At 66.3% G+C, this 55297-nt stretch carries 56 protein-coding genes (1 of these 56 cut by a window edge); 33 read left to right on the forward strand and 23 right to left on the reverse strand.

Features of this window, described 5'->3' with window-relative positions; all coding sequences use genetic code 11:
- The 5 genes from IV113_RS10225 to IV113_RS10245 form a co-directional block, all read left to right on the forward strand.
- Positions 1-305, forward strand: partial view of an AMP-binding protein gene (locus tag IV113_RS10225; protein WP_291084023.1) — the end only. 1351 nt of this gene lie to the left of the window's left edge; the window shows 305 of its 1656 coding nt (coding positions 1352-1656); its start codon lies off the left edge, out of view; its stop codon occupies positions 303-305.
- 11 nt (positions 306-316) lie between these two features.
- Complete coding sequence (locus IV113_RS10230) at positions 317-709, forward strand: RidA family protein (RefSeq protein ID WP_291084026.1); 393 nt, start codon at positions 317-319, stop codon at positions 707-709.
- A 181-nt stretch (positions 710-890) separates the two neighbouring features.
- Positions 891-2168: a PQQ-dependent sugar dehydrogenase gene (locus tag IV113_RS10235; protein WP_291084029.1), complete on the forward strand. Its 1278-nt coding sequence runs from the start codon at positions 891-893 to the stop codon at positions 2166-2168.
- Between the two features lie 79 nt (positions 2169-2247).
- Positions 2248-2565, forward strand: a complete 318-nt coding sequence (locus IV113_RS10240; protein WP_291084032.1) for a cytochrome c — start codon at positions 2248-2250, stop codon at positions 2563-2565.
- 20 nt (positions 2566-2585) lie between these two features.
- Entirely contained in the window at positions 2586-4724 is a 2139-nt protein-coding gene (locus IV113_RS10245; protein WP_291084035.1) for a TonB-dependent receptor, read from the forward strand.
- An 18-nt stretch (positions 4725-4742) separates the two neighbouring features.
- Here the strand turns inward: IV113_RS10245 and IV113_RS10250 are convergent, their stop codons facing one another.
- Both IV113_RS10250 and IV113_RS10255 read right to left on the reverse strand, forming a co-directional pair.
- The gene (locus tag IV113_RS10250; protein WP_291084038.1) at positions 4743-5948 is read right to left on the reverse strand and encodes an ATP-binding protein; all 1206 of its coding nucleotides are present in this window, start codon (positions 5946-5948) and stop codon (positions 4743-4745) included.
- Positions 5949-6111: 163 nt separating this feature from the next.
- On the reverse strand, positions 6112-6690 hold the full coding sequence (locus IV113_RS10255) for a GAF domain-containing protein (protein ID WP_291084041.1): 579 nt from the start codon (positions 6688-6690) through the stop codon (positions 6112-6114).
- Positions 6691-6889: 199 nt separating this feature from the next.
- On the opposite strand from IV113_RS10255, the gene IV113_RS10260 reads away from it, so the two are divergent.
- Complete coding sequence (locus IV113_RS10260) at positions 6890-7084, forward strand: hypothetical protein (protein WP_291084043.1); 195 nt, start codon at positions 6890-6892, stop codon at positions 7082-7084.
- A 19-nt stretch (positions 7085-7103) separates the two neighbouring features.
- Here IV113_RS10260 and IV113_RS10265 read toward each other — a convergent pair whose 3' ends face one another.
- A complete protein-coding gene (locus tag IV113_RS10265; protein WP_291084045.1) occupies positions 7104-8261 on the reverse strand; it encodes an ABC transporter substrate-binding protein in 1158 nt (385 codons plus the stop codon).
- Positions 8262-8445: 184 nt separating this feature from the next.
- Here IV113_RS10265 and IV113_RS10270 point away from each other — a divergent pair, with 184 nt between their 5' ends.
- Positions 8446-9363 (forward strand): toll/interleukin-1 receptor domain-containing protein, encoded by a 918-nt coding sequence (locus IV113_RS10270; protein ID WP_291084047.1) that lies wholly within the window; start codon positions 8446-8448, stop codon positions 9361-9363.
- Entirely contained in the window at positions 9360-10478 is a 1119-nt protein-coding gene (locus IV113_RS10275) for an aspartyl protease family protein (protein ID WP_291084050.1), read from the forward strand. The genes IV113_RS10270 and IV113_RS10275 overlap by 4 nt, the downstream gene beginning before the upstream one ends.
- Before the next feature lies 1 nt (position 10479).
- On the opposite strand, the gene IV113_RS10280 is transcribed toward IV113_RS10275, so the two are convergent.
- Together IV113_RS10280 and IV113_RS10285 are read right to left on the reverse strand one after the other, a co-directional pair.
- Positions 10480-11241: a hypothetical protein gene (locus tag IV113_RS10280; protein WP_291084054.1), complete on the reverse strand. Its 762-nt coding sequence runs from the start codon at positions 11239-11241 to the stop codon at positions 10480-10482.
- Between the two features lie 103 nt (positions 11242-11344).
- The gene (locus tag IV113_RS10285; RefSeq protein ID WP_291084057.1) at positions 11345-13066 is read right to left on the reverse strand and encodes an AMP-binding protein; all 1722 of its coding nucleotides are present in this window, start codon (positions 13064-13066) and stop codon (positions 11345-11347) included.
- 145 nt (positions 13067-13211) lie between these two features.
- Here IV113_RS10285 and IV113_RS10290 point away from each other — a divergent pair, with 145 nt between their 5' ends.
- The 3 genes from IV113_RS10290 to katG all read left to right on the forward strand — a co-directional run bounded on the left by IV113_RS10290 (position 13212) and on the right by katG (position 17316).
- On the forward strand, positions 13212-14414 hold the full coding sequence (locus IV113_RS10290) for a helix-turn-helix domain-containing protein (RefSeq protein WP_291084059.1): 1203 nt from the start codon (positions 13212-13214) through the stop codon (positions 14412-14414).
- An 89-nt stretch (positions 14415-14503) separates the two neighbouring features.
- Positions 14504-15001, forward strand: coding sequence for a DUF1810 domain-containing protein (locus tag IV113_RS10295; RefSeq protein WP_363318600.1), 498 nt, complete (start codon positions 14504-14506; stop codon positions 14999-15001).
- 122 nt (positions 15002-15123) lie between these two features.
- A complete protein-coding gene (katG, locus tag IV113_RS10300; RefSeq protein ID WP_291084062.1) occupies positions 15124-17316 on the forward strand; it encodes a catalase/peroxidase HPI in 2193 nt (730 codons plus the stop codon).
- A 58-nt stretch (positions 17317-17374) separates the two neighbouring features.
- Here the strand turns inward: katG and IV113_RS10305 are convergent, their stop codons facing one another.
- The 3 genes from IV113_RS10305 to IV113_RS10315 form a co-directional block, all read right to left on the reverse strand.
- On the reverse strand, positions 17375-17791 hold the full coding sequence (locus IV113_RS10305) for a hypothetical protein (protein WP_291084065.1): 417 nt from the start codon (positions 17789-17791) through the stop codon (positions 17375-17377).
- Between the two features lie 222 nt (positions 17792-18013).
- Complete coding sequence (locus tag IV113_RS10310) at positions 18014-19717, reverse strand: AMP-binding protein (RefSeq protein ID WP_291084068.1); 1704 nt, start codon at positions 19715-19717, stop codon at positions 18014-18016.
- Between the two features lie 149 nt (positions 19718-19866).
- Entirely contained in the window at positions 19867-25578 is a 5712-nt protein-coding gene (locus IV113_RS10315; protein WP_291084071.1) for a response regulator, read from the reverse strand.
- A 203-nt stretch (positions 25579-25781) separates the two neighbouring features.
- Here IV113_RS10315 and IV113_RS10320 point away from each other — a divergent pair, with 203 nt between their 5' ends.
- Positions 25782-26597 carry a response regulator gene (locus IV113_RS10320; RefSeq protein WP_291084074.1) on the forward strand — a complete coding sequence of 272 codons (816 nt, stop codon included), beginning with the start codon at positions 25782-25784 and terminating at the stop codon, positions 26595-26597.
- Positions 26598-26684: 87 nt separating this feature from the next.
- Here the strand turns inward: IV113_RS10320 and IV113_RS10325 are convergent, their stop codons facing one another.
- Both IV113_RS10325 and IV113_RS10330 read right to left on the reverse strand, forming a co-directional pair.
- Positions 26685-27248 (reverse strand): c-type cytochrome, encoded by a 564-nt coding sequence (locus tag IV113_RS10325; RefSeq protein WP_291084077.1) that lies wholly within the window; start codon positions 27246-27248, stop codon positions 26685-26687.
- Between the two features lie 30 nt (positions 27249-27278).
- A complete protein-coding gene (locus IV113_RS10330) occupies positions 27279-28508 on the reverse strand; it encodes a PQQ-dependent sugar dehydrogenase (protein WP_291084080.1) in 1230 nt (409 codons plus the stop codon).
- Between the two features lie 252 nt (positions 28509-28760).
- On the opposite strand from IV113_RS10330, the gene IV113_RS10335 reads away from it, so the two are divergent.
- The 8 genes from IV113_RS10335 (at position 28761) to IV113_RS10365 (ending at position 34858) form a co-directional block, all read left to right on the forward strand.
- On the forward strand, positions 28761-29393 hold the full coding sequence (locus tag IV113_RS10335) for a nuclear transport factor 2 family protein (RefSeq protein ID WP_291084083.1): 633 nt from the start codon (positions 28761-28763) through the stop codon (positions 29391-29393).
- 35 nt (positions 29394-29428) lie between these two features.
- On the forward strand, positions 29429-30430 hold the full coding sequence (locus IV113_RS10340; RefSeq protein WP_291084085.1) for a tripartite tricarboxylate transporter substrate binding protein: 1002 nt from the start codon (positions 29429-29431) through the stop codon (positions 30428-30430).
- A gap of 29 nt (positions 30431-30459) precedes the next feature.
- A complete protein-coding gene (locus tag IV113_RS10345; RefSeq protein ID WP_291084088.1) occupies positions 30460-31014 on the forward strand; it encodes an NADPH-dependent FMN reductase in 555 nt (184 codons plus the stop codon).
- 89 nt (positions 31015-31103) lie between these two features.
- Entirely contained in the window at positions 31104-32126 is a 1023-nt protein-coding gene (locus tag IV113_RS10350; protein ID WP_291084091.1) for a methionine synthase, read from the forward strand.
- Between the two features lie 31 nt (positions 32127-32157).
- Positions 32158-33351, forward strand: coding sequence for a serine hydrolase domain-containing protein (locus IV113_RS10355; protein ID WP_363318601.1), 1194 nt, complete (start codon positions 32158-32160; stop codon positions 33349-33351).
- A gap of 71 nt (positions 33352-33422) precedes the next feature.
- The gene (locus tag IV113_RS10360) at positions 33423-33713 is read left to right on the forward strand and encodes a hypothetical protein (protein ID WP_291084094.1); all 291 of its coding nucleotides are present in this window, start codon (positions 33423-33425) and stop codon (positions 33711-33713) included.
- A 19-nt stretch (positions 33714-33732) separates the two neighbouring features.
- The gene (locus IV113_RS26235) at positions 33733-34143 is read left to right on the forward strand and encodes an energy transducer TonB (protein WP_363318602.1); all 411 of its coding nucleotides are present in this window, start codon (positions 33733-33735) and stop codon (positions 34141-34143) included.
- A 76-nt stretch (positions 34144-34219) separates the two neighbouring features.
- Positions 34220-34858: a LysE family translocator gene (locus IV113_RS10365; protein WP_291084188.1), complete on the forward strand. Its 639-nt coding sequence runs from the start codon at positions 34220-34222 to the stop codon at positions 34856-34858.
- Between the two features lie 121 nt (positions 34859-34979).
- Here IV113_RS10365 and IV113_RS10370 read toward each other — a convergent pair whose 3' ends face one another.
- A complete protein-coding gene (locus tag IV113_RS10370; RefSeq protein ID WP_291084101.1) occupies positions 34980-35873 on the reverse strand; it encodes a c-type cytochrome in 894 nt (297 codons plus the stop codon).
- Positions 35874-36006: 133 nt separating this feature from the next.
- Here IV113_RS10370 and IV113_RS10375 point away from each other — a divergent pair, with 133 nt between their 5' ends.
- The 4 genes from IV113_RS10375 (at position 36007) to IV113_RS10390 (ending at position 38232) form a co-directional block, all read left to right on the forward strand.
- Positions 36007-36489, forward strand: a complete 483-nt coding sequence (locus IV113_RS10375; RefSeq protein ID WP_291084104.1) for a hypothetical protein — start codon at positions 36007-36009, stop codon at positions 36487-36489.
- 102 nt (positions 36490-36591) lie between these two features.
- Positions 36592-37470 carry a PhzF family phenazine biosynthesis protein gene (locus IV113_RS10380; protein ID WP_291084106.1) on the forward strand — a complete coding sequence of 293 codons (879 nt, stop codon included), beginning with the start codon at positions 36592-36594 and terminating at the stop codon, positions 37468-37470.
- A gap of 50 nt (positions 37471-37520) precedes the next feature.
- The gene (locus IV113_RS10385; protein WP_291084109.1) at positions 37521-37898 is read left to right on the forward strand and encodes a cupin domain-containing protein; all 378 of its coding nucleotides are present in this window, start codon (positions 37521-37523) and stop codon (positions 37896-37898) included.
- A 4-nt stretch (positions 37899-37902) separates the two neighbouring features.
- Entirely contained in the window at positions 37903-38232 is a 330-nt protein-coding gene (locus IV113_RS10390; RefSeq protein WP_291084112.1) for a DHCW motif cupin fold protein, read from the forward strand.
- A gap of 51 nt (positions 38233-38283) precedes the next feature.
- Here the strand turns inward: IV113_RS10390 and IV113_RS10395 are convergent, their stop codons facing one another.
- Positions 38284-38748, reverse strand: a complete 465-nt coding sequence (locus IV113_RS10395; RefSeq protein ID WP_291084115.1) for a DUF1203 domain-containing protein — start codon at positions 38746-38748, stop codon at positions 38284-38286.
- A 228-nt stretch (positions 38749-38976) separates the two neighbouring features.
- Here IV113_RS10395 and IV113_RS10400 point away from each other — a divergent pair, with 228 nt between their 5' ends.
- The gene (locus tag IV113_RS10400) at positions 38977-39432 is read left to right on the forward strand and encodes a DUF4440 domain-containing protein (RefSeq protein WP_291084190.1); all 456 of its coding nucleotides are present in this window, start codon (positions 38977-38979) and stop codon (positions 39430-39432) included.
- Positions 39433-39454: 22 nt separating this feature from the next.
- Here the strand turns inward: IV113_RS10400 and IV113_RS10405 are convergent, their stop codons facing one another.
- Positions 39455-39976 (reverse strand): DUF2889 domain-containing protein, encoded by a 522-nt coding sequence (locus IV113_RS10405; protein WP_291084118.1) that lies wholly within the window; start codon positions 39974-39976, stop codon positions 39455-39457.
- A gap of 126 nt (positions 39977-40102) precedes the next feature.
- Here IV113_RS10405 and IV113_RS10410 point away from each other — a divergent pair, with 126 nt between their 5' ends.
- A complete protein-coding gene (locus IV113_RS10410) occupies positions 40103-40597 on the forward strand; it encodes a cupin domain-containing protein (protein ID WP_291084122.1) in 495 nt (164 codons plus the stop codon).
- A gap of 3 nt (positions 40598-40600) precedes the next feature.
- On the opposite strand, the gene IV113_RS10415 is transcribed toward IV113_RS10410, so the two are convergent.
- Complete coding sequence (locus IV113_RS10415) at positions 40601-41884, reverse strand: amidase (RefSeq protein ID WP_291084125.1); 1284 nt, start codon at positions 41882-41884, stop codon at positions 40601-40603.
- A 145-nt stretch (positions 41885-42029) separates the two neighbouring features.
- Between IV113_RS10415 and IV113_RS10420 the strand changes: the two genes are divergently transcribed.
- Positions 42030-42680, forward strand: a complete 651-nt coding sequence (locus IV113_RS10420) for a hypothetical protein (protein ID WP_291084128.1) — start codon at positions 42030-42032, stop codon at positions 42678-42680.
- A 1-nt stretch (position 42681) separates the two neighbouring features.
- On the opposite strand, the gene IV113_RS10425 is transcribed toward IV113_RS10420, so the two are convergent.
- The 3 genes from IV113_RS10425 to IV113_RS10435 all read right to left on the reverse strand — a co-directional run bounded on the left by IV113_RS10425 (position 42682) and on the right by IV113_RS10435 (position 44303).
- Positions 42682-43026 (reverse strand): DUF2845 domain-containing protein, encoded by a 345-nt coding sequence (locus IV113_RS10425; protein ID WP_291084130.1) that lies wholly within the window; start codon positions 43024-43026, stop codon positions 42682-42684.
- A gap of 116 nt (positions 43027-43142) precedes the next feature.
- Positions 43143-43862, reverse strand: coding sequence for a Crp/Fnr family transcriptional regulator (locus tag IV113_RS10430; RefSeq protein WP_291084193.1), 720 nt, complete (start codon positions 43860-43862; stop codon positions 43143-43145).
- A gap of 216 nt (positions 43863-44078) precedes the next feature.
- Entirely contained in the window at positions 44079-44303 is a 225-nt protein-coding gene (locus tag IV113_RS10435; RefSeq protein ID WP_291084132.1) for a hypothetical protein, read from the reverse strand.
- Positions 44304-44506: 203 nt separating this feature from the next.
- On the opposite strand from IV113_RS10435, the gene IV113_RS10440 reads away from it, so the two are divergent.
- Positions 44507-45112 carry a hypothetical protein gene (locus IV113_RS10440; protein ID WP_291084134.1) on the forward strand — a complete coding sequence of 202 codons (606 nt, stop codon included), beginning with the start codon at positions 44507-44509 and terminating at the stop codon, positions 45110-45112.
- A gap of 8 nt (positions 45113-45120) precedes the next feature.
- Here the strand turns inward: IV113_RS10440 and IV113_RS10445 are convergent, their stop codons facing one another.
- From IV113_RS10445 to IV113_RS10465, 5 genes are read right to left on the reverse strand one after another with little or no spacing between them, the layout of a single operon-like run.
- On the reverse strand, positions 45121-45834 hold the full coding sequence (locus IV113_RS10445; RefSeq protein ID WP_291084136.1) for a YebC/PmpR family DNA-binding transcriptional regulator: 714 nt from the start codon (positions 45832-45834) through the stop codon (positions 45121-45123).
- A gap of 30 nt (positions 45835-45864) precedes the next feature.
- Positions 45865-47601: a sulfate permease gene (sulP, locus tag IV113_RS10450; RefSeq protein ID WP_291084139.1), complete on the reverse strand. Its 1737-nt coding sequence runs from the start codon at positions 47599-47601 to the stop codon at positions 45865-45867.
- 10 nt (positions 47602-47611) lie between these two features.
- Positions 47612-48046 carry a YeeE/YedE family protein gene (locus IV113_RS10455; protein WP_291084142.1) on the reverse strand — a complete coding sequence of 145 codons (435 nt, stop codon included), beginning with the start codon at positions 48044-48046 and terminating at the stop codon, positions 47612-47614.
- 11 nt (positions 48047-48057) lie between these two features.
- The gene (locus tag IV113_RS10460; RefSeq protein ID WP_291084144.1) at positions 48058-48495 is read right to left on the reverse strand and encodes a YeeE/YedE family protein; all 438 of its coding nucleotides are present in this window, start codon (positions 48493-48495) and stop codon (positions 48058-48060) included.
- Entirely contained in the window at positions 48492-48818 is a 327-nt protein-coding gene (locus IV113_RS10465) for a metalloregulator ArsR/SmtB family transcription factor (RefSeq protein WP_291084147.1), read from the reverse strand. Before IV113_RS10465 ends, IV113_RS10460 begins: the two co-directional genes overlap by 4 nt.
- 94 nt (positions 48819-48912) lie before the next feature.
- Between IV113_RS10465 and IV113_RS10470 the strand changes: the two genes are divergently transcribed.
- Positions 48913-49788: an MBL fold metallo-hydrolase gene (locus tag IV113_RS10470; protein ID WP_291084150.1), complete on the forward strand. Its 876-nt coding sequence runs from the start codon at positions 48913-48915 to the stop codon at positions 49786-49788.
- A 9-nt stretch (positions 49789-49797) separates the two neighbouring features.
- Here the strand turns inward: IV113_RS10470 and IV113_RS10475 are convergent, their stop codons facing one another.
- Positions 49798-50187, reverse strand: coding sequence for a hypothetical protein (locus IV113_RS10475; RefSeq protein ID WP_291084153.1), 390 nt, complete (start codon positions 50185-50187; stop codon positions 49798-49800).
- 128 nt (positions 50188-50315) lie between these two features.
- Between IV113_RS10475 and IV113_RS10480 the strand changes: the two genes are divergently transcribed.
- The 4 genes from IV113_RS10480 (at position 50316) to IV113_RS10495 (ending at position 55245) form a co-directional block, all read left to right on the forward strand.
- A complete protein-coding gene (locus IV113_RS10480) occupies positions 50316-51992 on the forward strand; it encodes an alpha/beta hydrolase (RefSeq protein WP_291084157.1) in 1677 nt (558 codons plus the stop codon).
- A gap of 123 nt (positions 51993-52115) precedes the next feature.
- Positions 52116-53453, forward strand: a complete 1338-nt coding sequence (locus IV113_RS10485; protein WP_291084160.1) for a tetratricopeptide repeat protein — start codon at positions 52116-52118, stop codon at positions 53451-53453.
- Positions 53454-53553: 100 nt separating this feature from the next.
- A complete protein-coding gene (locus IV113_RS10490; RefSeq protein WP_291084163.1) occupies positions 53554-53832 on the forward strand; it encodes a DUF2917 domain-containing protein in 279 nt (92 codons plus the stop codon).
- 177 nt (positions 53833-54009) lie between these two features.
- Positions 54010-55245 (forward strand): phospholipase D-like domain-containing protein, encoded by a 1236-nt coding sequence (locus tag IV113_RS10495; RefSeq protein WP_291084196.1) that lies wholly within the window; start codon positions 54010-54012, stop codon positions 55243-55245.
- Positions 55246-55297 lie beyond the last annotated feature (52 nt).

Genomic DNA, 55297 nt, shown 5'->3' on the forward strand with positions numbered 1-55297 from the left:
CCGGCTACAACGTGGCCGGCCCCGAGGTGGAAGCCGCCCTGCTGGAGCATCCGGCCGTGGCCGAGTGTGGCGTGGTGGGCAAGCCCGATGACGAACGCGGCCAGGTCGTGCTGGCCTACGTGGTGCTCAAGCCCGGCGAAGCCGCCGACGCCACGCAGGTGAAAGCGCTGCAGGACCATGTGAAGCACAGCCTCGCACCCTACAAATACCCGCGCGAGGTGGTCTTTGTGCCCCAGTTGCCGCGCACCGAAACCGGCAAGCTGCAGCGCTTCGCGCTGCGCCAGCAAGCCACCCAGAAAGTTTGAGAACAACTCCCATGAAACACCTGCAACCACCCGGCTGGGCCACGCCCAAGGGCTACGCCAACGGCATCAGCGCGCGCGGCACCCATGTCTTCGTGGGCGGCCAGATCGGCTGGAACGCCAGCCAGACCTTCGAAAGCGACGACTTCATCCACCAGACCCGCCAGGCGCTGCTCAACATCCGCGACGTGCTGGCCTGTGCCGATGCCGGGCCGCAGCACATGGTGCGCATGACCTGGTACATCACCGACCGGGTGGAGTACAACGCCCGCCTGCGCGAACTCGGCGCCGCCTACCGGGAGGTGATGGGCAAACACTTCCCGGCCATGACCTGTGTGGAGGTCAGCGCGCTGGTTGAAGCGCAGGCGAAGGTGGAGATCGAAGTGACAGCGGTGGTGCCTGACTGAACCCGGACCCCATACCCTGAGGGGGTGGTGTACCCGCTCTAGCACGACCACCAGGCGTTTTGAGCGGCGCAACAGCCAATCCCACATCAAGCATGTGGCTTGCACGCAGCCCCGGTTTCCCTCCAGAATGATTTTCTCGAAAAGTGGTTTTCGAGACTTAAATCACACAGAGGAGACAAACATGACAAGCAAAAAGCTGCTGCTGGCGCTGATGGCCTGCGGCTTGGCCACGGGCGCACTGGCCCAGGCTGGCAAGGACAACCTGTCCACACTCAAGCAGATGAAGGTATCGGGCGTCGACCTGAACATTCCACCGGTTCCGCAGGAGGGCAAGAATGCCGATGCGATCCGCGCCAACCTCAAGGCCGTGAAGCTGCCCCCCGGCTTCAAGATCGACCTCTACGCCGTGGTGCCCGACGCGCGCCACATGGCGGTGGCCCCCTCCACCAACATGCTCTTCGTGGGCACGCGCAAGACACGCGTCTGGGCCGTGACCGATCGAAACGGTGACGGCGCGGCCGACGAGGTGAAGCCTTTCGCGCCGTCGCTCAACTTCAAGGTGCCCAACGGCGTGTGCTGGACCAAGGATGGTTTCCTCGTCGTGGTCGAGCACAACCGCGTGCTCAACTTCCCCGCCGCCGAGTTCTTCTACGAAGGCCCGGACGTGGCCGTGATCGAGGTGGTGCCTCAGGGCGGCCTGATCCCGGTGGAGGAAGAGTCGTTCAACCATGGCGCGCGCACCTGTCGCGTGGCCGACGACGGCACGCTCTACATCACCCTGGGCCAGCCGCACAACGTGCAGCCCGCGGGCAAGGTCGACCTGTACGACAAGATCGGCATCGGCGGTGTGGTGCGCATGAACGCCTTCGATGGCTCCAAGCGCGAGGTGTTTTCGCGCGGCATGCGCAACTCGGTCGGCATGGACATCAACCCCAAGGACAAGTCGGTGTGGTGGACCGACAACCAGACCGACGGCCTGGGTGACGACGTTCCACCGGGCGAGCTCAACCGCGCCACCAAGGTCGGGGAGCACTTCGGCTACCCCTACTGGAACGGCAAATTCAAGGTGGCCGGTTCGCCCGCCGCCACCGACCTGAAGGACATGAAGGAACCCGCCAACGCGGTCTTCCCGCAGGTGGAGTTCCCGGCCCACCAGGCCCAGCTCGGCATGACCTTCTACAACGGCAAGCAGTTCCCGGCCAAGTACCAGGGCGGCATCTTCGTGGCCGCGCACGGCTCGTGGAACCGCAGCCAGGCCACCGGCGCGCTGATCAACTTCATACCGCTCAACGCCAACGGCACCGCCGGCAAGGCCGAGGTGTTCGCCGAGGGCTGGCTGGATGGCAACGGCGTGTACAAGGGCCGCCCGGTGGATGTGGCGCCGATGAAGGATGGCTCGCTGCTGATCTCCGACGACTACGTCGGCGCGATCTACCGCGTCACCTACACGCCGAACTGATCGGGCACCCGCTCCCTGGCGCCAGTCGGCCCACGCGGGTCGCCTGGCGTCCCTTCACGTTTGAACGGATCTCCCTCCCATGCGAACTTCACTCCTCATGGCCGCTGCCGCACTGAGCGTCGGCGCCGCCCACGCAGCCGACCCCGTGGTGGGTCGCACCAAGGCCAACGCGGTCTGCGCGGTGTGTCACGGCCCCACCGGCATGTCCATGGTGCCCAACGCACCCCACCTGGCGGGTCAACCCGCCATCTACCTCGTCGAACAACTCAAGAACTACCGCAGTGGCAAACGCCCCCACGAAGTGATGGGCGTGATCGCCAAACCCCTGACCGACGCCGAGATCGAGGATCTCGCGGCCTGGTATTCGTCGCTGCAGATCAGCGTTCAGATTCCCTGACACCCAAGCCCATCCCCATCATGCAAGTGCGCTCTCTGGTTCTCTTTCCCCTGGCCGTGATGCCCGCCTGGCTGCACGCCCAGACCACCCCCCCACCGCCCGAAGCCGATGGCGGCGCCCTCGCACCCGTCGTCATCACCGGCAGCGGCTCGGCCGACCAGCGCTGGCGCGGCAGCGCCACGGTGGACGTGGTCGACGGCCGCGAACTGCGCGACGGCCAGTTGCAGATCAACTTGTCCGAGGGTCTGGCGCGCGTGCCGGGTCTGGTCATCCGCAACCGTGAAAACTACGCCCAGGACCTCCAGGTCTCCATCCGCGGCTATGGGGCGCGCAGCACCTTTGGTGTGCGCGGCGTGCGCCTGTTTGTCGACGGCATTCCCGCGAGCGCGCCCGACGGCTCGGGCCAGGCGGCCAACTTCCCACTGGGCAGTGCCGACCGCATCGAGGTGGTGCGTGGGCCTTTCTCTGCGCTCTACGGTGCGTCCAGTGGCGGTGCGATCCTGCTCTACACGGAAGACGGCGGCCGCCCGGGCGAGATCCGCGCCGGCGTGGCGGCCGGGGCCAACGGCCTGTGGCGCTTCTCGACCCAGGCCACCGGCCAGACCGGCACGGCCGAGGCACCGGGCTGGTCTTACACGCTGGACGTGGGCAAGTTCGCCACCGACGGCGCGCGACCGCAGTCGGCCGCGCACCGCAGCACGGCCAACGCCAAACTCTCACGCGCCCACGACGGTGGACGCACCACCCTGGTCTTCAACCGGCAGAGTGCATTCGCACTCGATCCGCAGGGCTTGAGCCGCACGCAGTTCGATGCCAACCCCGAGCAGACCGCACCCCAACCCATCCTGTTCAACACGCGCAAGTCGGTCTCGCAGACGCAGGCCGGTCTGGCCTGGGATCAGGCATTGGGCAACGGGCACAAGGTCGAACTCATGGGCTACGCCGGCCAGCGCCGGGTGATCCAGTTCCAGTCGATCCCGCCGGGCAACCAGAACCCCGTCACCAGTCCGGGCAACTCGGGCGGTGTGATCGACCTCGACCGCGACTACTGGGGCTTCAACGCGCGCTGGCGCCTGCAGCGCGAGTGGAACGGCGGCCAACTGGACCTGAGCGCCGGCCTGGCGGGAGATCGGCAGACCGACCTGCGTCGCGGCTACCAGAACTTCACCGGAGCGGCCGCGACACCAACCGCGCTGGGCGTGCTCGGAGCGCTGCGGCGCGACGAGACCAACCGCGCCACCACGCTCGATCCCTACGTGCGCGCTTCGTGGCAGAAAGAAGACTGGACGCTCGAAGGTGGGTTGCGCCGCGTCAACGCGCGCTACGTCTCCACCGACACCTTTCTGTCCAACGGTGACCAGAGCGGCGGGGTGAAGTTCGACGGCTACCTGCCGGTGGTGGGGGTGCGCTGGCAGCTTGCGCCCCAACTGCAAGCCTTCGCCTCCGTGGGACGGGGCCTGGAAACCCCCACCCTCAACGAGGCCGCGTACCGCAGCGATGGCGGTGCCGGCCTCAACACGGCGCTCAATGCGTCACGCAGCACCAGCGCCGAGGTCGGCCTGCGCGGACGCAACGCAGCGGGCCTGTGGAACGCCACGCTGTTCGACATCCGCACCCGCGACGAGATCGTCTCGGCCGGCACGATCGATGGGCGCGCGACCTTCGCCAACGGCGGCAGCACGAAACGCCAGGGACTGGAACTGTCGGCCGAGTACGGCATGGGCAGTGTCACGCTGAGCAGTGCCTACACCTACCTGCGCGCGCGCTACGGCAGCGGCACAGCCAGCATTCCCGCCGGCAACCGCATGCCGGGTCTGCCCGAACACCAGCTCTTCGCACAGCTGGCGTGGGCCCCGGCCCTGGTCTCGGGCATCGGTGGGGTCTTCACGCTGGAGGCCCGGCACACCGGGAGCGTGTTTGCCAACGACGCCAACAACCGCGTCACCGCGCTGGCGGAAAAGCACACCTTGCTGGGCGTTGGCGCCCGCTTCGAACAAACCACCGGCGCCTGGACCTGGCGCGAGTTCGTGCGCATCGACAACCTCACCGACAAAAAGCACGTGGGCTCGGTGATCGTCAACGATGGCAACAACCGCTTCTTCGAGCCCGGCCTGGGCCGCTCGCTCTCGGCCGGCGTGGAACTCACGCGGCGCTTCTGATCGACGGCCGCGCGGCCCTCAGGGGGGCAGCCGGCCGAACTCGCTTTCGGGATCGATCACCTGCCCCGGCAGGCTGATGGCGAAGGTGCAACCGGCGCTGGACGCCGCCTCGCACCAGATGCGCCCGCCATGACGCTCGACGATGCGCTGCGTGAGCGCCAGGCCAGTGCCGATACCTTCATAGTCCATCGAGTGGTGTTGCCGCTGAAACAAGGCAAACAGGTTGGGCGCGTGCTCCAGGTCGAAGCCCACGCCGTTGTCCCGCACGAACACCACACGTTCACCGGTGCTGTCGGTCCACTGGCCCACTTCAATGCGGGCCGCAGCGCGGGTGCGCGTGAAGTTCACCGCGTTCTCCAGCAGGTTGCGCAGCACCTCGGCCAGCAGGATCGCGTCACCACGCACTTGCGGCAGATCGTCGTCGATCACCCACTCGATCGAACGCGCCGGGTGTTCGGCCTGCAGGTGCCGCACCACACCGTGCACCAGCGGACTCAAAGGCACTTGCTGGCGCGCCAGCGACACACGCCCCATGCGCGCGTACTCCAGCAAGCCTTCGATCATCAAGCCCATGCGCTTGCTCGCCTTGGCGATCGAGGCCTGGTACTGCAGCAGCTGGCTGTCACCGCCGGGGCCCAAGCGCTCCTGCGCCAGCGTCACGAAGCTGGAGATGTGGCGCAGCGGCGCGCGCAGGTCGTGCGAGACGCTGTGCGAGAACACGTCGATGTCCTTGTTCGCCGCCACCAGCTGGTTGGTGCGCCGGGTCACGCGCTGCTCCAGGTCCCGCCTGAGTTGAGCCACATGGTGTTCGGCCTCGCTGCGCGCGGTGGCATCCATCACCACCGCGCTGGCGCACAGAAAGTGCCCGTCGGCATCGAGCACCGGGTCGATGCCGACCTCGGCCCTGAACACCTTGTCGCCCGGGCCAGGGATGTCCAGCTCCAGCGGCGCCCCCAGGCCACCACGCGTGAGCATGGCCAGGTAAGCACCCAGCAGGGCGCGGGAGTGCGCATCGGTGAGACCCACCAGGCTCAGGAAGTCGGTGGCCTGCGTGGGTCGGCCTTCCCTGAAACCGCGCGCGTCCATGCCCAGCCAATCGATCAGCGTGCGGTTGATGTGGACCACGCGCAGCTCCGCGTCGATGGACACGAGCCCGCAGGGCACCCGGTCGTACAGGGCGCAGGCGCTGGTGGAGAGTTGGGGGGTGGCTGACGTGTTGTCCATGGCGTCTCGTTCGGGAGGGGACACAGGGAGGGCGATCAGCGGCCGCGCCAGCCAACCACGCGGGGTCTGCGGTTGCGGTTCTGAATTTCAGTATCGGCCAAAAGCCGACGCGGTGGTGCGACTTTTTGTCAGGTCCCGGTGGTGTGCTCCGGCCTGCCGACACTCACCTGGGCTTGAGATCCCACGCCGGGATCTCTCGCGGCGCGCTCCTGACGTTGCGCCCCTCCAGCCGCATGGCGGTGAGCCTGGCCGTCATCTCCAGGGTCTTCAGGTCGTCTGGATTCGGGTTGTCCTGCGGACTGAACGAGAAGCAGCACAGGGTGCCGTAAATCTCGCCGCTCTTGAGCACGATCGGCGTGCTGATGTGGGTGCCGATCGAAAACGGCAACTGTTCCAGCAGGGCATTGGCCAGAGGGTCGGCTCGGGCATCGGCCATGTAGCGCGGCAAGCGCCCGTCGACCACGCGCTGGCACCAGCTCTCCTCGAGCAGATCCGACCCGCCAACGGAAATGGTCGGGCGCGCCTTGTCGTTTGCCACCTGGCGGAACACACGCCGCCCGTCCACAAACTCTGAACAGAAAACCACGTCCATGTTCATGCGGTCGCGCAGTGTCTTCAGCACATCCGTGATGGCCTGGTCCAGCATCTCGTCGGATTGATCGGCGGTGGCAACCATCAATTCAGAGACGGTCACGTGCAGGTCTGTGGGCTCATAACCCAGGTCGTGTAGGTGAAATTTCATGGTTTCGATTCTCTCGCCCAGCGCGGACTGACCGCGTTTGGAGGGTATTTCGAGATGTGTTCAATGGTGACCGCCACCGCAGGGACCCACCCCAATCTGTGCTTGGGGAGCCACCCCTGATGTTCCATTAGCAATTCTGATGAATCACGCGCTTCACAACCAAACACCTAAAATACGGGTTAACCCTTAGAGAGTTCCCATGTTGAAGTTTTTCCAGACCTTTTTCCAGACGCCCCGTTTCCAGGTCGGCGTTCGTGTCAACCGCCTGCACCAGGGCAGCCTGGACCGCACCGATGGCCGCGTCGTGGCCCAGACCGCTGAAGGCGTGCTCGTCGAGTGGCCGCGCAACGGCTCTGGCTGGGAGCACCCGAACGCCCTCTGCCAGCAGGGCTGATCCGGGGCCGCTGAGCCCTTCAGGTTCGCACGCGTCCGTCGCCCGTGAGCATGGACAGCTCCGCGTAGCGCGAAGCCACGTGGTTGGTGGGGCTGAGCGACACCGAATAACCACCGATGGAGGTGGTGCCGATCGATTCCAGCCCGTTGATGAGGCCATCGCGCGTAACGCGTGAGCCCGCGCGGCGCAGTCCTTCGGTGAAGAGTTTGGCGGCCAGGAAGCCTTCCATGCTGGAGAAGTTGGCCTGCACCTTGTTGCCGCCCTTGCCGATGGCCTCCTGAAACTCGCGCGCGATCGGCTTGGACGCCGCGTAGGGCGTGGGCATGACCTGCGACACCACCACGCCCGCGCCGTCCTTGCCCAGTTCGTCGGCCAGTGCCTGCGTACCCACAAACGACACGTTGTAGAACGTGCCCCCGTAACCCGCCGCCTTGGCCGCGCGAATGTAAGCGGCGCACGACTTGTAGGCGCTGATCTGCACCACCGCGTCGGGCTTGGCCGCGTTGATCTTCTCCACCGCCTGTGCCACGTCGACCGAATTGCGCTCCACCGTGGCCGTGGCCACCGGCTCAAGATTGCGTGATTTCAGGGCCAGCACCGTGCCATCGAGGCCGGCCTTGCCGTAAGCATCGTTCTGATGGAACACCGCGATCTTCTTCAGGCCCAGGTTGGTGAGCTGGCGCACGATGAGCTCGGTCTCGTCGTTGTACGAGGCGCGCAAGTGGAACGCGAGCCGGTTGAACGGCTGGCGCAGGCCCATGGCGCCGGTAAACGGCGCGAAGAATGGCACCTCGGCCTTGAAAGCCAGCGGCAGCGCGGCCACGCTGGTGGGCGTGCCGATGTAGCCGAACAGCGCGAACACATCGGCCGCGATCAGCTTGTTGGTGTTCTCCACGCAGCGGTCCGGCTCGTAGCCGTCGTCCAGCTGCAGGATCTCCACGCGCTGCTGATTCACCCCACCCTGGCCATTGAGTTGATCGAAGAACAGCTTGGCACCCGCATGAAACTGGATGCCCAGCTGCGCGGCGGCGCCGGTGAAGGCGGCCGACTGGCCCAGCACGATGCGGTTGCCCGACTGGGCGTGCAAGCTGGGCACGCCGAGAACAGCGGCGCCGGCAACGAGCCCGCTGAACGTGCGACGGGACATTCCAGAGACGGCATTGGGGCGGTTCTTCATGGGTGGGGGCTTCCAGGGGGCATTGCGGGAATTCGGCTCTCTTGATGCTACCCACCCCCGTACCCTACTGGAGGGCACTTGGTCCACCCAGTCAACCGCTCATCGGGACATGCGGCGCCGGTCAAGGGTTGACACACCCCGGTGGCGCGCCGACAGTGGCGCCACGATCGGAGGGAGCACGACGATGCGCGTTTTCATCAGCCACGCCTGGGAGGACAAGCCGCTGGCTCTGGCCCTGGCCCAACTGCCCGACTTCATCGACGCCTGGGTCGATGTGCGGGAGTTGCTCGGCGGCGAGAAACTCGATCCGACCATCATCACGGCCATCGAGGACAGCCATGTGTTCATCGTGCTGATCAGCCGCATCTCGCTGGCCAAGGCCTGGGTGGCGCAGGAGGTGAACTGGGCCATGGAGCGCGAGGCGCAGAAGGACCGCGTGTTCGTGCTGCCCGTGGTCATCGAAGCGGGCATCGATCTGGCGGCCAGTGCACCCCCGTTCCAGCAGTTTGCGCAGCGGCTCTTCATCGACGCCAGCGACCGCAGCGACAGCGGCACCGACAAGGCCCGCACGGCGATCGCACAGACGCTGTTTCACTGGGCCAGCGACTGGCTCGACCGCATGGAGCCCAAGGGCGACAGCAACCGCCGCTTCGTCGACACGCTGGAGCGCGACCTGGTGGAGTTCCAGACGCGCCTGTATGCGGTGAAGGCCGCACTGGCCTGGCCGCTGGCCACGCTGGTGAAGGACGACGCGGTGGCGCATCTGGTGCAGGTGAAGGATGCCTACAACGTGTTCACCGAACAGTTCATCCCGCACCTCGTGGGCCTGGACGCCGAGATACGCTGGCGTTTCGGCGGGGCAGCGCAAAAAGGATTCGCCCGACTCATGACCTTCATCCGCAACGAGGTCTACCACGGCGCGGCGTTTGCGCTCAACGACGTGATCGAGTCGATCAACGCTTTCGACACCGTGCTGAGCCAGGACGCATCCGCGCTGGCCACGGCCGATGCCCGGCGGGAAACCCGCGTGACCGCGCTGGAGCCGGTGATGGCCGAGCTGGTGGAGCGCACCGCCGATTACGTGGACACCTTGCGGCCATGAACGGCTGGCTTCAGCGCGGCGCACCCTGGTTGCTGGCGGGCGCGTTGCTGCTGGCGTGGGCCCAGGTCCGCGCAGAGCGCGTTCCCCTGCAGCGCCTGAGCCTGGGCGATGTGGGTGGGTGGATCGAAGTGGTGGTGCAGGTGCAAGGCCGGCCGGGGCGCTGGATCATCGACACCGGCAGCACCCGCCACATCGTCTCGCGCTCCTTTGCCGAGCGGCACGCGCTGGCCATTGGCGCCAGCGTGCGGGTCGAGACGGCCGGGGGTGCGGTGAATGGCACCGAAGTGAGCTTGCCCGCGCTGCACATCGGCGCCTGGCGCCAGGCGGGCCAGAGCGCCGTGCGCATCGACGATCTTGGCGGTGTACTGGGTCCCGCGGGCGAGGGCATCGAGGGCATTCTGGGCCTGCCGCTGCTGCGGGGCCACACGCTGGATCTGGACCTGAGGGACTGGACGCTGGCCTTGGGTTCCAGCACCACGGACACCACCACCCCGTGCCCCGAAGGCACGCAGGCACTCGATCTCGGTGTGTACCGCGGCCTGCCGGTGATCACCGTTCGCGTCAACGACGCCGCCGCCGAATCCCTGCTGCTGGACACCGGCAACCCGGCGGCGGTGGTGCGCATCGAAGCCACGCCGGCTCGCGCCGCGGCGCCCGGCCTGGCGCTGGCGGCCAGCGTGAGCGTGGGTGCATTGCAGCGCACCCAGGTACCGGTGGTGCGGCTGAACGCGCCCGCACTGCACCGCGCGCTGGCACCCGACCTTCAGGGACTGGCCGGCACCGCGCTGCTCGATGGCACGCGCTGGTGGATCGACCTGGACCGGCGGCGCGCCTGCGTCGAGCCCCGGCGCCTCGCGGTACCGGGAGGCTTCGGCCTGTCGCTCACCCAACGGGGCGAGGGGGTGGTCCTCGAGACCGTTCTGCCGGGAAGCCCCGCCGCACTCGCCGGCCTGCGCGAAGGCGACGTGGTGCAACACTGGGTGACCGGCCCACCAAGCGGTGCGCTGCGCGCGCTGTGGGCACGCGTGCAGGGACGCGACGATATCGAGGTGCAGGCCGGATCGCAGGCGCGGGTGGTGCTGCGCCGCTCGCACTTTCTGCCGGCCCTGCCCTGACTCAGCAGGTCACGTTGCCCGGGTTGGGCTGGCGCTTGAGCGTCACGAGCACGCCCCCGGCGTTGAGCAGGCGCAAGGTGGCACCGTCGACATACTCGACCTGGGTGAAAAACTTCTGCGCGGCGTTCAGCGGGTTCACCAGCTCCGGAATCAACGGGCGGCTCAGTGAGGCCACGACAAAGCCGCGCATCTCACCCTCGAAGTTGACCTTGGCGGCGGGGACGGTCACGTCGCAGCCGGTCACGTTTTCGGTGTTGGCACCGGTGAAGTTGTCCACCGACGACGGTTCGTTGAACTTCAGGGTGAGCGTACCGCTTTCGCTGATCCACAGGCCCGCCTGCATCTGCACGTCGACCCGGCTGTTGGTGTAGCTGCGCGCGGGTTGTGCGCCCAGGGCCACGGTGTCGAGCTTGCGCAGGTCGGTGAAGCTGCCCTGGATGCAGTTGGGCGCGTTCGCTGGCGCCGCCGGGCGCAGCACCACGGCGCCGTTCTCCAGGGTCCCCACCACATCCACCGGGTTGCCCGGCGTGGCGCCGCACACCCCATCGTCGGAGTCGACGGTGGCCGTGATGTCGAGCTTGGACGCAAAAACCTGGACCAACGGCGACGGCGAGGTGAACTGGATGGTGGTGGTGAAACCGGCGTTGCTCCAGGCGCCACCCAGCGGTGTGACGATCTGCAGCACCGCCAGCAACTCGCCCCCACCGCAAGCCGCCAGACTGGCAGCCACCGCAAGGCCCAAGGCAGGGATTTTTCGTTTCATGGCCAACCTCCTTTTCAACAGGGGAGGCGCAAATTCTGATCCTCCGCACCGCCTTTGAGAAGTGGGCGCGCCGGTCCGTTCTGCCCGCTTGGGGGAAGGAGCCTCAATCGTCCTGGCGCAGATCCGGAAAATCGCTCTCCAGGTGCTCGCCAGCGCCGCGCGCGCCGCTCGCCTGCCGCCCCACTTCTTGCGCACGCAGTTGCACACGGCGGATCTTGCCCGAGATGGTCTTGGGCAACTCATTCACGAACTCGATGCGGCGCACGCGCTTGTACGGCGCGAGTTGCTGGCGCGCAAATGCAAAGATCGCTTCGGCCAGCTCGGCTCCCGCCACGGCGCCCGGCGCGAGGATCAGGTAGGCCTTGGGCACCGCCGTGCGCACCGGGTCCGGGCACGGCACCACCGCCACTTCCACCACCGCTTCGTGCTCGATGAGTGCGCTCTCCAGCTCGAACGGGCTGATGCGGTAGCCCGAGGCCTTGAACACGTCGTCGGCGCGCCCCACGAAGGTGAGGTAGCCATCGGCATCGCGCGCGGCGGTGTCACCCGTGTGGTAGTGGCCATCCCGCATCACCTCGGCGTTCTTCTCCGGGCTGTCGAGGTAGCCCACCATCAGCCCCAGCGGGCGTTCGCTCAGGTCGATGCAGACCTCGCCCTCATCGGCTTCGTGCCCGTCGGCGTCGAGCAAGCGGATCTTGTAGCCCGGCAGCGGCAGACCCATGGAGCCGGGTTTGAGGGGCAGGCCCGGCGCATTGCCCACTTGCGCGGTGGTCTCCGTCTGGCCGTAGCCGTCGCGCAGCGTCAGCCCCCAGGCCTTGCGGATCTGCTCGATGATTTCCGGGTTCAGCGGTTCGCCAGCGCCGATCACCTCGCGCAGCGCCAGCCGGCCTTGCCAGGCGGCCAGGTCTTCCTGAATCAGCATGCGCCACACCGTGGGCGGTGCACACAGGCTGGTGACGCGGCAGCGCTCCAGCACGGCCAGCAGACCCTGCGAACTGAAGCGCGGCGTGTTGTAGATGAAGACGCAGGCGCCCGCGTTCCACGGTGCGTAGAAACAGCTCCAGGCGTGCTTGGCCCAGCCCGGTGAAGAGATGTTCAGGTGCATATCGCCCGCCTTGAGGCCGAGCCAGTACATGGTGGAGAGGTGTCCCACCGGGTAGCTCTGGTGGGTGTGCAACACCAGCTTGGGCTGCGAGGTGGTGCCCGAGGTGAAATACAGCAGCATGGGGTCGGTGGCCAGGGTCGTGCCCTGCGGGTCAAACGCAGTCGGTGCATCGTTCGACGCGGCGAAATCCACCCAGCCCGGCTGCGGCGCGCCCACACAGATGCGCGAAAAGCTGCCCGTGATCGATTCAAACTTGGGCACCTGCACCGCACCCACCACCACATGCTTCACATCGCCACGAGCTATCCGGTCTTGCAGGTCGTCGGGCGTGAGCAGTGCCGTGGCCGGGATCAGCACCGCGCCGAGCTTGATGGCCGCCAGCATGGTCTCCCACAGCGCGCTTTCATTGCCCAGCACCATGAGCACACGCTCACCGCGCTGCACACCCTGCGCACGCAGGAAATTGGCCACCTGGTTGGAGCGCTGCGCGAGTTGCGCAAACGACAACCGCTCTTCGGCGCCGTCGGCATCAACGATCCACAGCGCGGTGGCGTCATTGCCGTTCGCCATGGCGTCGAAATGGTCCAGCGCCCAGTTGAATGCGGTGAGCACCGGCCAGCGAAACTGCGCACTCGCCGCGGCGGGGTCGCCGCGCAGGGCGAGCAACTGGTCGCGCGCCTGCAAAAAGGCCTGGGAGGATGGGCTGGGCGTGTGGTTCATGTTTCCTCGATCGTGTTGGGGTGCTGCTGTGCGGCGGCTTGTTCGGTGGGTTGATCGTAGACGCGCGCCCTGCGCGACAGCCGCTCAGTACTTTCCCTAGCGCGGGTTTGTGCCACGGCAGTACACAGTCGCTCGGACACCCCCCATGCAAAACCCACCCACCCTCCGCTCCTCGCCACCCCGCACGGCAGGCCTGTTCTTCGCCACGCCCGAGCAGCGTGTGGCGTTGGCGCGCGAGATGTTCTTTGACGAGGGCCAACGCCCCACGGGGCTGGTACCCGAGCTGGTGATCCAGTCGTGGATGCGCTGCACGGTGGCCAACCGCCGGCCCTCCGAGCCGATCAACCTCGAGCCGGTGACCAAGGCGCGCATCGCCAGCGCGCTGGCGCGCAACCGCCTGCTGTTGCAGGCCGCCAGTCACGACCTGCAACAACTCGATGCCGCCCTGGCCGGAACGCCGTGCAAAGCCTTGCTCACCGGACCCGACGGGGTGCTGATCCAGGTCACGCCCACCGCGCGCGCCGAAGGCGGCCTGATGCCGCAGGCGGCGCGCGTTGGCGTCAATCTCAATGAAAACCACATCGGCACCACCGCGCCCAGCGTGGTGGCACGTACCGGTGAAGCCTGCGTGGTGCGCGGCGCCGAGCACTTCTTTACCGACGTCTCGGTCATGCAGTGCGCCGCCGCGCCGATCCGCAACGCACGCGGCGATCTGGCCGGTGTGCTGGACCTTTCCATCGAGGGCGAGGCCTTCCGCTTCGATGCCGCCGCCATGGTACGGCTGTATGCCACCGCCATCGAAAACCGTTTGTTCGAGGCGCAATCGGCCGCGTTGGTGCTGCTGCGTTTCCAGTCGAGCCCGGCGCTGCTGCACACACCGCTGGAAGGCCTGGCCGCCGTGGATGGGCAAGGCCGCGTGGCCTGGCTCAACCAGACCGGGGCCAGCCTGCTCGGCACCGAGCGTGTGCCCGCACAACCCACCGACGCCGAGGCGCTGCTCGGGCTCGGGCTTGAAGACCTGCTCTCGCTCGCCCACCAGGGCCGGCCGCAGCCGCGCCAATGCCCCAATGGCCTGACGCTGTGGATCCAGGCCCGGCTCGATGCGCCAAGGGCCCCCGCCCCCGGCATCGAGACGCCACCCCTGCCCCCCGCCGACGTGCCCGACGCCGCGCCACCCGACGACCCCGCCGTGCCGACCCTGCACCACGCCAACCGAGCGCTGATCGAAAGCACATTGGCCGCCTGTGGCGGCAATGTGTCGCGGGCGGCACGCCAGCTCGGTGTTTCACGCGGGCTGCTCTACCGGCGCCTGGGTGAATGGCGCAGCGACGACCACCCCACCGGCTGACCGGCGGGCGGTTCATCCCCCACCTGTGGTGGGCGATGACACCACAGCGTGATAGTTTTGGCCCTTCGCTTCAGCGCAGCCCCGCCACCATGAATCTTCAACGCTTCCTCGATGCCCAGAACCCTGTCTACGACCAGGTGCTGGAAGAACTCAAAGCCGGCCAGAAGCAGGGCCACTGGATCTGGTTCGTCTTTCCCCAGCACCGCGGTCTGGGCAGCAGCCACCGCGCCCAGTTCTATGGCATCGAATGCCTTGACGAGGCCCGGGCCTTTCAGAAACACCCGGTGCTCGGCCCGCGCCTGCACGAATGCACCACCGCCGTGCTGCGCCACACCCGGAAATCGGCCAGCCAGATCCTGGGTGCGCCCGACGACCTGAAGTTCTACTCCTGCATGACGCTGTTCAGTGAAGCCGCTCCCGAGGAACTGGTGTTTCGCCTCGCGCTGCAAGCGTTCTTCAACGGCTCCAAGGACCCGGAAACCTTGCGTCTCTGCGGACTCACGTCACGCAGATCCCCGGCCACACGAGTCGCTTCGACCGGCCCACAACACGACCTGTCTTCGGGATCGCTGTTGCACATGCGCTGAGGCGCCACCGGCCAGCGCCCCGCAGCGCCACTATGGCTTTCATTGCCAAAATTGCGTTGATCGTTTGGGGAGGCACACACTAAAGTTGACAAGGTCATCCACAGCCCACAAAGGAGATCACCTTGTCCAACGAACCCAAATGCCCCTTCTCGGGCGGCGCCCCCAAGAATGCCGTGGCCGGCACCTCCTCCAACGCCAACTGGTGGCCCAACCAGCTCAACGTCAAGCTGCTCAACCAGCACTCTCCGCTCACCGACCCCATGGGCGAAGATTTCAACTATGCCGAGGCATTCAAGAGCCTCGACCTGGATGCCGTGATCAAGGACCTGCACGCCCTGATGACCGACTCCCAGGACTGGTGGCCCGCTGACTACGGCCACTACGGACCTTTCTTCATCCGCATGGCCTGGCACAGCGCCGGCACCTACCGCATCGCCGATGGCCGCGGTGGCGCGGGCTCCGGCACGCAGCGGTTTGCGCCACTCAACAGCTGGCCCGACAACGGCAACCTCGACAAGGCGCGCCGCCTGTTGTGGCCGATCAAACAGAAGTACGGTAACAAGCTCTCGTGGGCCGATCTGATGATCCTCACTGGCAACGTGGCGCTGGATTCGATGGGCTTCAAGACCTTCGGTTTCGCCGGCGGCCGCGCCGACGTATGGGAGCCGGAAGAGATCTACTGGGGTCCCGAATCCGAATGGATGGGCGACCAGCGCTACACCGGCGACCGCGAACTCGAGAACCCGCTGGGCGCCGTGCAGATGGGCCTGATCTACGTGAACCCGGAAGGCCCCAACGGCAACCCGGACCCACTCGGCTCTGCCCGCGACGTCCGCGAAACCTTTGCCCGCATGGCCATGAACGACGAAGAGACCGTGGCGCTCACCGCCGGCGGCCACACCTTCGGCAAATCCCATGGCGCGGCCAACCCGGGCCAGTACGTGGGTGCCGAGCCCGAAGGCGCGGGCATCGAAGAGCAAGGTCTGGGCTGGAAGAATGCCTTTGGCAGTGGCAAGGGCGCACACGCCATCACCAGCGGCATCGAGGGACCATGGACGCCCACCCCCACGCAGTGGGACCACAGCTATTTCGAAACCTTGTTCGGCAACGAATGGGTGCTCAACAAGAGCCCGGCCGGCGCACACCAGTGGAACCCCAAAAATTCCGATGCGGCGACGGCGCCCGATGCGCACGACCCGAGCAAACGCCAGGTCCCGACCATGACGACGGCCGACATGGGCATGCGCATGGACCCGACGTATGAAAAGATCTCGCGCCGGTTCATGGCCAATCCGCAGGAGTTCCATGACGCGTTCGCCCGCGCCTGGTTCAAGCTCACGCACCGCGACATGGGACCGCTGTCCCGTTACCTCGGTCCGCTCGTGCCGAAAGAAGAGCTGATCTGGCAAGACCCGGTGCCCGCCGTTGACCATCCCCTGGTCAACGAGCAGGACGTGGCGTCCCTCAAGGCGCAGCTGCTGTCATCCGGCCTGTCGATCTCCCAACTGGTCACCACGGCCTGGGCTTCGGCCTCCACCTTCCGCGGCTCCGACAAGCGCGGTGGGGCCAACGGTGCGCGCATCCGCCTGGCGCCTCAGAAAGACTGGGAAGTCAACCAGCCGGCTCAACTGGCTCAGGTGCTGGCGAAGCTTGAAGCGGTGCAGAAAACCTTCAACAGCGCGCAGTCGGGCGGCAAGAAGATTTCACTGGCCGACCTGATCGTGCTGGGCGGCTGCGCAGCGGTCGAGGCTGCGGCGAAGAAAGCCGGCCATGAGGTGACGGTGCCTTTTGCGCCGGGTCGCACCGATGCCACGCAGGCCCAGACCGATGCGGCGTCGTTCGCTCCACTGGAGCCGATCACCGACGGCTTCCGCAACCACGCGCGCAAGGGATTCGAGAGCTCCTCGGCCGAGCGCCTGCTGGACAAGGCCAACCTGCTCACGCTGACCGCGCCCGAGATGACGGTCTTGATCGGTGGCCTGCGCGTGCTCAACACCAACGTGGGGCAGACCCCGCACGGTGTCTTCACCCAGCGGCCCGAAACCCTGACGAACGACTTCTTCGTGAACCTGCTCGACATGGGCACGACATGGCAGAAGTCCACCACCGCCCCCGGCGTGCTGGAAGGCCGCGACCGGGTGAGTGGCGCTGCCAAGGGCACCGGCACCGTGGTGGATCTCGTCTTCGGCTCCAACTCCCAGTTGCGTGCCCTGGCCGAGGTCTACGCCAGCAGCGACGCGCAACCGAAGTTCGTGCGCGATTTCGTGGCGGCCTGGAACAAGGTGATGAACCTGGATCGTTTCGATCTGGCGTGATCGCACCAGGCAGAAAAAACAAAGGGGCCGAAAGGCCCCTTTGTTTTGATCAAAGCGATCAGCGTGTTCCGCCAGGCAAGACCTGCAGCAGGATGTCCGACCAGATCACCCGCTGGTCCGTCTCGCTGAGCGGCTTCGCGCCCTGGCTTCCCAGAAACCACCCGATGTGCTCGTCGAAGCGCCGGTGGTTCTTGTCGTTCGGGCTGTAGATGTAGAGCGGCCATTCGCGCTCGACTTCACAGCCGGTGACGAGGGTGACATTGCGGTGCGGGAGGATGTCCAGCGGCTGCAGATGCACCAGTGCCAGTTCTCTCACCAGGTGGTCGTGCTCGATCACAAGACGGGTGCAGGCCAGGCCGGTGAGGCCGCCTGTGTGCGCAGCCGGGGGCGTGGGCTGCTGCGCCACCGACAGGATGCGCCCCGCCACCACGCGCACCGGAAACTCACCGTGTGAGGTCTGGGCCAGCCGGATCATGGGCGCGGTGCCGGGCCGGTGAACACGGAACGGGCGCGGGTGGCCGGAGGCGGTCTGGAGTTCAAGGACATGGGGTGCTCGTGTGGCTTGCGTTGTTGTTGTTCGCTTCTGTTACTCAAGGTAACCGAAGCCCCCCATTTGAGGGACGCTTTGGGTAATGGATCACACAACTCCCTGCCCGGACCCCGACCGCACCAGTCGAAAGTCGCTACCGCGAGGCGCTCAAGCCATGGCGATCTCCTGCAGCCCCAGCTTCTCCACCATGGCCTTGCGCAGCAGGAACTTCTGGATCTTGCCGGTGATGGTCATCGGAAAGGCGTCGACGAATTCGATGTAGCGCGGCACCTTGTAGTGCGCGATCTGCCCCTGCGCAAAGGCCTGCAGCTCCTCGGCGGTGGCGCTCTGCCCGGCCTTGAGCACCACGCAGGCGCACAGCACCTCGCCATAGCGCACATCGGGCACGCCGACCACCTGCACGTCCTGCACCTTGGGGTGGTGGTAATAGAACTCCTCGATCTCGCGCGGATACACGTTCTCGCCGCCGCGGATCACCATGTCCTTCAGGCGCCCGACGATGTTCACGTAGCCTTCATCGTCCATGGTGGCGAGGTCGCCGGTGTGCATCCAGCCCTCCGCGTCGATCGCTTCCTGCGTCTTGTCGCGGTCGGCCCAGTAGCCCTGCATCACCGAATAACCGCGCGTGCAGAGTTCGCCCACCACACCGCGCGCCACGCGCTGGCCTTCGGTGTCCACAATCTGCACCTCCAGGTGCGGCTGCACACGCCCCACGGTGGACACGCGGCGCTCGACCGGATCGTCCACCGCGCTCTGGGTGGACACGGGCGAGGTCTCGGTCATGCCGTAGGCGATGGTCACCTCGCGCATGTTCATGGAGGAGGCCACGCGCTTCATCACCTCGATCGGGCACGGTGAGCCAGCCATGATGCCGGTGCGCAGGCTGCCGAGATCGGTCGCGGCGAACTGAGGGTGGTCGAGCACGGCGATGAACATGGTGGGCACACCATAGACCGAGGTGCAGCGCTCGGCCTGCACCGCCTGCAACACGGCCGCCGGATCAAACGCTTCCGACGGGTAGACCATGGTGCAGCCGTGGGTGAGGCAGGCCAGGTTGCCCATGACCATGCCGAAGCAGTGGTACAGCGGCACAGGGATGCACAGCCGGTCCTCGGGGGTGAGGCGGATCGCCTCGCCCACGAAGAAGCCGTTGTTGAGGATGTTGCGGTGGGTGAGCGTGGCGCCCTTGGGGAAGCCGGTGGTGCCCGAGGTAAACTGGATGTTGATCGGGTCGGTGGCCAAGAGCGTGGGCCCGATGCTGGCCAACTGGCTCACGTGTTCGGGGCCGGCCCGCACCGGCACGTCGTTGAAGTTGAGCATGCCCGGCGTGTGCCCGTCGCCCAGTCGCACCACCCAGCGCAGGTGGGGCAGTTGCTCGGCCACCAGCGCACCGGGCGAGCTGCTGTCGATCTCGGGCGCCAGACTGCGCAGGATGTCGATGTAGTTGCTGGTCTTGAGTGCGGGCGCCATCACCAGCGCGGTGCAGGCCACCTTGTTGAGCGCGTAGGCCAGCTCGCTGGCACGGTAGGCCGGGTTGATGTTGACCAGGATCAGGCCGGCGCGCGCGGTGGCGAACTGCATCAGCGTCCATTCGGCGCAGTTGGGCGCCCAGATGCCCACGCGGTCGCCGGGTTGCAGGCCGAGCGCCAGCAGGCCGGCGGCCAGCGCGTCGGTGCGGCGCAGCAGTTCGCTCCAGGTCCAGCGCACGCCCTGGTGCGGGACCACCAGGGCCTCACGCTCGCCGAAGCGCTCGGCGGTTTGCGCCAGTGTCTGGCCGATGGTGAGCTCCAGCAGGGCGGGTGTGGTGGCGCCCCGGGCGTAAGCCGGCTCTGGCGTGGGTACGGCGGGCATGGGTGTCTCCTGGTGGTGGCGCGCGGCAGCGTGCATGCGCAGGATCATCACCCGCCCCGACGATGCCCACACGCCCGGGCTTTCCCTGACGGCGGCTTGTTCCGTTTCGCCACAACCCGCGCAGCCCATGGCCACACGGGCGTCCCCCCTCACACGGTGCTGGCCTGCCCGATGAGTTCGGCCGCGGCTTCGAATTCCAGCGCATCCAGCAACCGCTCCATGCGTTGCGCCACGTCCGCGCCGAGCCGCTGGGCCAGCGCGGCCTGGTGTTCGGCAAAGAACGACAGCGCGTCCAGGTCCTGGCCCAGCAGCATCAAGCGAAACGCGGCCAGTGCCTCGTCACCCAGCGGCACGACATCGTGCAGGGCGAGCGGGGTCACCACGGCCAGGGCGCACAGCGCCTGTGTGGCGTCTTCCAGTTCGGCCATGGCCGCGCGCAACGGCGGCCACAGCAACACCACCGAACTCTCGGGGGCCTTCGCGCGCAAGAGGTCTTCCAGCCCGCGCGCCACGGTGTAGACCCGCCGCGCCTCCACCAGACCCGCGATGCCCTTGAGCTTGTGCATGCGTGAAGCCAGCGCGGCGCGCTTGGCTTCGTCCAGACCGGCGGGCGGTGGCTCGTGCCGCAGCGGGCTGAACTCATCGACCATGCGACGCAAGGCGCTCAGGAACAGCGCCTGGTCACCCCCCATGCGCTCCAGCGCGGCGCGGTGATCGATGCAGGTCACCGCGTCCCAGGCCCCATCGGCGGGCGCCACGGGCGCCGGCCCGGTTGCTGGAAGCACTGGATCGTCCAGCACCACCAGCGACGTGCCGCGCGCACGTTCGATGTGCTCGCGCAGCACGCCCTGCAGATGCTGGGGGTCGAGCTGTTTGTTGAGGTAATCGTTCATGCCCGCGGCCATCGCCTGGTCGCGGTCTTCGGTCTGCGTGCCGGCGCTCAAGGCAATCACGGGCAGGTGCGCCAACGCCAGTTCCTCACGGATGCGCCGGGTGGTTTGCAGTCCGTCCATCTCGGGCATCTGCACATCCATCAACACGGCGTCGAAACGCCGGGGCCAGCGCCTCAGGTGCCCCAGCGCCTGTTCGCCCGAGGTGGCACAAGTGGCTTGTGCTCCCAGTTGCTCCAGCTGGTGGCGCGTCACGGACAGCTGGATGTCGCTGTCGTCCACCACCAGGATGTGCAGGTCGCGCAGGGCATGGCGGTTGGCCGGCGGCCGGGTCGACATGGTTTGCCCGTCGTGCGACTCGGGCAGCGGTACGCGCAACGCCGCGAGCAGCGCCACCAGACCGTCCAGGCTGAAATCGATCAGCGGTTTCAGGGACTCATCCACCTGGGTGGCCGCACGTGCGGCCGCCAACGCCTTCTCGGCCCTGAAGCTGTGCTCCACCAGGGGTGTGATACCCAGTGTGCCAGCCAGCCCCTTGAGGGTGTGGGCCACGCGCGCGCCAGACTTGAAATCACCGGCAGCCAGACGGGCCTGCAGCTCGATGATCTGCCGGGCATGGTCGTCGATGAAGCGCTCCAGAAAGCGGGTGTAGGCCTTGGCACTGCCGCCCAGTCGGTTGAGCGCTGCCTGGAGCTCGACACCCTGCATGTCGGCCAGTGCCTGGGCTGCAGCGGGCACGTCGCACGCTGTGGTGGCGGGCCCCTCGCCAGACGGCGCCGGTGCAAGCGTCGCGTGATCGGGGGCGTGCGGCATGTGCTGTCGAATGGTCCGCAGCAACTGGGCCAGGTCAAACGGTTTGCCCACGTGGTCGTTCATGCCCGCCTCCAGGCAGGCTTCCCGGTCGCTGGCCATGGCGTTGGCGGTCATGGCGATCACGGGCAATGCGCTCAGCCCGAGTTCTCCGCGTATGCAGCGCGTGGCGGTGTAGCCGTCCATCACGGGCATCTGCACGTCCATGAGCACCAGCTCGTACGCGTCGCTGTCAGCCGCCAGCATGTCGACCGCGATCTGGCCGTTGCCCGCCACCGTGATGCGTGCGCCTTCACCGGCCAGCAGCTCGCAGGCCACTTGCTGGTTGGTCTCGTTGTCCTCCACCAGCAGGATGCGCATGCCCTCGAGCACCCCGAGGCGTTGCGCGCGGGCGGCGGGCGCCAGCACGCCGTCCCGCTCATCGCGGGCCGCCTTCACCGCGTCGACCAGCATGGAGCCGGTCACGGGTTTGATCAGGTAACCGTCGAGCAGGCTCTTTTCGGTGAGGTCCTTGCTCTCCAGCAATTCGCGACCGTGGGCGGTGACCATGATCAGCAGGTCCAGGGCCTCGCTGAGCGGCGGCGATTTGAGCTGGCGCGCCGATTCCCAACCGTCCAGACCCGGCATGTGCCAGTCCATGAACACGGCATCAAAACGCCGCCCGTCGCGGCGGGCCTGCGCCAGGCATTCGATGGCGGCTTCGCCACTGGACACCACCTCCACGCGCCACCCGTTGGCGTGCGCCATGACGGCGAGCGTGTCGCGGGCGATGTCGTTGTCGTCCACGATCAGCACATCCAGCGCCGGCGCGCCGGGTGCGAGGTCGCGGTCGTCCTGCAACTGTGCGGGCACCTCCAGCGCAACGGAGAACCGGAACACCGTGCCGCGACCGAGCTCGCTGTCCAGCACCAGTTCGCCGCCCATCAGGGCCACGAGGCGCTGGCAGATCACCAGCCCGAGGCCAGTGCCACCAAACCGGCGCGTGGTGGTGGCTTCGGCCTGGGTGAAGCCCTCGAAGATGCGGGCCTGGTTCTCTGGTGCAATGCCGATGCCGGTGTCGCGCACGGCCACGTCCAGCATCACCTGGTCGGTGCTGGTGCGCCGCGCTCGCAGCGAGATCACCACCTCGCCGAAATTGGTGAACTTGATCGCGTTGCCCGCCAGGTTCACCAGGATCTGGCGCAGGCGCAAGGCATCGCCCATCAGCACCGGCGGCACGGTGGGGTCGATGTCGAACAACACTTCGATTTTCTTCTCACCCACGCTGGCCGAGAGCACTGTTGCCAGTTCGCGGAACAGGCGATCGACCTCGAAGGGATGGGGATCCAGCGTGAGCTTGCCGGCCTCGACCTTGGAGAAATCCAGGATGTCGTTGAGCAAACCGAGCAGCGAGCGCGCCGCGTTCTCGGTCTTGCTGGTGTAGTCGAGCTGTCGCGACGTGAGCTCCGTGCGCTGCAGCAGCGACAGCATGCCCAGGATGGCGTTCATCGGTGTGCGGATTTCATGGCTCATGTTGGCCAGGAACTGGCTCTTGGAGCGAGAGGCCGCCTCGGCCACCTCCGCCGCCTGGATGACCTGGGTGATGTCGAAGCGGAAACTCACCACGTGCCCGTCGGGCATGGCGCGCTCGACCACGCGCAGCGTTCGGCCATCGGGGATGCGGCGTTCCCAGTCACCGCCCTGACGGTGGTCTCGCACCCGCTGCGCGACCCACTCCTCGTTGCGCCCACGCGCTGCCGGTGGCTCGTGCAGGGCCAGGCTCGCGCGCACGATGGTTTCAAACTTCATGCCCGGCTTGAGCAGGTCGTTGATCTCGGCGTAGAGCTCTCGGTAGCGGTCGTTGCAGAACACCAGCTCGTCGTCGGCGTCGAAGATCACCACGCCGGCGCCCGTGACTTCCAGTGCGCTGGACATGAGCTCGTTGGAGCGGCGGGCCTGCGCCTCCGCTTCGCGGCGTGCGGTGATGTCGACGTAGGTGGTCACGAAGCCGCCTTTGTCCATCTGGCCTCGGCGCAGCTCGATCACTTCCCCGCCCGGCATGGTGCGCTCGAACTGCTGCTTGCGACCGGCGGTCTCCGCCGCGTGGATGAGGTCGCGCACCTGCTGGTCCACATCCCCGGGTCCGTAATCGCCCCGCTCGGCACTGAAGCGCACCATGTCCTCGAACCGGCTCACACCGGGCTGGCGCAGGTGGGCAGGCAGGCCAAAGAGGCGGCCGAATTCGGTGTTGGCCACCAGCAGGCGGCCGTCGGCGTCGATCACGCTGAGCGCGCACGGCAGGCTTTCGATCACGCTGGTGAGCACCTCATTGCTGCGCTCCATCGCCTCCGACAACTGTTTGGCCGCGGTGATGTCCTGCATCGCGCCGACCAGGCCACGGGCTACGCCATCACGCACATCCAGCTCGCCCAACGCGCGCACCCAGATGGCACGGCCCCGGGCCGTGACCAGCGGCAACTCAAGATCGAATGCCTCGCCGGTTTCGAAACCTTTTCTGAACGCGGCCTCAATGAGGGGACGGGCCTCGGGCGCAAAGTACGACAAGGCCTCCTTCGACGTCGGCAGGTGTCCCGGCTCCCGGTCGTGGATGCGGCAGGTCTGATCGGTCCATCGGATCTGCCGTGTCCCGATGTCCATGGCCCAGCCACCGATGCCGCCGATACGCCCGGTGCGGTCCAGGAAGGCCTGGCTCGACAGCAGCGCCTCCGCGTTCTGGCGGCGCTCGGTGACGTCGTTCTGAATCCCCATGAATCCCATGAATTCACCGGCTTCGGATTTCAGCGGCTGAATTTCCAGTTCAATCCAGTATTCCTGCCCGCTCTTGCTGCGGTTGAGCAGTTCCCCATGAAACGGCAGGCGCGCGTCCAGGGTCTCCCTCAAGCGCGCCAGCTCACGCAGGTCCGTCCCTTCGAACTGCACGAACTCGCCGGCACGGCGTCCCATCACCTCACCCATGCTGTAGCCGGTGATGCGCTCGAAGCCGTCGTTGACCCAGGTGATGCGGCGCTGGGTGTCGGTGATCACGACCGCGTTGGACGTGCGTTGCGCCACCACCGCCAACCGCTCGAGGTTGATCGTCATCGAGCGTGCCAGCGCCTCGGCTTTCAGACGTGCACGCACCGACTGGGTGGACATCCAGGCCAGCGCCAGGGTGAGCAGAATGCCCACGCCCAGCACCACAAAAGCGGGCAACTGCGTGATCGACTGTTCGAAGGCGTGTGTGCTGCTGGTGTGCAAGGTGAAGCTCTGCCCGTACACCTGAAAGCGCAGTTGCTGGTTGTACTCGGCGGGCGGCGCGAGCCGGCCCTCGTTGGTGCGGGTGATGCCGTGCCCGCCGTCGATGGCGTGAAAACCGGCAACCCAGTTGTCCCGTGCAGGCTCCTCGTGTCCCGCGTACAGCTGGAACGTGACCAGGTCTTGGGTGACAGCGGTGACACCGACCAGCACATCGCGGGCAATCAGCGGCGCATACAGCACACCAACCAGCTGGGCTTCCCGGTCTTCTTTGGTGGACGGGAACAGGCCACCGACGTAAACCGGCAAAAACATCAGGAAACCCGGCGAGGTCTGGCCATTGCGCACCAGGGGCACGGCGGGGCTGAGCGTGGTCTCGCCACTGGCAATGGCGCTCTCGATAGCAACCCGGGCACGAGGACCGCTGCCCAGGTCAATTCCCATGATGCCCGGGTTGAGCTCTTCAGGCTCGACGTAACGGATGACGTAGAGCGTGTCGCGGTCCTTCTCGCTGAACTGCTGCAGCTCCAACCCCGGGGCGTCGCCCGTGCGCACACGATTGAGGTAGGCGGGCAGTTCCGCGCGCCGCACGCGGTCCACCAGACCGAAGCCCCGGTTGCCAGGGAACTCGCCCTGCAGATCCATTGAATCGACGAATGCCTTGAACTCGCGGCGGTCCACCTGCGCGCTGGCTGCAAAGGCCCCACGTGCGCCCTTGAGCCCGTAGACCGAAGCCGACAGGCGCTGTGTGACCTCCGTGGTGATCAGCTCGCTCTTGCGGGCGAACTCCGTCTGGGCATCGGCCTGCACCCGGCGCGCCAGGGACCAGGCTCCCAGGGCGCTGGCCACCAGGCCCAGGCACACGATCGCCACGGTCAGGCTGAAGCTGGTGAGCATCCGCTGGCGAGGAGGCAGGTCTGAGTTCATGGGTGCAGTCTCTGATGGGGCAGGACGCTCAAGTGTCTTGCCGCTGCCCGCAAGCAAGCCCTTGATAAGCGGCAGCACAACCCGCCAGTTGCGACGATCGGGCCACCGATGCGGGGATCTGCGGGCGCCCGGTGCCGCTTTTCCGGGGTTTGCCGTGGCGCGGAAACACGGAACATCACTTCTTCAACCAACTGGAGACACCAGTGAACACTTCCACCTTCGATGCCACGCCCGAGCGACGCCGAGTGCTGATCGTCGATGACGATCCAACCATGGTGCACGTGCTCGCGCGCACCCTGATGGAGTGCGCCCAGTTGTACTTCTCGGTGCGCGGTGAAGATGCCCTGAAGAAGCTCCAGGCGCACCGGCCCGACCTGATGCTGATCGACGTCGACATGCCCGACCTGAGCGGCTACGAGGTGATGCAGCGCATGCTGCACAACCCCGAGACACGAGACACGAAAGTCATCATGGTCACGTCGCACACCGAGGAGAGCTATCGCCGCCGGGCGATGGAACTGGGTGCGGTGGACTTCTTCCTCAAGCCGATCAACCGCGAGGAAGTCCGTGAGCGGGTGGATCGGCTGCTGAACCAGGACGTCGAATCGATCGAACTGAGCTTCTCGTCCCAGGGCGACTTCACCAGCAAGACCGGGCAGGTGTACGAACCCAGGGGTCCCAAACCACCCGGTCATTCCCGGGTGGAGCTGGAAAACGGTTTTGCGGAAACGCAGATCTTTGCGGAGTTTCCCCCGCTTGCCAAAAAAACCAGCGCTGTCAGCGCTCCTGTGGTCGTGCCGGTGAAACCCGCTCTGCCCGCGACCAGCGCCGATGACATCACCTCGGAGCTGTTCGAGCGCATGTCGGCCATCCTGGAGCAGACCGAATCGATACGCCACACCGACCAGAAGAGCCTGTCGCCGGCCGTGTCCCACCGCATCGCGCGCATCGAGGAAGAATGTGCCGAAATCATCCAGTTGCTGGTGACCCTGAGCGACCGGGAAACGAGCGCAGCCTGAACAAGCCCCCACGCTCCGCCGCTGCGCGGGTCGCTGCCCCCCGAGGGGGCTGGCCCTGCCTTGGGGCGGCCCGGCGGCAGGTCCGCTCTACGGCGCCACGCGTGCCAGAAAGTGGGCCAGCGCCTTCAGGTCGCCGTCGGAGATGCCGTGGAGCGAGGCGGCCATGATGGTGTCGCGCCCGATCGCCTGGTTGTTCTTGAACTGCAGCATTGAAGTCAGCAGGTAGTCCTCGCGCTGGCCAGCCAGCCGGGGCATCTGTTCGCGCCCGCGGTAGTCCGGCAGGTGGCAGATGCCGCAGCGCATGCCCTCGGCCAGGGCCTTGCCCCGGGCCATCAGCGCCGGGTCCGCCACTGGCGGTGCGTTGCGCGCCGGCAGTTTGGAGAAATGCACCGCCATCGCGGTGATCTCAGCGTCGCTCACACCATCGAGCAACCCCTTCATGGCCGGGATCTCACGCAGCCCCTCGCGGATGATCACGAGCTGGTTTTCGATGAACACCTTGGGCTGCCCGGCCAGCGACGGGATGTTGGGCAACTGCGAATTGCCGTCCACCCCGTGGCAGGCCGCACACGCCATCAGACGCATCGAGATGTCTTGCGCCCACACCGGGGAGCCGACCCAGAAAATCAGTCCCAGGAGCGTTGTTGACACGCCCCGCGCAAGAGACATCTTCACCATGGCTTACTTCGCGTAGGAGACGCGGTAGATCGCGCCGAGCTGCTCGTCGGAGACCAGCAGCGAGCCGTCCTTCATCTGAAGCATGTAGGCCGGACGGCCCCAGAACGACTGGTCGGCTTCGTTCATGAAACCGGTCATGAACGGCACCACCTGGCTGTTCTTGCCATCGGCGCTGGCCTTGACCATCACGATGTCGTAACCGATCTTCTTGGTGCGGTTCCACGAACCCTTGCGCGCCGTGAACAACACGCCCTTGTACTCGGCGGGGAACATGTTGCCGGTGTAGAAGGTCATGCCCATGGTCGCGGCGTGCGGGCCCATGAGGGCGACCGGCTGCTCAACGTCGGCACAGGCTTTTTCCTTCTTGATGTCGGGGTCCGGCAGGTTGCCCTGGTGGCAGGACGGGAAGCCGAAATTCAGACCCACCTTGTGCATGCGGTTGACGGTGTCGTTGGGCGAGTCGTCACCCAACCAGTCGCGACCATGGTTGCTGAACCAGAGTTCCCGGGTGGTGGGGTGCCAGTCGAAGCCCACGCTGTTGCGCACGCCGGTGGCCACCACCTCCATGCCCGAGCCGTCGGGGTTGTAGCGGCGGATCTGCGCGTACTCCGGCGACGGCAGCGCGCAGATGTTGCACGGTGCGCCGAAGGGCACATAGAGCTTGCCGTCCGGGCCGAAGGCAATGTACTTCCAGTTGTGGTGCTGTTCTTTGGGCAGGTTGAAGGCGGCGGTGATGTCCACCGGCGCGGCGGCGGGGTTGTTGGCGATGCCATCAAAGCGCAGCACCTTGTCGATGGCCATCACATACAGCGCGCCCTTGTTGTAGGCCACACCGGCCGGCTGGTTGAGCTTGTCGACCACGGTGCGCACGCTGCGGCTGGCCCCGCTGTCGGACACCTCGTACACGCGGCCCAGGCCACGCGTGCCCACATAGATCTTGCCCTCGTCACCCTGCGTCATGGCGCGTCCGCCCGGCAGACCCGTGGCCCAGATCTCGGCCTTGAAGCCTGGTGGCAACTTGATCTTGTCGACCGGAATGTCGGACGCCGGTGTGGCCGTGTTCTTGCCGGCCAGGGGCGCCAGCGTGGAGGTGGCCATGCCCTCGGGCATGCCTTGTTTCCAGGCGGGTGGCGGGGGAGCGGTGGGCGCGGCGGTCTGCGCCTGCACGGCGCACGTGCCCAGAGCGAGGCCCATGGCAAGGGCCACCGAATTCATGCGGTGAAAAGGTTTCATGTCTTGTCTCCTGAGGTTTTTTGATGAGGGCACATGGGGTCACGTAACCACGGGCGAGGTGCCACGCCCGTCGCGCCAACCACTATCACTCAACCACGCCACCCCGGGTTTTGCAGTTTCTGCAAATTTGATTTCCAGCCCGGGGGTTCATTCCTCGTGGTGATCGACATAGAGTGCGCCCACGCCCGGCGTCGGACCGGGCCTGCGCGCGCGCCGCCGCATGCACCCACACAACAAGCGAGGAGACACACCATGAGCGACGACCTGAACGAGCAACTGAAGATTCGACAGATGGTGGAGCGCTGGGCGGTGTGGCGCGATGCCGGTGACTGGGAGCGCTTCGCCACCGTCTGGCACCCGCACGGCGTGATGATGGCCACCTGGTTTCAAGGCCCCTTTGCCGACTTCATCCGCGTCACGCAAGAGGGCTGGGCCAAGGGCGTGAGCATCCTGCACTTTCTCGGTGGCTCTGCCATCGAGGTGGCGGGAGACCGCGCGATTGCGCAGACCAAAATGACCATCTCCCAGCGCGGCATGGTCGAAGGCGAAGGTGGCCCGGTGTTGTGCGACGTGGTGTGCACCGGCCGTTTCTACGACTTCGTGGTGAAGGTCGATGGCGAGTGGAAGCTGCTGCACCGCCAGCCCATCTACGAGAAGGACCGCATCGACGCGGTCGACCCTGCGGCGCAACTCTCGCTCGACCAGCAGGCCCTGGCCGGTTTCCCCGAGGGCTACCGGCATCTCGCCTACATCCAGACCCGCATCGGCTACACGGTCAAGCTCGACATGCCCATGCTCAAGGGTCCTGAAGTACAGGCGCTCTACCTCCGGGGCGCGGCCTGGCTGGCCGGCGGCGCGCTGGAGCGGGACATCAACCCCGCCTGATCCGCCACCCGAGCACAACAACACCGGAGACAGACATGCAAGACGCCACCTTCTCGACCTCGCGCCGCCACCTGGTGGCCGCCCTGCCCGCTGCCTGCCTGTTGAGCGCTTTCGCGCCAACCGCCTGGGCGCAGGCCGACTTTCCCTCGCGCTCGCTGCGCGTGATCGTGCCGCAGCCGCCCGGCGGGGGCTTTGATTTTGTGGCGCGTGCGCTGGGCGAACGTCTGGCCAAGCGCCTGGGCCAGCCGGTGGTGGTGGAGAACCGCACCGGCTCGGGCACGCTGATCGGCACCGACGCGGCGGCCAAGGCCGCGCCCGACGGCTACACGCTGCTCACCGGTTCGGTGTCGAACATGGTGCTCAACATGGGCCTTTACAAAAACCTCTCGTACGACAGCCTGCGCGACTTCGAACCCGTGGGCCTGGCCGTGAGCTACAGCTATACGCTGATCGCGCGTGCGGACCTGCCGTTCAAGACGCTGGCCGAGGTGGTGGCCCACGCCAAGGCCAACCCCGGCAAGCTGACCTACGCCTCGGCCGGCAACGGCTCGGGACAACACGTCCTGGCCGCCGCGCTCTGGCAGCTCGCCGGGGTGGAGATCACCCACATTCCTTACCGTGGCGCGCAGGCCGCCTACACCGATCTGCTCGGAGGCCGGGTCGACATGTTCTTCGACCTCACGCCCACCACGCGCGCACACATCGAGACGGGCAAGGTGTTTCCCCTCGCCGTCTCGGGCGCCGAGCGCAACGCGCTGCAGCCCACCGTGCCCACCCTCAATGAAACCGGCGTGGCCAGGCTCGACCTGGAGTCCTGGTTCGGTTTCTTCGCCCCGCGCGGCACGCCGCCTCAGGCTCTGCAGCGCCTGCGCACCGAGCTGGCCGCGGTGATCGCCGAGCCCGAACTGCGCGAGGTCTTCACCAAGGCCGGTGGAAAACCCCTGGCCATCGGCGTTGAGCAGACTTCTGCCATGCTCAAGCGCGATGTGGAGCGCTGGACCGCACTGATCCGCGCGGCCAACATCTCGCTCGACTGATCTCCTCTTTTTCATCTTCAGGACACGCCATGACGTTTCAAGTTGTCGCCATTTCCGGCAGCCTTCGCAAGAGTTCCACCAACACCATGGCACTGCGCGCCGCGCAGCGCCTGGCCCCTGTCGGCATGGCGATCGAGATCGTCGACATCGCCGACATCCCGCTCTACAACGACGACGTGCGCGCCGCCGGTGAACCCGCTGCGGTGAGCGCGCTCAAGGCGAAGATCGCCGCCGCCGACGCGGTGCTGATCGCCTCGCCCGAGTACAACTTCTCGATCCCGGGCGTGCTCAAGAACACGCTGGACTGGATGTCGCGTCCACCCGCGCCGCCGTTTGATGGCAAACCGGTGGCCATCCTCGGTGCGAGCCCCGGCCCGGTGGGCACCGCCCGCGTGCAGTACCACCTGCGCCAGGTGATGGTGTTCCTGAATGCCTTCACGCTGAACAAGCCCGAGGTCTTCATCAGCCATTCGGGCAGCAAGTTCAACGCCGAAGGCGAACTGACCGACGAGACCACGGCCAAGTTCATCGGCGAACAGCTGGTGGCGCTGCGCGTGCTGGCCGAGCGCCTGGCGCCGCGCTGAGAACAACGGGGGCCGCCAAGCCCCCGCGACAGCGAAAACGCCACGGTCTGAGTAAGATTCCGGTGCTACCTACAACACCCGGAGACACCATGTTCGACACCGCGATCGCAGGCAGCCTGCCCAAGCCGGCCTGGCTGGCCGAAACCGAAAAGCTCTGGCCGCAGTGGAAGTCGCAAGGCGCCGAGCTGCAGCAGGCCAAGGCCGACGCCACGCTGCTGTGGATCAAGGCGCAGGAAGACGCGGGCCTGGACGTGATTGGCGACGGCGAACAGGCGCGCCAGCATTTCGTGCACGGCTTTGTGGAGCAGGTCGAGGGCATCGACTTCGAGCACAAGGTGACGATGGGCATCCGCAACAACCGGTATGACGCGCAGGTGCCGCAGGTGGTGGCTCCGCTCAAGCTCAAAGGCCGCGTGCACGCGTTTGAAGCGCAGCTCGCGCGCAAGCACACCAAAAAGAAACTCAAGTTCACCCTGCCCGGCCCCATGACCATCGTGGACACGGTGGCGGACCGCTTTTACGGCGACAAGGTGAAGATGGCCATGGCTTTTGCCGAGCTGCTCAACCAGGAGGCGCTGGCGCTGCAGGCCGATGGCGTGGACATCATCCAGTTCGACGAGCCGGCCTTCAACGTCTACATGCAGGACGCGGCCGACTGGGGCGTGGCCGCACTGGAGGTGGCCGCGCGCGGCCTCACCTGCACCACGGCGGTCCACATCTGCTACGGCTACGGCATCAAGGCCAATGTGGACTGGAAGCAGACGCTGGGCGAAGAGTGGCGCCAGTACGAGCAGGTGTTTCCGGCACTCGCGAAAAGCAGCATCCAGCAGGTGAGCCTGGAGTGTTTCCACTCGCACGTGCCGCCCGAGCTGATGCAGTTGCTCGACGGCAAGGACGTGATGGTGGGCGTGATCGACGTGGCCAGCGACGTGATCGAAACACCCGAGCAAGTGGCCGACACCATCGGTCTGGCATTGAAGTACGTGCCGAAGCACAAGCTGATCGCCTGCACCAACTGCGGCCTGGCGCCCATGAGCCGCGAGGTGGCCATGGCCAAGCTCGAAGCGCTGGCCCAGGGCGCCGCGCTCGCCCGCCAGCGTTACGGCGCATGAGCGCCGCAGCGCGTTGCGCCGAGGTTTCGGCATGACCATGCACGGACTGCCAACGGCCACGCCAGCCGAGGTGGGGCTGTGCCCCGAGCGCACGCAGCGCATCGTGCAGGTGCTGCAGCGTGATGTGGACCGCGGCCGCCTGCCCGGTGCGGCGGTGCTGATCGCGCGGCGCGGCCGCGTGGTGCTCGACACCGCCGTGGGCCGGCTCGACCCGGCGCACGAGGCACCCATGGGCACGGACGCGGTCTTCCGCATCTACTCCATGACCAAGCCCATCGTCTCGGTGGCGGCCATGATGCTGGTCGAGCAAGGCCGGCTGCTGCTGAGCGACCCGGTGGGCCGGTACGTGCCGGGCTTCCTGCAGCAGCAGGTGGCCGTTCCCGGGCCCCACGGCGTGACGCTGGTGCCCGCCACGCAGCCGAGCACGGTGCAGGACCTGCTGCGCCACACCGCGGGCCTCACCTACGAGTTCACCGGCAACGACCACGTGAACCAGCTCTACGCGCAGGCCGGTCTGGGCGAGCGCCAGCAGACCAACGCCGGGCTGTGCGAACGCCTGGCCGCGCTGCCGCTGGCGCACCAGCCTGGCACTGCGTGGGCCTACAGCCGCGCCACCGACGTGCTGGGCCGCGTGATCGAGGTGATCACGGGCCAGCCACTCGGCGCCTTCCTGCGAGAGACCATCCTGCAGCCGCTGGGCATGATGGAGACCGCCTTCTTCGTGCCACCCGCGCAACACCACCGCATCGCCGAGGCTTTCGAACACGACCCCGACGGCGGCAAGCAGATGCCCATGCACGACCCGCGCGAAGTGCCTGCGCTGGAAATGGGCGGCGGCGGTCTGATGTCCACCCTGCACGACTACGCACGCTTCCTGCAATGCCTCTGCAACGGGGGTGAACTGAATGGCCAGCGACTGCTGTCACCGCACACCCTGGCCTACATGACGGCCGACCACCTGGGCAGCGCCATCAACCACGCCGACAACCCGCTGCTGCCACCAGGCCACGGTTTCGGCCTGGGCTTTGCCGTGCGCACCGAGGCGGGCGTGGCCCCCGTGCCCGGCTCGGTGGGTACCTACCACTGGAGCGGCATCGGTGGCACCCACTTCTTCGTCGACCCGGCGCTGGAGTTGTTCGCGATCTTCATGGCGCAGGCGCCGAACCAGCGGGTGCACTACCGGTCGATGATGCGGAACCTGGTGTACGCGGCGGTGGTGGGGTGAAATCCCGAAGCCGTTGGCGGATGTGAGGTGCAGAATGCATTCAGCGTCCAACGACGCATTGGAGACGAGCCATGAGCCAAGGATTTGGTGGCCAAGTGCCGGCGCCACATGTGCAAGCCGAGCATCGTGAGGTAACGACGTATCTGGTGGTCATTGCAGCGCCAGAAGGTCCGATTGCCAAACTGCTGCTTCCTGATCGGGAGCAGGTCGCCGAGCTTGATGCCAATACCGAAGAGGTCACCGCAATGATCGTCGACCGAGTACCAACGGTTGGAGCTGCGGGGGCCGAATGGGACAGGCTGTTTGCAGCGTACAGCGTCGAAGAGCGCGCCACGGCGAAGATCTACACGCTGGACGCCTGAGGCCCCACGAACACTTCCGATGTCACGCATCCCGATTGCACTTCTTGTCACTGCGCTCGCAGGTCACGCTTCAGCACAGGAGCAGACCTCTCCGCCAACCGCCGGGGCCCCACAAGAGGCAACACCAACAGGTGCCGCTGCAGCTCGAAGGGTTGCTGCATCTCGCTTGGGCGCCTGCTTCAGGCGGCAACCGGCGTACCCGGTTGCCGCTCTGCGAAACGAGCAGGAAGGACAGACCGTCGTCGCATTCACCGTTGCCGCCGCTGGACAGATTCAGAATCCGGGCCTCCTTCGATCAAGTGGGCACCAGATACTGGACCACGCCGCTCTGGCGCACCTGAACCAATGCATCGCCTCGGTCAGTCCACAGCCCGACGACCCACTTCCACCCGGCCGGTACGCGCTTCCCATGGTGTGGCGCATCGAGTAAGGCCCAAGCCTCCGGCCGAGACGAGCCTCATCTCAAAACTTTGGGCCTCACAAAACCCGTCCCTTTCAGATCCACCATGATTTCCAACTCCCTTCTCCTTGTGTTCGTCGGTGCTGCGCTGTTGATGGCGCTGACCCCAGGCCCCAACATGATCTACCTGATCTCCCGGTCGCTCTGCCAAGGCCGAGCAGCAGGTATCACGTCATGGTTGGGCGTGGTCCTCGGGTTCACCGTCCACATGCTCTGTGCGGCAGTGGGCCTCACGGCACTCTTCATGGCCGTGCCCCTGGGTTATGAACTGCTCAAGTTCGCCGGAGCGCTGTACTTGCTCTGGCTGGCATGGCAGGCCGTCCGCCCAGGTTCCCGCTCGCCATTCGAGGCGCGTGACCTCCCAGCCGAACCGCCGCGCAAGCTGTTCGTCATGGGGCTCCTCACCAGCATCCTCAACCCCAAAGTCGCCATCTTCTATCTGTCGGTCCTGCCTCAGTTCATCTCACCCGAGTCGGGTTCCGTGCTTGCTCAGAGCCTTCTCTTGGGCATCACGCAGGTTTGCATAGGCGCCACGGTGAATCTCGTTGTCACGCTCTGCGCAGCCGGCATTGCTGGCTGGTTCGCCAGGAACCGTTTCTGGCTCGCTGTCCAGCGGTATGTCATGGGCTTGGTCCTGGGTGCGTTGGCTTTCAAACTCCTGTCGCAACAGCGCAGCGCCGCCTGACCCCTGTGCAGACAGGCACCCCTCGTAGGCCTCCTGCCGCGCCCATGAAAAAGTCCGTTCCTGCGTCCAGTGCGGCTTAGCCCGGCCATCGAGTGGGCGTCGGCTTTTTGGCCCGGCACCCTCACCCCTTCCCCGGCAACGCCTTCAAATACAGATAGAGAGCCCGCAGATCCGTCTCGCTCATCTCGCGCAGCGATTCAAAGGGCATCACCTGCACCGCCGCGCCATCGGGCCGCTTGCCGCTGCGAAACATGGCGATCATCGCCTCGGCGGTGGGGTACAGCCCCATCACGCTGCCCTCGCCGGGTGTGAGCTTGGCGGCGGGCGGCCAGTCGGGAGGGCCGCCGGGAATCTTGCCGCCCACCAGCCCCACGCCGTGGCAACCGATGCACATGTTGGCCACATACGCACCGTGCGCCAGGGTCACGCCTTCAGGAACGGGCTGTTGGGGTGGCAGCGTGTGGTCGATGCGCGCGGCCGCATCGAGAATGGCGCCGTAACCGTAGAGCGCCTTGACCGGTAGCGGCAGCTTCACCACCGCGCCTTGCCCGCTGGCGGGCGGCAGCGAGCGCACATACGCCACGAGTGAGGCCAGGTCGTCGTCGGTGAAGCGGTTGTAGTCCTCGCTGGGCATGATCATCAGCGGGCGCCCCTTCGGGTTCACGCCATGGCGGATGGAACGCACCCAGTCCACCGGCTGGTAGGCGGCCACGACGCCGCCGGGCCCGGTGGTGATGTTGGGGCCGGCAATCACCAGGCCACCGTCGTCCACAAAGGTCCGGCCGGTGCCGGTGCTGCCGTGGCATTCCACGCAGCCGCGCGACGCAAACAGGTACTTGCCGCGTTCGACCGAGGCCGCCTCAGTGCGCAGCGCGACCGTGGGCACCTGCACGCTGACGGTGCGCTGCATCTTGCGTTCGGCCAGCATCACACCCAGACCGAGCGCAATGGCCGCCAGCAGCACGAGCGCGCCCAGCCCCGCGAGCAGCGCCCTCATCCATGTTCTCTTGTTCATCGTTCCGCCTCCAGTGGTCCACCCACCGGCGGCATTTCACGCGAGCTGGCGGGTCGGTGTCAAGCGCCGCTGTTGCACGTTCCACGGGATACATTACGTCAGACCTCGCCAACCAGCCATCGCGGAGATCTCCATGAACGACGCCCTCGACCGCCTTGCCAGGGAGCTGGACCTCGACTCTTCCGCCCACGAGCGTCTGCGACTCGAATTTGGCCACGCTTGCACGCTGCGAGTGAAGCATCTGCTGGAAGAGTCATCGGTCCTGGCGTGCCTCTCGGGCCTGGGCCAGTACCTCGAGGGAACTGTCGATCGAGCCCACCTCGAACAACTCGCGGCAGAAGCTGCCCGCCTCGCAAACCGCCATCAGGGCTCCAAGTCCATGGACGGGTGTGGCCACGCCGCCGTGTCCGCAACCTATGCGGTGGCCAACGCACTCGCGGGCAAGGCGCGCCAGGCAGCCGAGTACGCCGCCTATGCAGCGGTCTATGGGCAAGGCGGCTATGGCGCAGTGGCGGATCGTGAGTCCTTCGAACCCGAGTTCTCGTGGCAATCCACCTGTCTGGCGTCGCTGGCTCATGGTCTACGCTGCACTTCTTCCCATGGCGTGGACGCCTGACAGGTCGATCGACACGGACGCCCAGCGGCGTTCCGAGGCTTCGCCGCTTCACTCACCGCGGGTCGCCGGTCATCTCCGACGGTAGACCCCATTGGAGAACTCATGCATATCGAAATTCAGATCGTCAATGCCTTCATCGACGGAGCAACTGGCGGCAATCCCGCCGGTGTTGTGGTTGATGCGAATGCTCTGACCGCAGCACAGAAACTGAAGGTTGCCCAGCAGGTCGGTCTGTCTGAGACTGCCTTCGTTTCGACGTCAGACACTGCAACCATCAAACTCGAGTTCTTCACGCCAACGCGACAGATTGCCCACTGCGGGCATGCCACCATTGCCACGTTTTCTCTCTTGCGACAACTTGGACTCGTCGGTGAAGGCCACCTTTCCAAAGAAACAATTGATGGCAGCCGGGATATCCTCGTAGACGGTGAAATGGCTTTCATGGAGCAACGCGCCCCGAAGTACACCCCAGTCGCAGCTGCGTCTGAATTGGGAGACCGGGTAGTTGCCTCTCTCGGCCTTATGCAAGCGCTGTTGCTGAGCGGAGTCGATCCGTTTGTGGTCAACACCGGGAACCCGTTCCTTCTCGTCCCGTTGCCTGACGAGCGGTCAGTGGCCGAACTGCGGCCACACCTTGGCTTGGTCGAGTCACTCAGCGATGAATTGGACCTGATTGGGTACTACGTGTTCTCAACAACGACGAAAGTGCAGGGCCGTCATGCTGGGGCACGCATGTTTGCCCCACGCTTCGGAATACCTGAGGAAGCGGGAACGGGAATGGCCGCCGGTCCACTTGCGTGCTTTCTGCATGATCACCTCGGGGTTGAGGATCGGGAGATATTTATTGAACAAGGCTGGCTGATGAAGCCTCCGTCGCCAAGTGTCATAAAGGTCGTCCTCGAACTACCAAACGGCAAGATCTCTCGCCTTATGGCCGGAGGCACTGCCCGTGCTGTATCGTCTTTGTGGGTTGAGGTCTAACTCGAACGTCAGGCGTCCCGTCCCCCTTCAACTGCGAGGAGTTCAGCACAATGAGTCCAGCAAATATCGATGCTGCGCTATCGACCGTTTCAGAGCCTTGGCAACCCGCGACGGTTGCGCGCTTCAATGGCAACGAAGTCATGGTTGCGAAAGCCAGGGGCTCGTATGCATGGCACAAGCACGAAAACACAGACGACTTCTTCTTGGTAGTCAAAGGCAAGCTCACGATCGAAATGAGAGATCGCAGTGTTTGCCTCGGCCCGGGTGAAGTGTTTGTGGTTCCTCGAGGTGTCGAGCATCGCCCCATCGCCACCGAGGAGGCTCATTTCCTGCTCATTGAGCCTTCAGGCACCGCGAATGACGGAACGACGCTCCTCCAATCCCCCGCCAGCCACCCCAAACAAGTTCGATCTGAACCAAAGGACTGACGCCGTGGAGATGCAAGGAATCCCGTTCGGAACGACAGACTGGGCCTCAATCCCCAGGACCGAACATGCAGGTGACACTGGCAAGGCCTACTGGCAAACGTGCCACTTCGGATCCATCCGCGTCCGCATGGTCGAATACACGCCGGGTTACCTGGCGGATCACTGGTGCGTGAAGGGCCACATTCTTCTGTGCACCGACGGGGAACTCCACACCGAACTGGCCGATGGAAGAACCTTCACGCTCAAGCCAGGCATGAGCTACCAGGTTGCCGACAACGCCGAGCCTCACCGATCCAGGACGAAGATCGGGGCCAAGATCTTCATCGTGGACTGACGGTGCCCGTCGCGACGGGCGGCGCAATCCTCGTCCCACGCTCTCGGCGCGTCAGCCTCGCTCCACCTTGCACTGAAAGCAATTGAACTTGGACCGGATGTGAACGTACTCGATGTCCTCGCGCTCGAGAATCCTTCGGCAGTGTTGTTCAAGCTCCAGACCCTCAACGACTTCGCCTGTCTCGTACACGATCCAGTCGTTCCGGTCGTATCCGCGCACGAGGGCCGGCTGCAGGTACGAGAACCAGAACGGCAGTTGATCGCCCTCGTAGCGCGTGCAGTCGCTCGCATGCAGAAAGATCGGACCCGTCTCCGCGTAAGGTTGCGCGACCGGGAAAGGCCGGTACGACAGGACCAGCTTGTCTTCCCCCGGCGCAATCAACTCAAGGCAGTGACGGCAGGGATTGCCAGCACCCTCGGCTACTCGAACCACTGGCGCTTGCCCGTTCGCATCCAAGCCTCCTTCACGAAGTTCGTGCACGAACGCCGTCGGGATTCCATTGATCAGCAACTTCATGTCAGTTCTCCCATGGTTTGCGCCACACCTGCGTGGACGCCGGGGAGCATTTCACGCCAACCTGGACAACCTGGCTCGCCATATCCGGACATGAAATCTTGAAGCTGCATGACAAGAACCGAACTCGCAACCAGCGACAAGTGCGCTCAGCTCAAGCTCCCAGGCACGCTTAAGGTTGGCTTCAGCTTCATCTGGAACAGTGGCGGCTCCCACACTTCTGGAGCTTCCATGCTTGCTGCTCGTATCGTCATCGTTACCGCCCTCGCCGTTGCTGCGCAGTCCTCCTTCGCTCGATCCGAAGTCTGCAAGGCAACGTCCGAGAAGGAGGTCGCTGCGCTGTTCGACCGCTGGAACGTGTCTCTGCAGACCGGCGAACCGAAGAAGGTCGTGCAGAACTATGCAACCAAGTCGATCCTTCTCCCCACGGTGTCCAACCAGCCGCGGCTGACTGCAGAGGAGAAAGAGGACTACTTTGAACACTTCCTGCAGCGCAAGCCCGTCGGTGCCATCGATTCCCGTTCGATAGAAGTCGACTGCAACACCGCGATAGATGCCGGGCTTTACACGTTCAAGTTCGCAGACGGAACCGCGGTTCGTGCTCGCTACACCTTCACGTACAAGTGGAACGGCAAGCAGTGGCTGATCACGAGCCACCACTCATCTGCCATGCCCGAGCGGGGTTGACCGCGTCAGGCGGTCACCTCGGCTACGAGACCCGTGCTGGCGGCTGCCAGCGGAAGAACACCGGGTGGACCTTCTCCACCACCGGGCCGTTGAAGTCCCAGGCCAGGCACTGACCGAGGTGGGGCGGCGGGCTGCCGTCGGCCGGTGGTGCGAACGAGGCCGAGCGGGTCTGGAACGCGGCGGTGGCCAGGTTGAACAACAGCTCGCGCAGGTGGGTGCAGCCCTGGATGCCGCCCAGGTGGCGCTGGATGGTCTGGCGCCAGCCGCGGCCCAGCACCTCGCCCACCATGCGCTGCATGGGCACCATGGCCTCGGGGCACGGACCGTGCGGGTGCGCGTCCATGACCACCGCGATCTCGCGGATCACCATGGACTCGTCGACCGTGACCCGGATGTGCATGTGGTGCACCGGCTCGCCCGCCGCCCAACGGCGTTCTCCCTCGATCTCGAAGTCGTGCGGCTTGCTGTCGTGCAGCGTGCCCTCGATGTCCCACAGGCCGTCGTCGCGGTGAAAGCCGCGGTATTCGACGCGGCGGGTGTGCATGGGGGTCCGGGGTTGGGGTGGGGGCAGGGGCAAAACGGTTTCTCCAACAGGGGCGATTCAATACCGTGATTTTCGGGCATCGGGGGCGGTGGCACACTGATCCTTCCATCGCCCCGGAGACACGCCATGTCACACGATCACGACCATCCCCACGAACACGCCCCGGCCTGGAAGCACGACGGCGTGCGCGTGGTGCCCGGCAACCAGCTGGATGGCAACGTGCCGTCGACCCCGGGCATGGACCGCAAGGCGGCGATCAACTTCGCACGCGTGGGCGCGCAGAAGCTCTGGGCCGGCACGGTGACCATCCACCCCGATGCCAAGACCGGTGCTCACCACCACGGCCCGCTGGAGAGCGTGATCTACGTGGTGAAGGGCCGCGCGCGCATGCGCTGGGGCGAGCAGCTGGAGTTCACCGCCGAGGCCGGGCCGGGCGACTTCATCTACGTGCCACCCTTTGTGCCGCACCAGGAGATCAACGCCAGCGCCACCGAGGTGCTGGAGTGCGTGCTGTGCCGCAGCGACGGCCAGGCGGTGGCGGTCAACCTGGACATCGAGCCGGTGGAAAAGCCCGAGCAGGTGCTGTGGGTGGACCCCACGCACCCGACCGGCGCGGTTTGATCCTCAGCCTCTGACCGCAGATTCGAGCTGCAACGCCGCACTCAGCGCCTTGGCATCGCGCCAGCGCGGCCCGACCACCGTCACGCCCACCGGCATGCCGTGTTCGCCCACACCCGTGGGCACGTGCACACACGGCACGCCCAGCAGGCTCCAGAGCCGGCTGAAGATCGGGTTGCCGGTGGCGTCCAGCCCCAGCGGGGCTTCGCCGGTGGCGCTGGGTGCGATCAACACGTCCACCTGCTGAAGCAGGTTCTCGATTTCGCCACGCGCGTGAATGGCCAGCGCATGGGCTGCCGCCAGGCGCTCGCCGGTCACCGCCGCACCGCTGGCCAGCACCTCGGCAAACGCCGGGCTGAAGAGGTTCGCGTGGCGGTTGCGCTCCGGCGCGAAAGCGGCCCAGGCCTCGAAACCCATGATGTCCATCTGCGCCTGCGCCAGACCCACCCAGGCGCCGGGCACCACCGCCTCGACCACGCGCGCACCCAGCTTGTCGAAGTGCCGTGCGGCGTCCTGCAACGCGCGGCGCGCATCGGGCGATGCGAGGTCCCAGTGCGGTGTGTGGCAGATGCCCACGCGCCAGCCCTTGATCGGGCTCAATGTCAGCTCGATGCGCGAGAGCGCACTGACGAAAAACGCGGCGTCGTCCACCGAGCGGGCGAACACGCCAGCGGTGTCCAGCGTGGGCGAGAGCGACTTGATGCCCGCCATGGGCAGCAGGCCGAAGGTGGGCTTGTAGCCGACCACGCCGCAGTAAGCTGCGGGCCGGATCACCGAGGCCGCCGTCTGCGTGCCGAAGGCCAGCGGCACCATGCCGGTGGCCACCGCCGCGGCCGAGCCGCTGGACGAACCGCCCGGTGTGCGCGGTGCGTCCAACGCTGCGCGCGGGTTGCGCGTGACGCCGGGCTTGAAGGTGGCGAACTCGGTGGTCACCGTTTTTCCCATGACCACGCCGCTGGCCTCGCGCACGCTGGCGACCACGGCGGCGTCCACCACCGGGCGGTGCTCGGCGTAGATCGGCGAGCCGTAGGTGGTGGGCATGTCGGCGGTGTCGATCAGGTCCTTCACGGCGATCGGCACGCCGGCCAGCGCGCCCCGTGCGCCTGCGCGGTCGACCCTTTGCGCCTGCGCGATCACCTGCGCGGCGTCAAAGTGTTGCCACGCCAGGATGCCGGGCTCCAGCGCCTGGACGCGCTCGACATACGCCCGAGCCACCGTTTCGGCGCTGACTTCGCGCCGCGCCACACGGGCGGCGATCTCGCGCGCCGAAACTTCTTCGATCTTCTGCATGCCGATGCCTTCATCACGTGGGCCGAACAGCCGGCCCGTCAGCCCTGCATTTTGCGGGGCACGCTGGGGAACGCGAGCCACTGAAGCGACAGCCGAGGCCGCGTTTTCGACGCGGGCAAACGGGCCGCCCCGGTACCATCCGCGCATGAACTACGAACAGATCCTCCTCGAACAATCCGAAGCCTTTGCCCTCCACCTCGGAGACCGCATCGACCGCATGCCCGAGCGCGACGACAGCCACCGCGCGCTGGCCACCGCCTTTGCCTGCGAGCTCGGCATCGAACATGCCTATGCCCTGCGCATCCTGTTTGCCACCGGCGCACAAAACGCAGCCTGCGCGATGCTCCATGTGCAATACGACGCCCTGGTGCGCGCCGCCTGGTACGCCTACGCGGCCAGTGACGCCGACTTCCAGGCCATGCTCGACCCGGACAGCGGCTTCACCCTGCCGCACACGGGGCGCATGGTGCATGACCTGAAAACACGGCTGGCGGACGAACCGGGGCTGGCAGGGTTGGTGAAGCCGCTGCTGGCCATGAACGATGCATACAGCGCTGCGCTCGGTGACTTTGAACATGGCGGCATCAACCCGATGCACCGCACCGGTTCGGGCTTTCCGGTGGACCTGTTCGACACCGTGGTGCGCAGCTCCAACGGCCTCATGTACCTTAGCTTTCGCCTGCTCGCGCGCCAGGGCCCACCGAGCGATTTCATCCAGAGCATTGACGAAGCCCTGGCGGGCTTTGACGATGCGCTGCCCATGGCCTGTTTTCAGGATCCTTCGCGGGTGGGCTGAATCAGCGCGGCTGGCGCTGGATGCGGATGGATTGCACGGTGCCAGAACGGATGCGCACCGTGGCGGTCAGCTTGCCCTGGCCACGGTCGTAGAACCAATCGTCGACCTGCTGGCACGGCACGGCGTTGCTGGCCAACGGCTCGGGCACGGGCACCAGGGACTTGTTCTGGAACACCGGTGCGCAGAAGCTGTCTTGCAACTGAGGAGGGCCGCACTTCTGCAGCAAGGAGACGCGCGAATCACCCTCTTCCACCGTGCCGCCGCCGCACCGCAGCGACTCGGCCTGAGCCGGCAACGACAGCAGCAGCACCGCTGCAAACAACCCCACGCGAAACTGCGCACCCATGTAGACCTCCGACTTGCCAGGCCGTTCAGTGTGCGCCGGGAGTGTGTCTGCATTGTGTGTGCGCGGCAACGCATTGACACCGGGAGCCCGGCATCAGGCCCCCGAAAGTCGGTGCGTCAGACCGCCATCTGGTGCGGCAGCAGCCGGTCGTACTCCTCCTTCACCACCGCATAACACTCGCACGAGCGTTGTTCCAGGCCGGCGCGGTCCAGCACCTTGATGCGCCCGCGCGAGTAACTGATCAGCCCGGCGGCCTGGACCTTCAACGCCGCCTCGGTCACGCCTTCGCGGCGCACACCCAGCATGTTGGAGATCAGTTCCTGCGTCATGGCCAGTTCGTTGCCCGGCAGTCGGTCCAGGCTGAGCAGGAGCCAGCGGCAGAGTTGTTGGTCCAGCGTATGGTGGCGGTTGCACACCGCGGTTTGCGCCATCTGCGTGATCAGGGCTTGCGTGTAGCGCAGCAAGACGTTCATGACCGGTCCCCCGAGCTTGAATGCCTCGACCAGATACGCCGCCTTGAGCCGGTACCCACGCCCCGCGCTTTGCACCACGGCGCGGCTGGTGGTCGTGTTGCCGCCCATGAAGAGCGACACGCCGACCACACCCTCGTTCCCCACCACGGCGATCTCGGCCGAGTCGCCGTTCTGCATCACGTACAGCAGCGAGATGATGCCGGAGGTGGGAAAGTAGGCATAGCCTTCCACCCCGCCCGACTCGTACAGCACGCAGCCCAAGGGCAGGTCCACCAGCTCCAGGTTCGGCTGCCAGCGTTCAACGTCTTTGTCGGGCAATGCAGAGAGCAGGTCGTTGAGTTTGATTTCGCTGGAATTGGGCACCGGAGCGCCCGAAGCAGCGGCGCGTTTGGGGATGCGGGCAGAAGCCGGCCTTTTGGGTGGTGGGGGGGTGGACATGACGGCCTCGCATGAAGGCCTGGTCCCGGCGTTTCCTGGGTCAGGGCGTCGAATCAGGCTAGCGCGAATGTAGTCAGGAACGGCCCACTCGTATGTACGGTGCGGTACACACTCGAGAGCGCCACGCCTCCATGTTGCGCCTCACCAGAGCGCGGAGTCGCGCATGTCCTCGATCTTGCGGCGGCTGCGGCTGCGCCAGATGCTGCGTCCGACAGCCAGCACCACCAACAGCAGCAGGCTGGCCACCACCAGTTCCCCCCAGCCCAGGTGACGACCCAACCAGACCGACGTCAGCCATGAGAAGGCGAGCAGGCAAACAGCGATGCCTGCGGCGGTGAGGGCGATGTACGGTAGGGAACGCAACATGGACAGTGGGACTCGTGTGTTCCGAGGAAGTGCACCGGCGCGGGAGAGGCGAATCGCCTGCCCTGCCGGCCCGACTTTGCATTCTCGCATCAAGGCCGCAGATTGCATCACTACACTTCCCCCTCGCTGTGTGGGCCACGGGCCACACCGAGCTGACCACAAAAATGCCTACTAAAGGCCTACAAAATGATGATGGATTTGCAATGGATGTGCTGATTCTGGTGATGCTCGTCGCCGCGGGGGTGTGGTTTTTGCGCTCGGGCGAACAAAGGCGCCGCATTGCCCTGTTGGGCAGTTTTCTGGGCAAGTACCAGATCGAGGCGCTGATGGAGAACCTCACGCAAGGCTATCTGCGTGCACTGGGTGAAGACGACCCGGCGCGGCGCGAGCAGATCCTCAACATGCTGAACGCGGCCGAGCAATCGGTGGCGCTGCAGTTCGGCAGCTTCGCGACCGAGTTTTCACGGCTCGACGAGGCCCAGACCCGGGTGAGCAAGCTGGGCGTGGCGCTGCCTTTTGCTGACCGCCTCTTTCCCAAGGCCACGTTCGACGTGCGTGAGGCCTTCCGCATTCACGCTCGCGGGCTGGCGGACGCCGCCAGCAACGACCTCAACCGATCACCGCGGGACAAGGCCTTCACCATGTCGGCCGAGCTGCTGCTGATGCAACACACCTGCCACTGGTTTTGCCGCTCATTGGCCACCGCCTCCGCGCGCACGCTCGTGCGCCACCAGACGCCTTACGCGCAACTGGTGGCCTCGGTGGCACCGGCCACCCGCAGGGACTACGAAGCCTTGTTGCGCGGCTGAGCCGGTCCTCAGCCGCCGAGACCGGCGAACACGTTCTGCACGTCTTCGTTGGCGTCCAGCGCGGCGAGAAACGCCTCCACCTCTTCCAGGTGTTCGGCGCTCAAGCTGGCCGGGTCGATCGGGTTCTTGGGCTTGTAGCCCAGCTTGGCCGAGAGCACGGTGAAGCCCTGCGCCGGCAGCGCGCGGCTCACGAGGTCGAGGTCGGTGGGGTCGGTGAGGAACACCACCACGCCCTCGTCGTCGGCGGCATGGAAGTCTTGCGCACCGGCTTCGATGGCGGCCAGTTCCGGGTCGGCACCTTTGGTGGTGGCTTCGGCTTCGATGATGCCGAGGTGGTCGAAGTCCCACGAGACCGTGCCCGAGTTGCCCAACTGGCCCTTGCGGAACAGCACACGCATGTCGGAGGCGGCGCGGTTCACGTTGTCGGTCAGGCACTCGACCATGACGGGTACGCGGTGCGGCGCAAAGCCTTCGTAGACCACGTGCTCGAAGTGAACGGTTTCACCCGTGAGGCCGGCGCCCTTCTTGATGGCGCGGTCCAGCGTCTCCTTGGGCATGGAGACCTTGCGCGCCTGCTCCACCACCAGCCGCAGCCGCGAATTCGCCGCCGGGTCGGCGCCGTGGCGCGCGGCGATCATGATGTCCTTGGCCAGCTTGCCGAACAGCCTGCCCTTGGCGTTGGCCGCCAGATCCTTGTGTTTTGCTTTCCACTGCGCGCCCATGGCCATGTTCCTTTGAGTTGACGAGCGAGTTTACGCGTCAGACACCTCGCGGGCGAGTTCCTGGATGGCCTGGAAGTGCGTCAGGAACACCTGCCCGCCGAGGTCCTGCAGCAGGTGCGTGCGCCGCAGCCGGTCCATCACCGGACCTTTCACTTCGCTCAGGTGCAATTGCAGTCCTGCATCGCGCAGGCGGTGGTTGATGGCCTCCAGGCTCTCCAGCGCGCTGGCGTCGATGTCATTGATGGCCGAACACTGCAGCACCACATGTCTGAGCGCGGGGTGTGTGGCCACGGCGTCGTTGACACGGTCTTCCAGCGCGCGCGAATTGGCGAAGTAGAGGCTCTCGTCGACCCGCAGGCTGAGCACCTGCGGGCTCACCAGCACGGGGTGGCGCAGCACGTTGCGGAAGTGCTCGGTGCCCGGCACCAGCCCCACCTCGGCAATGTGCGGGCGGCTGGTGCGGTACAGGTGGAGCGCCAGCGACACCGCCACACCCACCACCAGACCGACCTCGACGCCTTGCAGCAGCGTCGCCAGCAAGGTGGCAAGCACGGCGGTGAAGTCGGGCTTGGACCAAGCCCAGGTCTTGCGGAAGATGCTGAAGTCCACCAGCGAGAGCACGGCCACCACGATGGTGGCGGCCAGCGTGGCCTGTGGCAGGTGGTACAGCGCCGGGGTGAGGAAGAGTGAGGCCAGCAGGATGCCGATGGCGGTGAACACACCGGCGGCTGGTGTCTGCGCGCCGGCGTCGAAGTTGACCACCGAGCGGGCAAAGCCACCGGTCACGGGGAAGCCACCGGTGAACGCCGCGCCCAGGTTGCTCGCGCCCAGCGCCACCAGTTCCTGGTCGGGCTCGATGCGCTGGCGTCGTTTGGCCGCCAGCGTCTGACCGACCGACACCGACTCCACGAAGCCCACCACGCTGATGAGCAGCGCGGGCACCAGCAACGATTGCCACAAGGCCATGTCGAACAGCGGCAGGGTGAAGGGTGGCAGGCCCTGGGGCACGGTGCCCACGATCTTCACGCCCTGCGCCTCCCAGTGCAGCGCCCAGGTGAGCACAGCCGTGATGGCAATCGCCGCCACCGGGCCGGTCTTGGCGATCACGTCGGCCGTGCGGGCTTGCAGGCCGATGCGCACGAGCAGAGGCTTGAGTCCGCTGCGCACCCAGAACAGGAAGGCCACGGTGAGCCCACCCATGGCCAGCGTGAGGATGTGTGTCTGGCCGGCTTGCGACCACAGCGACCGAGCCAGATCGAGGAAGTTGTGGCCTTCGGCTTTCACGCCCATCAGGGTCTTGAGCTGGCTGGCCGCAATCAGCAGACCCGAGGCCGAGATGAAACCCGAGATCACCGGGTGGCTCAGGAAGTTGGCGAGGAAGCCCAGGCGCAGCAGCCCCATGAGCAACAGCATGGCACCGGAGAGAAACGCCAGTGTGATGGCCACGGCCCAGTACTCGGGTGTGCCCGCCATGGCGTGCTGGCCAATGGCTGCGGCCGTCATGAGCGAGACCACCGCCACCGGGCCCACGGCCAGCACACGGCTGGTGCCCAGGAGTGCGTAGAGCAGCAGCGGCGCCACGCTCGCATAGAGGCCGACCTCGGGCGGCAGGCCCGCGAGCATGGCGTAGGCCAGGCTCTGGGGGATCAACATGATGGTGACAATCAGCGCCGCCACGCCATCGCCGAGCAGCGTGTCGCGGTTGTACTGGTGACCCCACCGCAGCAGAGGCAGCGAGGGCAACCATCGGCGCCAGTTCGTCGTCATGCGCGTTGCGTCAGTGAGCGGCTTGCGGACGGTGCAACGTGCGGTCGGCCACCTCGTACAGCAGCATGCCGGCCACCATGGCCGCCACGAACACCGCCGCCTTGATCTCACCCGAGGCCATGGACACGAGGCCCGGGCCCGGGCAGAAACCCGCCAGACCCCAGCCCGCGCCGAAGGTCAGGCCGCCCAGCACCAGACGCCGGTCGATCTGGGTCGCCTTGGGCAGGTGCAGGGCGCCACCGAGGAAGTTGGTGGTGCGCTTGCGGGCCAGCGCGAAAGCGAAGAAGCCGACCGCGATGGCGCCGCCCATGACAAACGCGAGTGAGGGGTCCCAGATGCCGAAAAGGTCCAGGAAGCCCAGCACCTTGGCCGGGTCCGTCATGCCGGAGAGCAGCAGGCCCAGGCCGAACAACAGGCCCACGAAGAATTCGGTGATGCGGTGCATGTGTGTGCTCCTTACAGAACGTGGCGAACCACGAAGACCATGGCAAAGCCCGCGCCCATGAAGGCGAGCGTGGCCACCAATGAACGGGGAGACAGGCGCGAGAGCCCACACACGCCGTGCCCACTGGTGCATCCCGATCCATAACGGGTGCCCAGGCCGACGAGCAGACCGGCCGCGACGATGGCGACAAAACCCGCGTCGATGGTCGGCGCTTTCACGAAGCCGGCGGGCGCCAGCCAGCCGACAACCAGCGGCGCGCTGAACAGGCCCAGCAGGAAGGTGATGCGCCAGCCCGCGTCACCGGCCTTGGGGCTGAGCAGTCCGCCGAGGATGCCGCTGATGCCCAGCACGCGGCCGTTGACCAGGATGAAGAGCGCCGAGGCCACGCCCAGCAGGATGCCGCCGGACAACGAGGCCCAGGGGGTGAAGTTCGCCCAATCGATGTTCATGACTTTCTCCTTGGCGTACCGCAAAACTGTGCGTACAGCACCTGCATCACCGCCAGCGCCTGAGGGCTGTCGAGCAGGTAATAAATGTTCTTGCCGTCGCGGCGCGTGCTCACCAGCGCCTCGTCGCGCAACACGGTGAGTTGCTGCGACAGCGTGGGCTGCACGATGCCCAGCAGCTCCTCCAGCTCGCCCACGCGGTGTTCGCCCTGGGACAGCTGGCACAGGATGAGCAGGCGGTCCGGGTTGGACAGCACTTTCATGAGTCGGCAGGCGTCGGCGGCGGCGGCCTGCATGTCTTCCAGGTCGAGGGTGGCGCGTTTCATCGTGTGTGCTCTCCGGTTGAACGAAGGCTACAGTTTATTGACAAACAATATATCTGTCAATAAACTATCAACAACTTGTTTGAAGGAGCCCTTCATGACCGCACCCACCCTCTCGCCCCAGGTTCACGGCCTGTTCGATCCCGCCACCTGGACCGTGACTTACGTGGTCCACAACGGCCCGGGCAGCGAATGCGCCATCATCGATTCGGTGCTCGACTACGACCCCAAGTCGGGTCGCACACGCCACGCCTCCGCCGACCAGGTGATCGACTACGTGCGCTCCTTCGACCTGCGCGTGAGGTGGATCCTGGAGACCCACGCGCACGCCGATCACCTCTCGGCCGCGCCCTACCTGCGCGCGCAACTCGGCGGGCAGATTGCCATCGGTGGTCACATCACGGACGTGCAGAAGGTGTTCAAGGGCATCTTCAACCTGGAGCCCGAATTCAAACTCGACGGCTCGCAGTTCGATCACCTGTTTGACGAGGGCGACACCATCGAACTGGGTGAACTGCGCGGCAGCGTGATGTATGTGCCCGGCCACACGCCGGCCTGCGTGGCCTATCGGTTCGGCGACGCGGTGTTCGTGGGCGACACCCTCTTCATGCCGGATGTGGGCACGGCGCGCTGCGACTTCCCAGGCGGCGACGCCAGGGCGCTCTATGCCTCCACCCGCAAGCTGCTGAGCCTGCCGCCCCAGACCCGCCTGTTCATGTGCCACGACTACCCGCCCACCGACCGAGCGGTGGCCTTCGAGACCACGGTGGCCGAACAGCGCGCCAGGAACATCCATGTGCACGACGGCGTGAGCGAGGCCGAGTTCGTGTCCCTGCGCACCCAGCGCGACGCCACGCTGGAGATGCCCACCCTGATCCTGCCCTCGGTGCAGATCAACATCCGTGCGGGCGAATTGCCGCCGAAGGAAGCCAACGGTGTGGCCTACGCCAAGATCCCGCTCAACGTGCTGTAAGGCCCCGCGTCAAGGGTGAGCGCCGTAGTAAGAGGTGCCACCACCGGCCCAGCGGCCGGCTTCGGACGTTGCGCGTTCATGCAGGCGTTTGAGCGAGCGCGCTGCCGCGTTGGGGGTGGCAGGCGCGGAGAGCGCCGCCTCGGCTTGCGCCATGGTGTCCTGGATGGTCTGGATGAATTGGGCGCGGGCCGCCGGCTGGCTGCGGAATGCGTTCACGCACGCGGGAGAAGTCTCCAGGATCAAACCTTCTGCCACCACCCGCATGCAGTCCCGTGCAAAGTCCAGCTCCTGGCTGCACGCGGTGTGGTGCACCACCAGTCCGGCGCAGAACAGCAATGCGCCACCCAGGGCCACGCGATGGGCGGGCTCCCTGGTTGTTGATGCTGTGCGGCCGGCCATCCATGAATTCTCGGCCCGCGCCCCCGCTGGAGGGTGCTCACGCGACGCCGCTGGACGGGTTCATTGCACCGCTGGTGCACTTGCCCAGGCGTCAGGCGGGTTGTCATGGGAGGTCTACAATTTTTTCCATGCCGACAGGTACACCGAACGATGCCATGAATGCCGCGCCGCGAGAGCCCGGTGGGCGTCGCCGCGTCGACATCCGGTGCAAGAGCTATCCGACGATCCAGGTCGACGGGCAGCCGGTGGCTCTCAAGCTCAAGCGCGGCCTGGCGCTGCTGGTGTACCTGGACGAGCTGGCGCGCAAGGTGGCGCGCACGCAATTGGCCGAGACGCTGTGGCCCGACGCGCCACCCGACACCGCGCGCGCCCGGCTGCGCCGTCTGTGCCACGAAGTCAATGGCGTGCTGGGCCTCGATCTGGTGGAGGGCGATGCGGACGCGCTCTGGCTCGATACCACAGAGTGCAGCGTGCAGTCCGACGTCGCCCGGGTCCGCCAGAGCGCACAACAGCTGCTCGGCACGCCGAACGAAGCCCGCTCGCACGAGACGCTGGAGCACCTGCTGGCGAGTGATTCGCACCGTGTGCTGGATGGTTTCGAACTTGACTCCGATGTGTTCAGCGCCTGGCAGGATGTGCGGCGCAGCGAGCAGGAACGCCTGGTGGCGCGCGCGCTCAGCCGCGCGGCCGAGCACCTGTGCGCCAGCGGCCAGCCAGCCCTGGCGGCCGAAGCTGCCGCGCGCCTGATCGCCCTGGATGCGCTGGCTGACATGGGCCACGCCGCGCTGCTGACGGCCCGCTCCCAGCTCGGGGACGCCGCGGGCGTCGAGGCCGCGTACTTCGCCTGTGCCGAGGTCCTCCGCAACGAGTTGGGCATCCGGCCCTCAGCCAACATCGAGACCACCTATGCAGACGCCCGGGCCCAGCTCGCCGTGCGGCCCGAACAGCGCACGACACGCCCCAGTCTGTCGCCGCCGATCCGGTTTGCCGACAGCGCCGACGGTTCGGTTGCCTACCTCGAACTCGGCAGCGGCGACACCACGCTCGTGATCCTGTTCGGGCTGTGGTCTCACCTGGAGGTGTCCTGGGAGGAGCCGCGCATCCGCGCCATCCTCGACCGCCTGTCGCGCTCGATGCGCGTGGTGCTGGTCGATCGCCGTGGCACCGGCCTGTCCGACCGGATCAACCAGCAACAGTCCGCGCGCGCCGGTGTCGAGGACATCGATGCGGTGCGCCGGGCGCTCGGCGTGGAGCAGGTGTGGTTGCTGGGCAATTCGGTGGGGGGCGCGATTGCGATCGAGTACGCCTCGGTGTTTCCCACGCGGGTGCAGGGCCTGATGCTGTACGGCACCGGCGCGCGCGGCACCTGGGCGCCCGACTACCCCTGGGCACTCACCGAGCAGCAACAGAAGAAGTGGCTGCACGAGCTGCAGTCCTCGTGGGGAGGTGCCACGAGCCTGGCGCAGTTCGCCCCCTCCATGGTGGACGACCAGGCCACCCGCGACTGGTGGGCGCGCATGCTGCGCCAGTCGGCTTCGAAGAACGGCATCCCCTTGCTGCTGCGCGCGCTCGGCGGCACGGATGTGTGCGCGCGCCTGCCGGCGCTGCAGGTGCCCACGCTGGTGCTGCAGCGCAAGGACGATCTCATCGTGCGTGAGGGCGCGGGGCGCTACCTGGCTTCGCACATACCGGGCGCGCAATTCGTGCTGCTCGAGGGCATCGACCATCCCCTCTGGTATGGGGACACCTCGGCCGCGCTGGACGAGATGGAGCGCTTCGTGCAGGCGCATCGCCAGGTTTCCTGAAGCAAAGGACTTTCAGCGGACGGTCGCTTCCTAAGCTGACCGCGTCGGGTGGGCCATGCGGCCGATACCGATGCTCGACCCCGTGTCGAGCCCCCCTTTCAGTCCCCCTCAGGAGAAACCATCGTGACTTTCAAAGACCTTCGCGGCGAAACGCTGTCCACCGTGCACGCGGCCTCGGCCATGGCGTACGACCACACGCTTGACCTGCTTAACAGCTTTCGCGCCGACCCGCTCGCCGCCATCACGCCCGTGTTGGCACAAGACCCCGACTTCATCTCCGGCCACCTGCTGCTGGCCGGCATGATGCTGGGCACTTACGACCCGAACATGAACGCACCCGCGCTCGCCAGCCTCGACAACGCGGCCGCCAGCGCGTTGGCGCCGACCGCGCGCGAGCAGTCGCTGCACGCCGCGCTGCGCGCGTGGGCCGATGGCGACATGATCGGCGGCAGCCGCCGGCTCGACCGCCACCTCATCGACCATCCGCGCGACCTGCTGGCCCTGCAGCTCGCGCACACCGCTGACCTGGCGCTGGGCTACACGACCATGTTGCGCGACCGCATCGCCCGGGCCCTGCCGGCCTGGAGCGAGAGCGATGCCAGCTACGGTTACGTGCTGGGCATGCAGGCGTTTGGCCTTGAGGAGTGCTTTGCCTACGATCAAGCCGAAGAGGTTGGCCGACGCGCGGTGTCCTTGCAGCCGCACGACACCTGGGCCGTGCACGCCGTGGCCCACGTGTGCGAGATGCAAGGTCGCGCGGATGACGGCATCCAGTGGATGAACGAAACCCGTGGCGCCTGGGAAGCCAACAACGGCCTGGCCGTGCACAACCACTGGCACCTGGCCTTGATGCACCTTTCCCGAGGTGAACACGCTGCCGCGCTGGCCCTGTACGACAAGGCGGTGGCGCCCGCACCCACCGCGCTCGCGCTCGACCTGGCCGATGCCAGCGCCCTGCTCTGGCGCCTGGTGATGCGCGGCGTCGACGTTGGCCCGCGGTGGCTGTCGCTCGCGCAGCGCTGGCGCACGCAGGGCGTGTTTGGCGCGGTGGGCTTTCTCGACGTGCACGCGGCCATCAGCTTGGCGGCCGCCGGCGACAGAGAGGGCATGGCTCAACTGATGCGCGCAGGCGCGGATGCGGCCGCCCGCCCCGGTGCTTTTGCCGAATGGAGCGCGGTGGCGATGCCGGCCAGTGAGGCGATCACCGCCATGGTGGCCGGCGAGCACACACGCTGCCTCGACCTGTTGATGCCGGTCTTGCCGGTGGCGCAGGCGCTCGGCGGCAGCCACGCACAGCGCGACCTGCTCACGCTGACCGCACAGGAAGCCGCACAACGCGGCGGTCACCATGCCCTGGCGAGTGCGCTGAAGTCGCAGCGGCAGGTGCACCACCTGCCGTTCACGCCGCAACGCAGCGCGGTGCTGTCCCGAGCATCCCGGCGCGCCATCTCCCTGGCGTGATCCCCTCGCCCATCGGGCACGGGGCGGGCACGGGGTCATGTGACCGTGTGCCTGCCTTGCGCCCACAGCAGGCCGTCTTCGCAGGGCCACAGGAACCACCATGAACAACTCGCACGCCGTCCAGCGACTGGCCCACCGCGCCGGCCAGAGCCAGAACCACCCACCCATAGCGATGAAGAAAAACGCCCTCCTGTCGATCGCGCAACCGCTGGGCTACCGGATCGACTGCCTGAAGGGCACGCTGTGGATCACCCAGGACGGGTATCCGCAAGATGTCATTCTTGGCGCAGGTGAACACCACGTCACCGACCACCGTCCGCGCCTGATCGTGCAGGCGCTGGAATCGGGTGTCATACGCATCAGCGCCCGCCCGGCGTGAACCTCGGATCGAGGGTCCGTCGAGCGTCCTTCGCGGGCAGAATGCGGGCATCACCCGTGGCGCTGGCTGTTCCAGCACCTCTTGGGGCGGTCACTCGAAGGGCTTTCCATGGGATGGGCAATGAAACGCATGACCCGCGGGCCGAGCTGGCTGCTGGTGGTCGTGCTCGCGGCCGTCATGGCGCTGGTGGGTGGCGTGCTCGTGTCCAATTTCATGGGCGGAGAGAAAAAGATCGATCGTCACGTCGAGCGTCTTTACGGGCTGGACGATCCCCGCTTCATACAGGAGCTGGGCGTGCTGCTCGGGCCGACGTTCCTGCAAGGCAACCGGGTTCAGGCGCTGTTGAATGGCGATGAGATTTTCCCGCCCATGCTCAAGGCCATCCGGGAGGCGAAGACCTCCATCACCTTCGAGACCTACATCTACTGGTCGGGTGACATCGGCCGCGAGTTTGCCCAAGCGCTCTCGGAGCGGGCCCGCCAAGGTGTGAAGGTCCACGTGTTGCTGGACTGGGTGGGCAGCGGCAAGATGGACGACGGCCTGATCGACGCCATGACGGCGGCGGGCGTGAAGGTTCGCAAGTTTCATCCACCCCATTGGTCACACCTCGGGCGGCTGAACAACCGGACGCACCGCAAGCTGTTGATCGTCGACGGCACGGTTGGCTTCACGGGTGGGGTCGGTGTCGCACCACAATGGACCGGCAAAGCAGAGGATCCCGACCATTGGCGCGACACGCACTTCGAGGTCCATGGGCCGGTGGTGGCGCAGATGCAGGCGGTGTTCATGGACAACTGGATCAAGGTCACGGGCGACCTGTTGCACGGCCCTGACTTTTTCCCTTCGCTCACGGAGATTGGCCCGAGCCGGGCACAGATGTTCAGCAGTTCGCCCAGTGGCGGCAGCGAGAGCATGCAGCTGATGTATCTGATGGCCCTCACAGCGGCTTCCCGCACGATCGACCTCTCTGCGGCCTACTTCGTGCCGGACGAACTCACCACAGGGGTGCTCGTGGCCGCGATGAAGCGCGGCGTCAAGCTGCGCATCATCGTACCGGGCAAACACATCGACAGCGACACGGTGCGAAGCGCCTCGCGCGCCACCTGGGGCCCTTTGCTCGCGGCGGGAGCCGTCATTGCAGAGTACGAGCCGACCATGTACCACTGCAAGGTGTTGATCGTCGACGGCCTTCTGGTCTCCGTGGGCTCCACCAATTTCGACAATCGATCGTTCCGGCTCAACGACGAGGCCACGCTGAACGTCATGGACGAAGCGTTCGCGAGCCTTCAGACGGTCACTTTTGAAGCCGACCTGGCGCGCTCTCGCCGGGTGACGCTGGAGGAATGGCAAGCGCGTCCCCTCTACGAAAAATGGACTGACGCACTCGCCTCGCTGATCGACACACAACTCTGACGTTCTTCCGTTCCAGAGAGAACCTCGGCAGCCGGTGGTGGCACGAACGGGC

Origin of the sequence: Hydrogenophaga sp., assembly GCF_018780385.1 — a bacterium.
Lineage (GTDB): Bacteria > Pseudomonadota > Gammaproteobacteria > Burkholderiales > Burkholderiaceae_C > Hydrogenophaga.

Coding starts and splice junctions, on each gene's coding strand:
- IV113_RS10310 (WP_291084068.1), bottom strand. CDS start 19,717: ATGCCCGCCGTACCCACGCCAGAGCCGGCTTACGCCCGGGGCGCCACC.
- IV113_RS10290 (WP_291084059.1), top strand. CDS start 13,212: ATGCAAAACCCACCCACCCTCCGCTCCTCGCCACCCCGCACGGCAGGC.
- IV113_RS10245 (WP_291084035.1), top strand. CDS start 2,586: ATGCAAGTGCGCTCTCTGGTTCTCTTTCCCCTGGCCGTGATGCCCGCC.
- IV113_RS10440 (WP_291084134.1), top strand. CDS start 44,507: ATGGATGTGCTGATTCTGGTGATGCTCGTCGCCGCGGGGGTGTGGTTT.
- IV113_RS10350 (WP_291084091.1), top strand. CDS start 31,104: ATGTTCGACACCGCGATCGCAGGCAGCCTGCCCAAGCCGGCCTGGCTG.
- IV113_RS10285 (WP_291084057.1), bottom strand. CDS start 13,066: ATGAACCACACGCCCAGCCCATCCTCCCAGGCCTTTTTGCAGGCGCGC.
- IV113_RS10315 (WP_291084071.1), bottom strand. CDS start 25,578: ATGAACTCAGACCTGCCTCCTCGCCAGCGGATGCTCACCAGCTTCAGC.
- IV113_RS10370 (WP_291084101.1), bottom strand. CDS start 35,873: ATGAACAAGAGAACATGGATGAGGGCGCTGCTCGCGGGGCTGGGCGCG.
- IV113_RS10230 (WP_291084026.1), top strand. CDS start 317: ATGAAACACCTGCAACCACCCGGCTGGGCCACGCCCAAGGGCTACGCC.
- IV113_RS10470 (WP_291084150.1), top strand. CDS start 48,913: ATGACCGCACCCACCCTCTCGCCCCAGGTTCACGGCCTGTTCGATCCC.
- IV113_RS10415 (WP_291084125.1), bottom strand. CDS start 41,884: ATGCAGAAGATCGAAGAAGTTTCGGCGCGCGAGATCGCCGCCCGTGTG.
- IV113_RS10365 (WP_291084188.1), top strand. CDS start 34,220: ATGATTTCCAACTCCCTTCTCCTTGTGTTCGTCGGTGCTGCGCTGTTG.
- IV113_RS10395 (WP_291084115.1), bottom strand. CDS start 38,748: ATGAAGTTGCTGATCAATGGAATCCCGACGGCGTTCGTGCACGAACTT.
- IV113_RS10305 (WP_291084065.1), bottom strand. CDS start 17,791: ATGATCCGGCTGGCCCAGACCTCACACGGTGAGTTTCCGGTGCGCGTG.
- IV113_RS10435 (WP_291084132.1), bottom strand. CDS start 44,303: ATGTTGCGTTCCCTACCGTACATCGCCCTCACCGCCGCAGGCATCGCT.
- IV113_RS10295 (WP_363318600.1), top strand. CDS start 14,504: ATGAATCTTCAACGCTTCCTCGATGCCCAGAACCCTGTCTACGACCAG.
- IV113_RS10355 (WP_363318601.1), top strand. CDS start 32,158: ATGACCATGCACGGACTGCCAACGGCCACGCCAGCCGAGGTGGGGCTG.
- IV113_RS10270 (WP_291084047.1), top strand. CDS start 8,446: ATGCGCGTTTTCATCAGCCACGCCTGGGAGGACAAGCCGCTGGCTCTG.
- IV113_RS10385 (WP_291084109.1), top strand. CDS start 37,521: ATGAGTCCAGCAAATATCGATGCTGCGCTATCGACCGTTTCAGAGCCT.
- IV113_RS10275 (WP_291084050.1), top strand. CDS start 9,360: ATGAACGGCTGGCTTCAGCGCGGCGCACCCTGGTTGCTGGCGGGCGCG.
- IV113_RS10335 (WP_291084083.1), top strand. CDS start 28,761: ATGAGCGACGACCTGAACGAGCAACTGAAGATTCGACAGATGGTGGAG.
- IV113_RS10460 (WP_291084144.1), bottom strand. CDS start 48,495: ATGAACATCGATTGGGCGAACTTCACCCCCTGGGCCTCGTTGTCCGGC.
- IV113_RS10420 (WP_291084128.1), top strand. CDS start 42,030: ATGAACTACGAACAGATCCTCCTCGAACAATCCGAAGCCTTTGCCCTC.
- IV113_RS10360 (WP_291084094.1), top strand. CDS start 33,423: ATGAGCCAAGGATTTGGTGGCCAAGTGCCGGCGCCACATGTGCAAGCC.
- IV113_RS10255 (WP_291084041.1), bottom strand. CDS start 6,690: ATGAAATTTCACCTACACGACCTGGGTTATGAGCCCACAGACCTGCAC.
- IV113_RS10330 (WP_291084080.1), bottom strand. CDS start 28,508: ATGAAACCTTTTCACCGCATGAATTCGGTGGCCCTTGCCATGGGCCTC.
- IV113_RS10280 (WP_291084054.1), bottom strand. CDS start 11,241: ATGAAACGAAAAATCCCTGCCTTGGGCCTTGCGGTGGCTGCCAGTCTG.
- IV113_RS10405 (WP_291084118.1), bottom strand. CDS start 39,976: ATGCACACCCGCCGCGTCGAATACCGCGGCTTTCACCGCGACGACGGC.
- IV113_RS10465 (WP_291084147.1), bottom strand. CDS start 48,818: ATGAAACGCGCCACCCTCGACCTGGAAGACATGCAGGCCGCCGCCGCC.
- IV113_RS10445 (WP_291084136.1), bottom strand. CDS start 45,834: ATGGGCGCGCAGTGGAAAGCAAAACACAAGGATCTGGCGGCCAACGCC.
- IV113_RS10475 (WP_291084153.1), bottom strand. CDS start 50,187: ATGGCCGGCCGCACAGCATCAACAACCAGGGAGCCCGCCCATCGCGTG.
- IV113_RS10425 (WP_291084130.1), bottom strand. CDS start 43,026: ATGGGTGCGCAGTTTCGCGTGGGGTTGTTTGCAGCGGTGCTGCTGCTG.
- IV113_RS10265 (WP_291084045.1), bottom strand. CDS start 8,261: ATGAAGAACCGCCCCAATGCCGTCTCTGGAATGTCCCGTCGCACGTTC.
- IV113_RS10380 (WP_291084106.1), top strand. CDS start 36,592: ATGCATATCGAAATTCAGATCGTCAATGCCTTCATCGACGGAGCAACT.
- IV113_RS10490 (WP_291084163.1), top strand. CDS start 53,554: ATGAACAACTCGCACGCCGTCCAGCGACTGGCCCACCGCGCCGGCCAG.
- IV113_RS10345 (WP_291084088.1), top strand. CDS start 30,460: ATGACGTTTCAAGTTGTCGCCATTTCCGGCAGCCTTCGCAAGAGTTCC.
- IV113_RS10455 (WP_291084142.1), bottom strand. CDS start 48,046: ATGCACCGCATCACCGAATTCTTCGTGGGCCTGTTGTTCGGCCTGGGC.
- IV113_RS10495 (WP_291084196.1), top strand. CDS start 54,010: ATGGCGCTGGTGGGTGGCGTGCTCGTGTCCAATTTCATGGGCGGAGAG.
- IV113_RS10260 (WP_291084043.1), top strand. CDS start 6,890: ATGTTGAAGTTTTTCCAGACCTTTTTCCAGACGCCCCGTTTCCAGGTC.
- IV113_RS10410 (WP_291084122.1), top strand. CDS start 40,103: ATGTCACACGATCACGACCATCCCCACGAACACGCCCCGGCCTGGAAG.
- IV113_RS10250 (WP_291084038.1), bottom strand. CDS start 5,948: ATGGACAACACGTCAGCCACCCCCCAACTCTCCACCAGCGCCTGCGCC.
- IV113_RS10400 (WP_291084190.1), top strand. CDS start 38,977: ATGCTTGCTGCTCGTATCGTCATCGTTACCGCCCTCGCCGTTGCTGCG.
- IV113_RS10375 (WP_291084104.1), top strand. CDS start 36,007: ATGAACGACGCCCTCGACCGCCTTGCCAGGGAGCTGGACCTCGACTCT.
- IV113_RS10235 (WP_291084029.1), top strand. CDS start 891: ATGACAAGCAAAAAGCTGCTGCTGGCGCTGATGGCCTGCGGCTTGGCC.
- IV113_RS10240 (WP_291084032.1), top strand. CDS start 2,248: ATGCGAACTTCACTCCTCATGGCCGCTGCCGCACTGAGCGTCGGCGCC.
- IV113_RS10480 (WP_291084157.1), top strand. CDS start 50,316: ATGCCGACAGGTACACCGAACGATGCCATGAATGCCGCGCCGCGAGAG.
- IV113_RS26235 (WP_363318602.1), top strand. CDS start 33,733: ATGTCACGCATCCCGATTGCACTTCTTGTCACTGCGCTCGCAGGTCAC.
- sulP (WP_291084139.1), bottom strand. CDS start 47,601: ATGACGACGAACTGGCGCCGATGGTTGCCCTCGCTGCCTCTGCTGCGG.
- IV113_RS10340 (WP_291084085.1), top strand. CDS start 29,429: ATGCAAGACGCCACCTTCTCGACCTCGCGCCGCCACCTGGTGGCCGCC.